The organism is Pseudomonas sp. 1121_17, assembly GCF_052850745.1.
The window spans coordinates 450,203-507,205 of record NZ_VXCX01000003.1; the positions used below are offsets into that span (position 1 = coordinate 450,203).

A 57,003-nucleotide genomic window follows, 5' to 3' on the forward strand; every position below is an offset into this window, starting at 1 on the left:
GGCCAGCAACTGACGATGACCCCGCAGTTGCAACAGGCCATTCGTCTGCTTCAGCTCTCGACCCTGGACCTCCAACAGGAAATTCAGGAAGCGCTGGAATCCAACCCGATGCTCGAACGCCAGGAAGACGGCGAAGACTTCGACAACAGCGACCCGCTGGCCGACAGTGCCGAAAGCAAGCCAAGCGCCGAAAACCTGGACAACAGCTTCCAGGACAGCGGTTTTCAGGATGGCAGCCTGCAGGAAGGCAGCGCCGCCAGTCAGAACCTTGAAGAAGGCGACTGGAACGAGCGCATTCCCAACGAACTGCCGGTCGACACAGCCTGGGAAGATGTCTACCAGACCAGCGCCAGCAGCCTGCCCAGCAACGACGATGACGAGTGGGACTTCACCACCCGCACCTCTGCCGGCGAGAGCCTGCAAAGCCACCTGCTGTGGCAGCTGAACCTGGCGCCGATGTCCGATACCGATCGCCTGATTGCAGTAACGCTGATCGACAGCATCAACCAGCAAGGCTATCTGGAAGACACCCTCGAAGAAATCTGCGCAGGCTTTGACCCGGAGCTCGACATCGAGCTCGATGAAGTCGAGGCCGTGCTGCACCGTATTCAACAGTTCGAACCCGCCGGCGTTGCCGCACGCAACCTGGGCGAGTGCCTGCTGCTGCAGCTGCGTCAGTTGCCGGCCAATACGCCTTGGTTGACCGAGGCCAAGCGCCTGGTCAGCGACTTCATCGATATGCTCGGCAGCCGCGACTACAGCCAGCTGATGCGCCGTATGAAGCTCAAGGAAGACGAACTGCGGCAGGTCATCGAGCTGGTGCAGAGCCTCAATCCGCGGCCTGGCTCGCAGATCGAGTCGAGCGAGCCGGAGTACGTGGTGCCTGACGTGATCGTGCGCAAGGACACCGACCGCTGGCTGGTCGAGCTGAACCAGGAAGCCATGCCGCGCCTGCGGGTCAACCCGCAATATGCAGGCTTTGTCCGCCGCGCCGATACCAGCGCCGACAACACCTTCATGCGCAACCAGTTGCAGGAAGCGCGCTGGTTCATCAAGAGCCTGCAGAGCCGCAACGAGACCTTGATGAAGGTCGCCACGCAGATCGTCGAGCACCAGCGCGATTTTCTCGAGTACGGCGACGAGGCGATGAAACCGTTGGTGCTGCATGACATCGCCGAAGCAGTGGGCATGCATGAGTCGACCATATCCCGCGTCACCACCCAGAAGTACATGCACACTCCGCGTGGCATCTTTGAGTTGAAATACTTTTTCTCGAGCCACGTCAGCACCTCCGAAGGCGGTGAATGCTCGTCCACGGCGATCCGCGCGATCATCAAGAAACTGGTTGCAGCGGAAAATCAGAAAAAGCCATTGAGTGACAGCAAGATCGCTGGTTTACTGGAGGCACAAGGCATCCAGGTAGCCCGTCGCACCGTCGCCAAGTACCGCGAGTCGCTCGGCATAGCACCGTCGAGTGAACGCAAGCGACTGATGTAGCCCCAGGATGTGCCACAGCGTTTTTGTGGCAGGTGCAAGACCTGCCTCTTTATGCACGGGCAACAAAGGAGAAGCTGTATGCAAGTCAACATCAGTGGACACCATGTAGAAGTAACCCCACCACTGCGCGACTACGTCGAGCAGAAGCTGAAGAGACTCGCAGGGCACTTTGACAAGATCACCAACGTCACGGTGATCATGAAAGTCGAGAAACTGCAGCAGAAGATCGAAGCGACTCTGCAGATTCCGGGCGGCGAAGTGGTTGCCAATGCCGAAGATCTAGACATGTATGCAGCCATCGACAATTTGGCTGACAAGCTCGACCGCCAACTGAAAAAACACAAGGAAAAACAGCAAAGTCTCCTGCAAGGTGCAGCTGCTCGCTGATCCCCCTCATCCATGATCCGACTTGAAACCATTCTGACCCCCGGCCGTTCCTTGGTGAACGTGCCGGGCGTCAGCAGTAAGAAACGCGCCCTCGAAGAAATCGCCAAGGTCGTAGCCAGCGAAGTCAGCGAGCTCGACCAGCAAGAAGTCTTCGAGAAGCTGATCGCCCGCGAAAAACTGGGCTCCACCGGGTTTGGCAATGGCATCGCCATTCCGCACTGCCGCCTCAAGGGCTGCGCCAATCCGGTCAGCGCCCTGCTCCACCTGGATCATCCAATCGACTTCGATGCCATCGATGGCGCCCCGGTGGACCTGCTGTTCGTCCTGCTGGTGCCCGAAGCTGCCACCGATGCTCACCTTGAGCTGTTGCGCCAGATTGCCAGCATGCTCGATCGCGAAGACGTGCGTAAGCGTCTGCGCGCTGCGAGCAACAACGAGGCCTTGTACCAGGTCGTCCTGGACGTGCAAAACGGGAGCTGAGCATGCGCCTGATCATCGTCAGCGGCCGCTCTGGCTCCGGCAAGAGCACTGCACTTGCCGTGCTGGAAGACAATGGCTTCTACTGCATCGACAACCTGCCCGCCGGGTTGCTGCCGCAGCTGGCTGAAAACACGTTGATCAATACCGAGCTGATGCAGCCCAAGGTTGCCGTCTCGATTGATGCGCGCAACCTGCCAGGCCATCTGTCACGCTTCCCCGAGCTGCTCGAGGATGCCCGCGCACGGCACATCCAGTGCGATGTGCTGTACCTGGACGCCGACGAAGACACCCTGCTCAAGCGCTTCTCCGAAACGCGCCGGCGTCACCCACTGACCAACGCCAATCGCTCGCTGGCCGAAGCCATTCGGGTAGAGAGCGATATGCTCGGGCCGATTGCCGACCTTGCCGACCTGAAGATCGATACCACCAACCTCAACCTCTACCAGCTACGCGATTCGATCAAGCTGCGCCTGCTCAACCAACCCGAGCCGGGTACGGCGTTTCTGGTTGAGTCGTTTGGCTTCAAGCGGGGCATGCCGGTAGACGCCGACCTGGTGTTCGACGTGCGCTGCCTGCCCAACCCGTACTGGAAGCCGGAAATCCGCGAACACTCAGGCCTGGATCAGCCGGTCATCGATTACCTGGCTGCGCAGCCGGATGTCGAAGAGATGTTCCAGGATATCTCCAGCTATCTGCTCAAATGGCTGCCGCGCTTCGCCGCCAGCAACCGTGCCTATGTCACCATCGCCATCGGCTGCACCGGCGGCCACCATCGCTCGGTGTACCTGACCGAGCGCCTCGGCCAGGTTCTGCAGCAATCCTTGAAAAACGTCCAAGTCCGCCACCGCGACCTCTAGCCCACAGGATTTACCCGAACATGCCCGCCCGCGAAATTACCATCATCAACAAGCTGGGCCTGCACGCCCGAGCGGCCGCCAAGTTCGTCGGCGTGGCCGGGCGCTTTCCTTGCCAGGTGAGGGTCGGCCGGGCGCCAGACAAGCTGGTCGATGGCAAAAGCATCATGGCGGTGATGATGCTCGCAGCGGGCAAGGGCACTCAGGTGCACCTGTTCACCGAGGGCGAGCAGGAAGACGAGGCACTCCAGGCCGTGGTGGATTTGATCAACAACTACTTCGACGAAGGCGAATAACGCCCCGCCGCTGCCAGGCCCAGCGCTGCCGCAGCGCTGGACCAGCAAGCGGTCACGACATGGCCGTGTCCATCACCATCATCAGGCAGAAGCCCACGCACAGCCCCAGGCTTGCCAGGCGATAGTTGCCGTTGCTGCGTGATTCCGGAATGATCTCCTGCGTCACCACCAGCAACATCGCTCCCGCCGCGCAGGCCAGGCCCAGCGGTAGCAGCAGTTCGGCAACATTCACTAGCCATGCGCAGATCACTGCTGCCAGCGGCTCGACCAGGCCCGAGGCCGCGCCGATCAAGAAAGCCTTGAAACGCGACATCCCCGCTCCGGCCAGCACCAATGCGATCACCAGACCTTCCGGCACATCCTGCAGGGCGATGCCCATGGCCAGGCTGTCGGCGTCCGGCATGCCGCCACCGGCCGATACGCCAATGGCCATCCCTTCAGGAATGTTATGGGCAATGATGGCAATCACGAACAGCCAGATCCGCGCTGCGATAACCGGCTGATTGCCGTTACCGACCAAGGCTTCGGGTGAAGCACCCGAGACCTTGAAGTCGACCAGAAACAGGCAAAGCGCGCCTAACAGCAGGCCGAAACTGATCAGCCCACCGGCGCCCCATGGGCTGAAACCGATCGCCTGTGCAGCGGTCAGGCCCGGCATGATCAGCGAGAACGCAGTCGCTGCCAGCATCACTCCAGCGCCGAAACCGAGCAAGGTGTCAGCCACCGCTACCGGCATATTGCGGATCACCAACACCGGCACCGCGCCCAGCGCAGTGCCCAGAGCGCACAGTGCACCGCCCTCCAGAGCCCGCAGTATGCGCGGCTCCAGGCCCAGCCAATCGATCCCGCGTGCCACTAACAGCGCAGTCCCGACCAGCAACAGCAAAGTCCCCAGCGCCAGACGAAACAGGCGCACACTGCTGACAGACATCACCTGCGAGCGCATACCGGTTAGGCTCACTTCAAGGCTTGCTGATAGCGGCGTTCCACTTCGGCCCAATCGACCACGTTGTAGAACGCGCCAATGTATTCAGGCCGGCGGTTCTGGTACTTCAGGTAATAGGCGTGCTCCCACACGTCCAGCCCGAGGATCGGCGTGTTGCCGTGCATCAGCGGGCTGTCCTGGTTGCCGCTGCTCTCGACCACCAGTTGCTTGGTCGGGGTCACGCTGAGCCAGGCCCAGCCACTGCCGAAGCGGCTCAGCGCAGCCTTGGTGAAAGCCTCCTTGAAAGCATCAAAGCCACCTAATTGCTGCTCGATGGCCTTGGCCACCTCGCCTTGCGGCACGCCGCCGCCATTGGGCGCCATAACAGTCCAGAACAAGGTGTGGTTGGCGTGGCCACCGCCCTGGTTGATCACCGCTGCCTGCAACTTTTCAGGCAATTGCTTGACCGCGCCAACCAGTTTTTCCACCGGCCACTCAGCCCACTCGGTGCCCTCGATGGCCGCGTTGAGGTTGTTGATGTAGGTCTGGTGATGCTTGCTGTGGTGGATTTCCATGGTCTGGGCGTCGATGTGCGGCTCCAGCGCATCGTAGGCGTACGGCAGTGCAGGCAAGGTATGCGGCATATCAGTGGATTCCGTAATTAAGTGAGTGAGGTGCAACTTCCGGCGCAGCAATCAGCTCGCTCGCCACGCCAGCCTGGCGGTTGAGCAAGCGCGCGGTGCGCGGGTACTGGCCGTACTCGGCAATGAAATTGAGCAGCTCGGTGTAGGTACGTGCGCTGTGGCGCAGTGCCGCCTCGCGTAGCGGCTGCGGCAGTCGTGGCTCGTGGCTGGCCTGCAGCAGGCGCTGGTGGGCAGCGCAGAGGTAATCCGCGCTTTCGTGGGGTTGGTTCAGGCGCAGGTGCAGATCGGCCAGGTTGTGATGGGCGATTACCAGTGCGGCAACCGCCTCGTCAACGTCATGCCAGCGCTCGAGCAGCACCTGGGCCAGGGCCAGCGCTTGCAGGTAATGCTCCCGAGCGTCGACCCAGTCGCCTTGGGCAAACAGCCGGTTGGCGTGATCGGTGGTGCGTTTCCAGTGCTGCATGACGTGCCTCCTGGACGGTCAGATACCGCCAGCGGTGAGTTTTTCCGGGTCAAGCAAGGCTTCAAGCTGGTCACGCGAGAGGTCGGTGTGCTCCAACGCCACGTCGATGATCGGCCGGCCTTGCTTGTAGGCGGTCTTGGCGATCTCGGCGGCCTTCAGGTAGCCGATGATCGGGTTCAGCGCGGTGACCAGAATCGGGTTGCGCGCCAGGGCTTCCTTGAGCTTGCTTTCATTGACCTTGAAGGTCGCGATGGCCTTGTCGGCCAGCAAGCGGCTGGCGTTGGCCATCAGCTCGATGCTCTCCAGCAGGTTGCGAGCGATTACCGGCAGCATCACGTTGAGTTCGAAGTTGCCCGACTGCCCGGCCACGGCGATGGTGGCGTCATTGCCGATGACTTGTGCAGCCACCATGGCGGTCGCCTCGGGAATCACCGGGTTAACCTTGCCCGGCATTATCGAAGAGCCAGGCTGCAGGGCCTGCAGTTCGATCTCGCCCAGGCCCGCCAGCGGGCCGGAGTTCATCCAGCGCAGGTCGTTGGCGATCTTGGTCAGGGCAACGGCGGTGGTTTTCAGCTGGCCAGACAGCGCCACGGCAGTGTCCTGCGAACCGATCAGGGCAAACAGGTTGTCACCGGGAGTGAATTCGATCGCGGTCAGGCCGCTCAGCTGGCGGGCGAAACCGGCGGCGAACTGCGGGTGAGCGTTGATCCCGGTACCTACCGCAGTGCCGCCTTGGGCCAGCGCCTGCAGGCTCGGCAGGGTCGCTTCAAGATGGCTCAAGGCAGCGCGGATCTGTGCCGCCCAGCCAGCCAATACCTGGCTCATGCGCACCGGCATGGCATCCATCAGGTGAGTGCGGCCGGTCTTGACGTGGTGATGCACCTCGACGGCCTTGGCATCGATCACCTGCACCAGGTGGCGCAGCGCCGGCAGCAACTGCTCGTGCATGGCCAGCGCAGCGCTGACATGGATGGTAGTGGGGATGATGTCGTTGCTGCTCTGGCCACAGTTGACGTGGTCATTAGCGTTGACTGGCTCGCCCTGGACGCGGCTGGCCAAGGTGGCAATCACCTCGTTGGCGTTCATGTTCGAGCTGGTACCAGAACCCGTCTGATAAACGTCGACCGGGAAGTGCTGAATGAAATCCTCGGCCAGCAACTGCTCGACCGCCTGGACGATGGCCTGGCCCTGCGCCGGCGAGATCTGCTCGAGTTCGACGTTGGCGTTGGCCGCTGCCGCCTTGGCCAGCAACAGTGCACGGATGAACTGCACCGGCATGCGCTGGCCGCTGATCGGGAAGTTATCGACCGCGCGCTGCGTCTGAGCGCCATACAGGGCCTGGGCCGGCACCTGCAGTTCACCCATGCTGTCACGCTCGATACGGGTATTACTCATGGTCAATTCCTTGCAACAGTTCGTCGGGGGAAATCGAAGGCAGCAGCACGCAATTGGCGAGCTGCATGGCATAGGGCTGCCAGCGCTGGTTCTGCTCGAGGCGATCGAGGCTGCGCAGGTCCAGCAACGGCCGCCAGGCCTGGTCCAGGCACTGCGCGCGCCAGTGCCAGGGCAGCATGCGGTCGCTGGCGGTATCCAGCAGCAGGCGCAGGGAAGTCAGGGCGACGGTCCATGGCGAGGTCGCGGTGCAGCACACCAGGTAGCGACCTTCGGCCAGGTAATGCTCGATCAGTCGCGGCTCGTCGGGGTCGAGCGCGCAGCGAATGCGCCGGCTCAGCCAACGCCAGTTTTCCAGGTAGGGCAACTCATGGAGTACGGTATTCATGAATATCATCACTGCTGGGCGGTGTAATGATATTCATTATTAAGTGATAAATAGAATCACTTCAACCCCGAAAGCAAAAACAAAAGACCCGGCGCGATGGCCGGGTCCGGGATGTGCAACTGGGACAACGGAGGGTTTTAGCTGCCCGCGACCGTCATGCGCTCGATCAGCACAGAGCCGCTGTGGATATTGCTGCGGGTTTCCAGATCGCTGCCAATCGCCACAATCTGCTGGAACATGTCTTTCATGTTGCCGGCAATGGTTACTTCCTGCACAGCGAACTGAATCTCGCCGTTTTCGACCCAGTAGCCCGCTGCGCCACGCGAGTAATCACCCGTGACCATGTTCAGACCATGGCCCATAAGCTCGGTGACCAACAGGCCACGGCCCATGCGCCGAATCAATGCAGCTTGATCTTCGACGCCATGGGTGACGAACAGGTTGTGCACGCCCCCCGAGTTGGCGGTGCTTGGCAAGCCCAGCTTGCGCCCCGAATAGGTACCGAGCAGGTACGACACCAGCTCGCCGTTTTCGACGAACGGCTTGGCGTAGGTGGCCAGGCCATCACCGTCGAACCCCGCGCTGCCCAGTGCCCGCGGCAGGTGCGGGCGTTCATCCAGGGTCAGCCAGCTGGGGAACAGGCGTTGCCCCAGCGAGCCTTCGAGGAACGACGACTTGCGGTACAGGTTGCCGCCCGAGATCGCCCCAAGAAAGCTGCCGAACAGGCCACCGGCAAGCTCGGCAGAGAACAGCACCGGCACTTCGCAGGTCGGCACCGGGCGCGCACCCAGGCGGCTTGCAGCACGTTGCGCTGCATGCAGGCCAATACTGCGCGGGTCGGCCAGCAGATCGCCCTGGCGGTTGACGTCATACCAGTAGTCGCGCTGCATCTGCCCGTCGGCTTCGGCAATCATCACGCAACTGAGGCTGTGCCGGGTCGAGGCATAGCCGCCGATAAAGCCATGGCTGTTGCCGTAAACACGGCAGCCCTGATGGGTGTTGAGGGTAGTGCCGTCGGCATTCTTGATCCGCGGATCGGCATCAAAAGCAGCGGCCTCACAGGCCAGTGCCTGCTCGATGGCCTGCTCGGGGCTGATGTCCCAATCGTGGTACAGGTCAAGCTCAGGGATATCGCGGGCCATCAGGGCGGCATCGGCCAGCCCGGCGCATTCGTCTTCCGAGGTGTGCTTGGCAATCGCCAGGGCTGCAGCAACGGTTTCGCGAATGGCCTCCGGGCCGCTGGCCGAGGTACTCGCCGAGCCCTTGCGCTGGCCGACATAGAGGGTGATGCCAAAGCCCTGGTCACGGTTGAACTCGACCGTCTCGACCTCGCGCTGACGCACCGTGGTCGACAAACCCTGCTCCAGCGACACCGCCACCTCGCAGGCGCTGGCACCCTGGCGGCGCGCTTCGGCAACGATCGCCTCGACTTGCTCCTGCAAGGCCGGCAGGTCCTTCGGGCCTATGCTCTGGACTGCACTCATGGTCTTCTCCACTCAAATTCTGCTTACGGCTAGGGTCATTCTACGACCGGGCCGGACAATTGGCCCCCGACTGGTTATCATGGCGGCGATTTCTAGCGGACGGCCACCATGGTTGATTCATACGACGACGCCTTCGATGGCGAAAAAAGCAAAACCCAGATCAAGCGTGAGCTACATGCACTGGTTGAACTCGGCGAGCGCCTGACGACGCTCAAGCCTGACACCCTGGCACGCCTGCCCTTGACCGACCCGCTGCGCAAGGCCTTGGCCGATGCCAGCAAGCACACCGCGCACATCGCCCGCAAACGCCATATGTCGTTTGTCGGCAAGCTGATGCGCGACCAGGACACCGACGCAATTCTTGCGGTGATCGAGCAACTCGACAGCTCTACCCGCCAGTACAACGAACGCTTTCACGGCCTTGAGCGCTGGCGCGATCGGCTGGTCGACGGCAACGACGAGGACCTTGAGCGGTTTGTTCAGGAATACCCTGAAACCGACCGTCAGCAACTGCGCTCGTTGATCCGCCATGCCCAGCACGAAAAAGCCCGGGACAAGCCGCCGGCTGCTGCGCGCAAGGTGTTCAAGTACATCCGCGAACTTGACGAAGCTCAGCGCGGCCTGCGCTAGGTAATGCCTCGTGCGCGGCAAGCCCGCCCCCACCCCGGTGGAGGCGCGCTTGCTGCGCACTACGCTCATCCGCCGGTACCGCCGACGGTGATCGCATCCAGCTTCAGGGTCGGCTGGCCAACGCCCACCGGCACCGACTGACCATCCTTGCCACAGGTACCGACGCCGCTGTCCAGCGCCAGGTCGTTACCGACCATCGATACCCGGCTCATCGCCTCCGGCCCATTGCCAATCAACGTCGCACCCTTGACCGGCGCGGTGATCTTGCCGTCTTCGATCAGATACGCCTCACTGGTGGAGAAGACGAACTTGCCGCTGGTGATATCGACCTGGCCACCGCCCAGGTTGGCGCAGTAGATACCCTTCTTGACCGAAGCGATGATCTCTTCGGGATCGCTCTCGCCTGCGCGCATGTAGGTGTTGGTCATACGCGGCATCGGCAGGTGCGCATAGGATTCGCGGCGGCCGTTACCGGTCACTGCCATGCCCATCAGGCGCGCGTTGAGCTTGTCCTGCATGTAGCCTTTGAGGATGCCGTTCTCGATCAGCGTGGTGCACTCGGTTGGCGTCCCTTCATCGTCGACGCTGAGCGAGCCGCGACGATCCTGCAGAGTGCCGTCATCGACGATGGTGCACAGGCTGGAGGCAACCTTCTGGCCGATCTGCCCGCTGTAGGCGGAACTGCCCTTGCGGTTGAAATCGCCTTCCAGGCCATGGCCGACCGCCTCGTGCAGAAGCACGCCGGACCAGCCCGGGCCAAGCACCACTGGCAAGGTGCCGGCCGGCGCCGGCTTGGCTTCGAGGTTGACCAGCGCCTGGCGCAGGGCTTCACGGGCGTAGCCCATGACCCGCTCCTCGGTGAAGAAGCGGTAGTCGGTCCGCCCACCACCGCCCTGCCCGCCACGTTCCCGGCGGCCGTCCTTCTCGACGATCACACTGACATTGAAGCGCACCAGCGGGCGCACGTCGGCAGCCAGGCCGCCATCGGCAGCGGCCACCAGAATCCGCTCCCAGACCCCGGCCATGCTCACGCTGACCTGCTGGATGCGCGGGTCAAGCGCCCGCGTGGCGACGTCGACACGCTTGAGCAGTTCGACCTTGTCGGCACGGCTGAGCACATCCAGCGGGTTGTTCGGGGTGTACAGCTGGGTCAGATCCTGGCTGCGAAACGCCTGCACCGTGCCGTTCTGGCCGGCACGCGAGATCGACCGGGCGGCGCGCGCGGCCGAGGTGAGGGCTTCGAGGTTGATCGCATTGCTGTAGGCGAAGCCGGTTTTCTCACCAGACAGGGCGCGCACGCCAACGCCTTGGTCGAGGTTGAAGCTGCCTTCTTTGACGATGCCGTCTTCCAGCGCCCAGGTTTCAGAAATCTGGCCCTGGAAGTACAGATCGGCAGCATCGATGCCGGGCCCGGCCAACTCGCCCAGTACAGCCTGCAGGCTGTCCAGGGTCAGTCCGCCCGGGGCAAGCAGCTGGTCGCTGACGGTGGTTAACATCTGGCTCATAGTCACTCCGAGGTGTGCGCAGGCCGCAAGGCGTCCTGCGAGAAAAAGCGCCGGTGCGTGATCACCGGCATCCGCGCCCGGATGGACGCTTGTTGATCTATGTCGCGCTCGGCCAGCAGCACCGCTTCACCGCGAGCCTGCTGGGCGATGATGCGCCCCCAGGGGTCGACGATCGCCGCCTGACCGTGGGTTTCGCGGGGGCCGGGGTGGATTCCGCCCTGGGCCGCCGCCAACAGATAGCATTGCGTTTCGATGGCCCGGGCGCGAATCAGTACCTCCCAATGCGCCGCACCGGTCACCGCAGTAAATGCTGCGGGGGCCGTGATCAGCTCCGCGCCGGCCGCCCTCAGTGCACTGTACAGCTCAGGGAAGCGCAGGTCATAACAGACCGACAGGCCTACCTTGCCCAGCGGCGTGTCGGCCACCACCACCTGGCTGCCGTGGGCATAGTCATCCGACTCACGGTAACGACCGCGGTTGTCGGACACATCGACATCGAACAGGTGCAGCTTGTCGTAGCGTGCGACCACCTCACCGTGCTCGTCGATCAGCAGCGAACAGGCACGCGCCTTGGCGTCCGGCTGGCCGAGCGGGGGCAACGGCAAGGTGCCGGCAACTATCCATAACTTGAGGGCGCGAGCGGTGCGTTTCAACCATGGCAGGATCGGCCCTTCGCCACGCGCCTCGGCCAGGCCGATCGCAGCGGCATCGCGCCGGCCCATGGCAGCGAAGTTTTCCGGCAGCACCGCGAGCCGCGCGCCGGCGGCAGCGGCTTGCTCGAGCAATACACCGGCCCGCTGCAGGTTGGCCATCACATCGTCCTGGCTGACCATCTGTATCACCGCTGCTTTCATCGGCACTCCTAGCGAGACTTTTCGAAAGGTTTCACAAAGGTGATCTTAGGCTCTTTCCACGAGCCATCGACGCGATAGTGCACGCTGGCAAAGCGCGAAATTCGATCACCAATCAATTGATCGACCAGAAAAAGCGCACCACCAATGGCCGGCGCGCCGACGATCAACGCTGCCAACGGCAGGTTGTTGGTGACCGGCAGGGTGACCTGGAGGTTGGCAGCGATGCGATCACGCACCATGTCCATGGTGCCATCGAGCTCGAAGTTGCTGGACGGCCCGGTGACAGTGATCGGCTCACGGGTCACGTAAACGCCTTCACTAGCCACCAGCAGGCCCTTGACCCGGTCATAGCCAAGGCCCTTCTCGAACAGGTCGGAGAAGTCCAGGCGCAGGCGCCGACCGATCGAGTTGAAGTTGAGCAGGCCGAACACGCGCAACGCCTGGGCGCCGCCCTCGACCTCGACGAACTGACCACTGCGCAACGACGCATCGAGGCTACCGGAGAAGCGTTTGGTGTCGATCCAGGCCGGCGAGCCAGGCCAGCGGCCATCGACATCCAGATGGAAGTCGCGGCTGGTTACCGTTGGCGCAAAGCCAAAGCCCTGCAGCACATCGGCCAGGTTCTTGCCATCCAGACGGCCCTTGTACCAGCTCGCAGTGCTGCCCGGCAGACCTTCCCAGGCGCCATTACCATCGATGTGCAGGCCCTTGATCAGCAGGTCGACGCCATTGAAAGATACGCCGCGCGGGGTCGGTCGCAATTTCAGCGCTACCGAACCGAACAGGTCATCACCGCGATACAGCTTGTCGATGCTCAGGTCCAGCGCAGGGACCTTGCGCGGGTCGAAACTGGCCAGCGGGTCGGGGGCATTGTCGTCCTGCGCTTGCGCTGGATCGGCCGGTGGCAGGCGCAGGCTCTGCAGTTTGACCACCATGGGCTGCGCCTTGGCATCCTGAATGCGTGCGTTGCCGATCACCTCGCGGCTGTCCAGGCGCAGGTCCCAGGCACTGGCGACACGGGCCAGGCGTACTACGGCCTGGTTCAGCTGGGTGCCGAAAGCTTGTATCTGGCCGATGCTCAGATCGACGCTTTGCAGAGTCTGCCGGGCACTGCCACCGGGGTCATCGCCGGCCAGGCGCTGTGCCTGCTGCTGCCACGCGTCAAGATCGAGTGTGTCGAGCCGTCCACGCACGCGCAGGCCCTTGCCACCAGGCAGTTGTGGCTCGCCCGCGCCCAGCAGCAGCTCGCCGCGGCCTTGGTCAAGCTTGCCGCCCGGCGCTGCGTAGGCGAAGCGTGTGCTGTCCCCATAGCGGGCATCGAAGCGTCGCTCGTTACCTTGCAGGGTCATGCTGAAGCGGCTGTCACGGGTATCCTGGGCAGCCTTGGCAAAGGGCGCCGGTAAGTCGATGCTGAGGCCTTTGAGCGAAGAGTCGACGGTCAGGCGATTGTCCCGGCTGCCCAGGCTCAGCTGCAGCTGATAGGGAATCTCGCCGCTGGCAGGCAAGGCCTGCTTGACCTGCAGCCAGTCGGTCAAGGTCTTCAACGCGACCTGGCCAGAGGCATTGATGCGGGTCTGCATCTGACCGGGCTGGCCCTCGGCGACAATTTGCGCGGTGACCGGTTTGCCAAAGGCCTGCAGGCTGATGTTGTTGCCGCTCAGGCCCTTGTCCAGGTCGAAGGTGAAATCGCCCTTGAGCTTGCTCAGTTGCAGCTCCGGCGGCGCGACCTTGAGGCGCGCATCAGCGGTGCTGAAGTCGACCTTGATCTTGGGTAGCTTGCCGTGTGCCATTGGGATATCGAGGTTGAGCTTGCCCTTGAGCGGGCCTTCACCTTCCCAGCCAGCGAAAATATCAGCAGTGCCGATAGGCGCCTCCTGGAGGATCTTCAGGCCATCGCTGAGCGGGCCGGCGAAGTTGCCGGTCAGGTACAGATGGCTGTCCTGGCCAGCGTCAACGTGGGGGATGTTCACCGTGACATCGCTGACCTTGGTGTCGAGCAACAGGCCTTGCCGGGCCTTGATGCGCACGCCGCTGTCTTCAATCAGCACATCGCCGGCCACCTGCTGCACCTGAGGCCAGCCCGGCTGGAAGTCCAGCGCCGCGTCGCGCACCTTGAAGAACAGGCTGATACTGCGCGCTTCGGGGGTGGCATCGTGGTTCAGCGAACCTTGGTACTGGAAGTAGCCCTCATCCACAGTGCCTTTGACGATGGCACTGCGCAGCCATTCATCGAGGGCCGGGCTAAGGACTTCGGGCAGATATTTGGCGGTGTAGCGACCATCGCCTTCGGTCAGGCCGACGCGCAGGTCCATGTAGTCTTCGCGGCCTTCCTCGAACAGCAGGCGGATCAGGAAGTCGCCGGCGATCTTGCCTTCTTCGCCAAGTACCTTGAGGTACGGTGCGATCAGGGTGAAGCCCTCCTGATCCAGGCGCCAGGTGAGCAAAGCATTGGCTTTCTGGTAATGCCAGGGTTTGGCGAAGATCGGATACAGATGCAGCATGAACGCGTCGGTATCCAGGCGCAGTTCGCCATGACCGAGGTCGCCGCTGATGCTGCCGCTGACGTTTCCCGCCGCCGGTGCACCGTGGTAGGCGTTGAAGCCGATACGGTCCAGGTTGGCGGCAAACTGCAGGCGCTGATCACCTTCGGCCTTGGGTCGGATATCCAGCTTCACGTTATGCAGCGCGCCGGTCACCTTGAGCCCGTCGACCACCGCCATGAGGTTGTCCGGCAACGGCGCCAAAGCATTGATCAAGGGGGTCAGAGGGGTCAGGTCGAGGGTGTCGGCCTGGACCTGCCAGGAGTCTTCGACGGGTGTCGAAGCGCTGTGCTGTCGGGCTTGCAGGTGGGTTTCCCAACGCAGCTTGCCGATGCTAGCCGCCACCGAGTCGAGCACTAGCTGGTAACCGTCCTCACCACGCTGCAACCAGGCGGACAAGGCAAGGTCATCCAGGCTGACGGGCTTGCGGCTGCTGTAGGCACCGCGCAGGTGCGGCGCGTTGAGGCGCACACTTGCGTGCTGCAACTGGCCCTTGCGCACACCTACCCAGAATTCGCCGCCCGCGCGCAGCGCTTCGGCGCGCCACTGGCCAAGCAGCTTGGGTGGCAGCCAGTGCGACCAGTCGCTTTGCGGCAGGCTCAGGTAGCCGTCCAGGGAGCCATCGCGCCAGTTATCAGCCGTGGCACGGCTACGCAGATTGAGCGCCAGTGGCTGCCCATCGGGCAGGGTCGCCCGTGCATCCAGCGCCTGGCGCGAGGCGCCGGCCTGCAAGCCAACGCTGACGTAAGTGAGGGTCAGTGGATCGCGCTGCCAGGGGTGCAGTGTGACCTGGCTATCGAATACATCGATCCGCCCCAGCTGCTGCAAGCGCTGCAGCAACTGCGCAGGGTCGAGCGGGGCGTCGTCTTGCTTGGGCAGGCCTTCCAGCGCCCAGGAGCCCTGCTCATCCTCGCGCAGAATCAACTGCAGGCCGCCCAGCTGGATGCGCGCCAGGCGCACTTCGCGGGCCTTGAGGCTGGCCCACAGATCAGGCACGGCCTTGACGTCATCCAGGCGCAGCGCATCGGCGCCCTCGCCCAGCTGCAGATCACGCACACGCAGCACCGGTGCCAGGCCACTCCAGCGGCCTTCCAGTGCGCCGATATGTACCGGCATGCCGAGGGCCTGCTCAGCCTTGCTCTCAACGTCGGCGCGATACTCTGCCACCAGCGGCACCAGTTGCCGGCCGATGCTCACATACAGCGCCACCAGCACCGCCAGCAAGGCACACAAGCCCAGCCCCCAACGGGTCAAGGCGCTCAGAACGCGGGTCAGACGTTCCATGGCCATGGCCCTCCAAAACGTGCCTTAACTATGGCTGCAAGCGCGACTTTCGCCAACCGGCGATGGTTTTCAGGACGCGTCAGAGGAGCACCACATCGTATTGTTCCTGGGAGTACATGGTCTCGACCTGGAAGCGGATGGTGCGGCCGATGAACGCTTCCAGCTCAGCAACGTTGCCGGACTCTTCATCGAGCAGACGATCGACCACCTTCTGGTTGGCCAGCACACGGTAGCCCTCGGCCTGATAAGCCCGCGCTTCACGGAGGATCTCGCGGAAGATTTCGTAGCAGATGGTTTCGGCGGTTTTCAGCTTGCCGCGGCCCTGGCAGCCCGCGCACGGCTCGCACAAGACTTGCTCAAGGCTCTCGCGGGTGCGCTTGCGGGTCATCTGCACCAGACCCAGCTCGGTGATGCCGATGATGTTGGTCTTGGCGTGATCACGTTCGAGCTGTTTTTCCAGGGTGCGCAGCACCTGGCGTTGGTGCTCCTGATCTTCCATGTCGATGAAGTCGATGATGATGATCCCGCCGATGTTGCGCAGGCGCAGCTGGCGGGCGATCGCCGTGGCCGCCTCGAGGTTGGTCTTGAAGATGGTTTCTTCGAGGTTGCGATGGCCGACGAAGGCGCCAGTATTGACGTCGATGGTGGTCATCGCCTCGGCCGGATCGACCACCAGGTAGCCACCAGACTTGAGCGGCACCTTGCGCTCGAGGGCACGCTGGATTTCGTCTTCGACGCCATACAGGTCGAAGATCGGCCGCTCGCCCGGATAGTGTTCGAGGCGATCGGCAATCTCCGGCATCAATTCACCGACGAACTGCGTGGTTTTCTGGAAGGTTTCCCGCGAGTCGATGCGGATTTTCTCAATCTTGTGGTTGACCAGGTCACGCAAGGTCCGCAGCGCCAGGCCGAGGTCTTCGTAAATGACCGTCGGTGCACCGCAGGTCTGGATCTGGCTGGCGATCTGCTCCCACAGCCGGCGCAGGTAGCGGATGTCCTGAAGGATGTCGTCCTGGCGAGCGCCTTCGGCAGCGGTACGCAGGATGAAGCCGCCGGCGTCCTTGACGTTTTCCTGCTCGATGCAGCTGTTGACCACCTGCTTGAGGCGCTCGCGTTCGGCTTCGTCCTCGATCTTCAGCGAAATACCGACGTGACTGCTACGCGGCATGTACACCAGATAGCGCGACGGAATCGACAGCTGAGTAGTCAGCCGCGCGCCCTTGGTGCCGATCGGATCCTTAGTGACCTGCACCACCAGTGACTGGCCTTCATGCACCAGCGCAGTGATGGTCTCGACCGCCGAGCCTTCGCGCTGGGAAATCTCCGAGGCATGAATGAACGCCGCGCGGTCCAGGCCGATATCGACGAAGGCGGCCTGCATGCCCGGCAGAACCCGCACCACCTTGCCTTTGTAGATATTGCCGACGATACCGCGACGCAGGGTGCGCTCGACATGCACCTCCTGCAGAACACCGTTTTCAACCACTGCCACGCGCGATTCCATCGGCGTGATGTTGATCAGGATCTCTTCACTCATGGCAGGTTCTCATCAAAGGTCTGGGGTAATGATGGATCGCTGACCGATCCCTGGCTAGCGCTGCGTTCAACCCTCTGCCTGAGCTGCTGGCAGTTGCCAGCAGGGAATGCCGAACTGGCCGAGCAAGTCGGCGGTTTCGCTGAGCGGCAGGCCGACCACGGCCGAATAGCTGCCGCTCAGTGCGGTGACAAAAATCGCGGCCAAACCCTGGATGGCATAGCCGCCGGCTTTGTCCAGCGGCTCGCCGCTGGCCCAATAGCGGCTGGCCTCGTCAGGGCTGATCGAGCGAAAACGTACGGTGCTGGCGACGCACAGGCTGCGGACCTGCTGGCCATCATCCAGAGCAACTGCGGTAAGTACCTGATGCTCGCGCCCAGCCAGCTCAGCGAGCATAGCCAGGCCGTGTTCGCGGCTTTCAGGCTTGCCGAGAATGCGCCCATCCAGCACCACCGCAGTATCGGCGCCGAGTACCACACCAGCACCCGTGATATGGGCCAGTCCGGCAGCTGCCTTGGCGCGAGCCAGGCGCTCGACATAAACCTCGGCGTTTTCCTCGGCAAGCGGGGTTTCATCGATGGGTGCGCTGACGGTGGTGAACGGCACGCCAATCTGGGTCAACAGTTCACGACGACGCGGCGAGCCAGAGGCGAGATAGAGCGGCTTCATGTGGACATATCCCTGTCAGGCGCGGCAATGCCGGTCAGTTGATGTGCAGGCGGCGACGCAGGTCGCGCAAGGCAAAGCTGATCCACGGCCAGAGCAGCGCACTGATGACTGCCGACCACACCAGCGCCAGGGTCGGCAGGCGATTGCCGGTCAGGGCACTGAGCCACAACTGGATCAACTGGGCGATGCCGAAGATCACCAGGATCACCAGGCTCTGCTGCCACAGCGGGAACATGCGCAGGCGCTGCTGCAACGACAGCACCAGGAAGGCGATCAGGGTCAGGATCAGCGCGTTCTGCCCCAGCAAGGTGCCGTACAGCACATCCTCTGCCAGGCCCAGCACGAAGGCGGTGGTCATGCCAACCTTGTTCGGCACGTTGAGTACCCAGAATGACACCAGCAGGGCCAGCCACATCGGCCGGAACACTTCCATGAACTGCGGCATCGGCGAGACGCTGAGCAACAGGCCGATGGCGAAGCTGAGCCAGATGACCCAACCGTTTCTACTGCGCGAACCGGCCATCATTGCCTCCGCGGTTGGCTGGGCGACGCAGGCGTCGCAGCCGGATTGACGGGTACCGCGGGCGTTGCCGCAGGGGCAGCCGGGGTGGCGGGCGCAGTGCTTGCTGGCGCACTGGCAGCAGGTGTGGCTTGCTCGGTAGCAGCTGCGGCTGGCGGCTGCGCCGTACCCTGCCGATCAGCTTCTTCCTGGGCCATGGCTGCCTCGGTCGCACGCTGCTCCGGGGTGCGCCGGTCGCTGAACACAAGCAGCATATAGCGGCTGCGGTTGAGCGCCGCAGTAGGAATGGCGCGCACAATCGCGAACGGCTGACCGGAGTCGTGGATCACTTCGTTGACCGTGGCCACCGGGTAACCGGCCGGGAAGCGCTGGCCCATGCCCGAGCTCACCAGCAGGTCGCCCTCTTTGACATCGGCAGTGTCGGCAACATGGCGCAGCTCAAGCCGCTCCGGGTTACCGGTACCACTGGCGATGGCGCGCAAGCCGTTGCGGTTGACCTGCACCGGAATGCTGTGGGTGGAGTCGGTGAGCAGCAGTACCCGCGAGGTGTAAGGCATCAGCTCGACCACCTGGCCCATCAGGCCGCGGGCATCGAGCACCGGCTGGCCGAGGAAGACGCCGTCGCGCTCGCCCTTGTTGATCAGGATACGGTGGGTGAACGGGTTGGGGTCGACGCCGATCAGCTCGGCCACTTCAACCTTCTCATTGACCAGCGCCGACGAGTTGAGCAACTCGCGCAGGCGCACGTTCTGCTCGGTCAGGGCCGCCAGCTTCTGCAGGCGCCCCTGCAACAGCAGGGCTTCGGTCTTGAGTTTTTCGTTCTCGGCGGCAAGCTCGGTGCGGCTGCCGAACTGGCTGGCGACACCCTGGAATACGCGCTGCGGGAGGTCTGTGAGCCAATACGACTCCATCAGCACCAGGCCCATCTGGCTACGCACTGGCTTGAGCAGGGCGAAGCGCGAGTCGACCACCATCAAGGCAACCGAGAGCACCACCAGTACCAGCAGACGAACGCCCAGCGAAGGGCCCTTGGAGAAAAGCGGTTTAATGGGCCGTTCCTCGTGGACGACGATTCAGGAGGTGACTGGGCATGAAGCGGAGCACCGGCCTGCTGCGAATTGACGGAAACAGCGCCCCACGGACGCCAACCCAGCGCATACAGGTAGCACTGCGAGTGCTACCTGTAAACCAGGCGATCATTACCGGACGTTGAACAGCGCCGTGAATCACTCGCTCGAGAGCAGATCCATTGCGTGTTTGTCCATCATTTCCAACGCACGACCACCGCCACGAGCCACACAGGTCAGCGGGTCTTCGGCGACGATCACCGGCAGGCCGGTTTCCTGTGCCAGGAGCTTGTCGAGGTCGCGCAGCAGCGCGCCACCACCGGTCAGCACCAGACCGCGCTCGGCGATGTCCGAAGCCAGTTCCGGCGGCGACTGCTCAAGGGCGCTCTTGACCGCCTGGACGATGGTCGCCAGGGATTCCTGCAGCGCTTCGAGCACTTCGTTGGAGTTCAGGGTAAAGGCACGCGGCACGCCCTCGGCCAGGTTACGGCCACGTACGTCGACTTCACGTACTTCACCACCTGGGTAGGCGGTGCCGATTTCCTGTTTGATGCGCTCGGCGGTGGACTCACCGATCAGGCTGCCGTAGTTGCGGCGCACGTAGGTAACGATGGCTTCGTCGAAGCGATCACCGCCAACCCGTACCGATTCGGCGTAGACCACACCGTTGAGCGAGATCAGCGCGATTTCAGTGGTACCACCACCGATATCGACGACCATCGAGCCACGCGCTTCTTCGACCGGCAGGCCGGCACCGATGGCCGCAGCCATTGGCTCCTCGATCAGGAATACTTCACGTGCACCGGCGCCCAGCGCCGATTCACGGATGGCGCGGCGCTCGACCTGGGTCGATTTGCACGGCACGCAGATCAGCACACGTGGGCTGGGCTGCAGGAAGCTGTTTTCGTGAACCTTGTTGATGAAGTACTGCAACATTTTTTCACAAACGCTGAAGTCGGCGATGACGCCGTCTTTCATCGGACGAATGGCTGCAATGTTGCCGGGCGTACGGCCCAGCATACGTTTGGCTTCAGTCCCGACGGCGACGACGCTTTTCTGGTTGCCGTGGGTACGGATGGCAACAACCGAGGGCTCATTCAGGACGATACCGCGCTCACGCACGTAAATAAGGGTGTTGGCAGTACCCAGGTCGATAGACAGATCGCTGGAAAACATGCCACGCAGTTTCTTGAACATGGGAAAGTGACCCTGGGGAAAGCGTGGGTAAAAAAGTGCGGCAAACTCTAACAATGGCAGGGATTTTGGGCAAGGAGCCAATATGTTAAATTGGCAGTTTTTCCGAGCAAGCCTGCAGATGATCGCGGCTGTATGACCGCCAAACTGCCGGCATGTTCCTCATCGCGGAACTTATTCCGTTTGGTTTTTCTGGAGATTTCCCATGGCGCTGCAACGCTCCGACGTGGAAAAGATCGCCCATCTGGCCCGACTGGGGCTGAATGAAGGCGAACTGCCGCGCATCACCGATGCCTTGAACAGCATCCTCGGGTTGGTCGACCAGATGCAAGCTGTCGACACCAGCGGTATCGAACCGCTCGCCCACCCCCTGGAGGCCAGCCAACGTCTGCGCCCCGACCAGGTTACCGAAAGCAACCAGCGCGACGCGTATCAAGCCATCGCCCCGTCGACCGAGAACGGTCTGTACCTGGTTCCAAAAGTCATCGAGTAAGGGAAAGCACCTGCCATGCATCAATTGACCCTGGCCGAGATCGCCCGCGGACTCGCCGACAAGTCGTTTTCATCCGAGGAGCTGACCCAGAGCCTGCTGGGCCGGATCAAGCAACTCGACCCGCAACTGAACAGCTTCATCAGCGTCACCGAAGAACGCGCGCTGGATCAGGCGCGCGCTGCCGACGCCCGTCGCGCCGCTGGCGAAACCGGCCCTCTGCTGGGCGCGCCGATCGCCCACAAGGACCTGTTCTGCACCCAGGGCGTACGCACCAGCTGCGGCTCGAAGATGCTCGACAACTTCACCGCGCCGTATGACGCCACCGTGGTCAGCAAGCTGGCCGACGCCGGCATGGTGACTCTGGGCAAGACCAACATGGACGAATTCGCCATGGGTTCGGCCAACGAATCCAGCCACTACGGCCCGGTGAAGAACCCGTGGAACCTCGAGCACGTGCCGGGCGGTTCGTCCGGTGGTTCGGCGGCAGCCGTGGCGGCACGCCTGCTACCGGTGGCAACCGGCACCGATACCGGCGGCTCGATTCGCCAGCCGGCGGCACTGACCAACCTGACCGGCCTGAAACCGACCTACGGTCGCGTTTCGCGCTGGGGCATGATCGCCTATGCATCGAGCCTCGATCAGGGCGGCCCGATGGCGCGTACTGCCGAAGACTGCGCCCTGCTCCTGCAAGGCATGGCCGGCTTCGACACCAAGGACTCGACCTGCATCGACGAGCCAGTGCCTGATTACAGCGCCAACCTCAACGCGCCGCTGCAAGGCCTGCGCATCGGCCTGCCGAAGGAGTACTTCGGTGCCGGCCTGGACTCGCGCATCGCCGACCTGGTGCATGCCAGCGTCAAGGAGCTGGAGCAGCTCGGCGCGGTGGTCAAGCAGATCAGCCTGCCGAACATGCAACACGCCATCCCGGCGTACTACGTGATCGCCCCCGCCGAAGCCTCGTCCAACCTGTCGCGCTTTGATGGCGTGCGCTTTGGCTATCGCTGCGAAGATCCGAAGGATCTCACCGACCTCTACAAGCGCTCGCGCGGTGAAGGTTTCGGCGTTGAAGTACAGCGCCGGATCATGGTTGGCGCCTACGCGCTGTCGGCCGGTTACTACGACGCCTACTACCTGCAGGCGCAGAAGATTCGCCGCCTGATCAAGAACGACTTCATGGCAGCCTTCGAAGACGTCGACCTGATTCTCGGCCCAACCACGCCCAACCCGGCCTGGAAGCTTGGCGCCAAGAGCAACGACCCGGTCTCCGCCTACCTCGAAGACGTCTACACGATCACCGCCAACCTGGCCGGCCTGCCCGGCTTGTCGATGCCGGCCGGTTTCGTCGACGGCCTGCCCGTCGGCGTGCAACTGCTGGCGCCGTACTTCCAGGAAGGCCGCCTGCTCAACGTCGCGCACCGCTACCAGCAAGTCACCGACTGGCACACCCGCGCCCCTACCGGCTTCTGAGGAATTCACACATGCAATGGGAAGTTGTGATCGGGCTGGAGATTCATACCCAGCTCGCCACCCAGTCGAAGATTTTCTCCGGCAGCGCTACCACCTTCGGCTCCGAGCCGAACACCCAGGCCAGCCTGATCGACCTGGGCATGCCTGGCGTACTGCCGGTGCTCAACCAGGAAGCCGTGCGCATGGCGTGCATGTTCGGCCTGGCCATCGAAGCCGAGATCGGCCCGCGCAACGTGTTCGCGCGCAAGAACTACTTCTACCCTGACCTGCCCAAGGGCTATCAGATCAGCCAGATGGACCTGCCGATCGTCGGCAAAGGGCACCTCGACATCGCCCTTGAAGATGGCACCATCAAGCGCGTCGGCATCACCCGTGCGCACCTTGAAGAAGACGCCGGTAAAAGCCTGCACGAAGACTTCAATGGCGCCAGCGGCATAGACCTCAACCGGGCCGGCACGCCGCTGCTGGAGATCGTATCCGAGCCGGACATGCGCAGCGCCAAGGAAGCCGTGGCTTACGTCAAGGCGATCCACGCGCTGGTGCGTTACCTGGGCATCTGCGACGGCAACATGGCCGAAGGTTCGCTGCGTTGCGACTGCAACGTATCGATCCGGCCGAAGGGTCAGGTCGAGTTCGGCACTCGCTGCGAGATCAAGAACGTCAACTCGTTCCGCTTCATCGAGCGCGCCATCAACAGCGAAATCCAGCGCCAGATCGAGCTGATCGAAGACGGCGGCCGGGTCATCCAGGAAACCCGCCTGTACGACCCGAACAAGGACGAGACCCGCTCCATGCGCAGCAAGGAGGAAGCCAACGACTACCGTTACTTCCCCGACCCTGACCTGCTGCCGGTGGTGATCGAGAGCAGCCTGCTCGAGAGCATCCGCGCCAGCCTGCCAGAGCTGCCACCGCAAAAGGTCGAACGCTTCCAGAGCCAGTACGGCCTGTCGGCCTACGACGCCAACGTGCTGGCCGCCAGCCGCGAACAGGCCGACTACTTCGAGGCCGTGGTGCGCATTGGTGGCGACGCCAAGCTCGCCGCCAACTGGGTCATGGTCGAGCTGGGCAGCCTGCTCAACAAGCTCGGTGTCGAGATCGACCAGGCGCCGGTCAGCGCCGAGCAACTGGGCGGCATGCTCCTGCGTATTCGCGACAACACCATCAGCGGCAAGATTGCCAAGACGGTGTTCGAAGCGATGGCCGCAGGCGAAGGCGACGCCGACAGCATCATCGACAGCAAGGGCCTCAAGCAGGTCACCGACAGTGGTGCAATCGAGACCATGCTCGACGAAATGCTGGCAGCCAATGCCGAGCAGGTCGAACAGTACCGCGCCGCCGATGAAGCCAAGCGCGGCAAGATGTTCGGCTTCTTCGTCGGCCAGGCGATGAAAGCCTCCAAAGGCAAGGCCAACCCGGGGCAGGTGAACCAACTGCTCAAGGCCAAGCTCGAAGGCTAAGCCCTGCGCGGTGCACGGTCAGCCACGACCGTGCACCGGCAACTCATTCTTTGCGGAGCGTACGCGAGCATGCGGCATACCCTTGGCGCACTTGCGCTTTTCTCCCTGCTGGCCGGCTGCGCCAGTCACGATATCGACCCTAGCGGTTACGACAAGACCGGCACCGCCTCCTATTACGGTTCGCGCCATCATGGCAAACGGACCGCCAGTGGCGAGCCCTTCAACCAGCACGGCCTTACCGCCGCCCACCGCAGCCTCGCTTTTGGCAGCCGAGTGCTGGTCACCAACCTGGCCAACCAGCGCAGCGTCGTGGTGCGCATCAATGACCGCGGACCACACAGCCGTGGCCGTTTGATCGATCTGTCCCGCGCGGCCGCAGAAAAAATCGGCATGATCCGTAGCGGAACCGCGCGAGTGCGGGTACAAGGTCTGAGCGACTGAGCCAACGGGAGCCTGACCATTTTCGACCTCGCCACCCTACCCACCTTCAGCCTCCTACAATTGGCTGTGGGCCTTGTCCTGCTGGTGCTCGGCGCCGAACTGCTGGTGCGCGCCGCCCTGCGCCTGGCTACGCGTCTGCATGTGCGGCCGCTGATCATCGGTTTGAGCCTGGTTGCCTTCGGCAGTACCGCGCCGCAATTGACTGTCAGCCTGCAAGCGGCCTATCAAGGTGCGCCTGACGTCGCTGTCGGCAGCGTGATCGGCAGCAACATCTTCAATGTGCTGGTGATTCTCGGCTTTACCGCGCTGATCATCCCGCTGCGCGTGTCGCGCCAACTGGTGCGTCTGGACATCCCGTTGATGGTGGCCGCCAGCGCCTTGGTCTACCTGCTCGCGGCCAACGGCCAGCTGGGCCGCTTCGAAGGCGCGCTGTTACTGCTCGGGCTGCTCGGTTATCTGTTGATCCTCTGGCACCAATCGCGCCACTACGCGCGTACTTATCCGGCACCGAATGCCCTGGAGGTCAGCCGCCTGCGCTTCTGGAGCGGTGCTGTGGGGCAGATCGCGTTGGGCCTGGTATTGCTCAGCATTGGCGGCCATCTGCTGCTGGAAGCCGCAGTGGAAGTGGCCACTGACCTTGGCCTGTCGGAACGGATCATTGGGCTGACCGTAGTCGCCGTCTGCACCTCGCTGCCGGAACTTGCCGCTGCGCTGGTTGCGGCGCTGCGCGGTGAGCGCGAAGTAGCGGTAGGTACAGTGATCGGCAGCAACCTGTTCAACTTGCTGGCAGTGCTGGGCGCGACCGCGCTGGTCACCCCTGCCCCGCTGTCGATTTCACCAAATGCACTGGCCTTTGACTTGCCGGTGATGCTCGGCGTCGCCTGCCTGAGCCTGCCGGTGTTCTACTCCGGCTACCGCGTCACCCGCGCCGAGGGGCTGGTGTTTCTCTGCCTGTACCTGGCCTACGGCCTGCATGTGGTGACCTTCACCACCGGCATGCCGTTGGCGGGCAAGCTGGAGAAACTGATGCTGTTCTACGTGCTGCCGCTGCTTGCTCTGACGCTGCTGTACACCACCGTGCGCGCCTGGCGGCGCCAGCACTGAGGCCTGCGCAGGTTTAGCCGCGCAGGCCTTGCAGCAAACACCTCAGCGCTTGGCCTGGCGCTGCTTCTTGAGCTTGAACGCAATGCCCAGTGCGGCAATCCACAGCGGGATCAGCATCACCGAGATGCGGATCGGCGGAGTCAGGTACATCACCACCAGGATCAACACGATGAAGGCCAGGCACATGTAATTGGTAATCGGGTGGCCCCAGCTGCGGTAGAACGGCGTATCGCCGGCAGCGATCTTGGCCTTGCGGAATTTCAGGTGGGTGATGCTGATGCTTGCCCAGTTGATAACCAGCGCTGATACCGCCAGCGCCATCAACAGGCCGAAGGCTTCGCCCGGCATCAGGTAGTTGATCACCACGCACAAACCGGTGGCCGCTGCCGACACACCCAGCGCGGTCAGCGGCACGCCGCGACGGCTGACCTTGAGCAATTGATGCGGTGCATCGCCCTGGCTGGCCAGGCCGAACAGCATACGGCTGTTGGCGTACACGCAGCTGTTGTACACCGACAGCGCCGCCGTCAGTACCACCACGTTGAGAATGGTCGCGACCAGGTTGCTGTCCAGTTCATGGAAGATCATCACGAACGGGCTGCCGCCCTGCACCACCTTTTGCCACGGGTACAGCGACAGCAAGATCGCCAGCGCACCGATGTAGAAGATCAGGATGCGGTACACCACCTGGTTGGTCGCCTTGGGAATGCTCACCCGCGGGTTTTCCGCCTCGGCGGCAGTGATACCGACCAGCTCCAGGCCGCCGAACGAGAACATGATCACCGCCAGAGCCATGATCAAGCCGCCGACGCCATTGGGGAAGAAGCCGCCGTATTGCCACAGGTTGGCGACGCTGGCATCCGGGCCACCCTGGCCGCTGGTGAGCAACCAGGCGCCAAAGCCGATCATGCTGACAATCGCCACTACTTTGACCAGAGCGAACCAGAACTCCATCTCGCCGTAGACCTTGACCTGAGTCAGGTTGATCAGGTTGATCACCACAAAGAAGATTGCTGCCGTGGCCCAGGTCGGGAAGTCCGGCCACCAGTACTGCACATAGATGCCAACTGCGGTCAGCTCGGCCATGCCTACCAGCACATAGACCACCCAGTAGTTCCAGCCCGAGACAAAGCCGGCGAACTCGCTCCAGTATTTATGGGCGAAGTGGCTGAAGCTGCCGGCAACCGGCTCTTCCACCACCATTTCGCCAAGCTGGCGCATGATCAGGAAGGCCATCAGGCCGGCAATGGCATAACCCAGCAACACCGAGGGGCCGGCCATCTGGATGGTCTGGGCAATGCCCAGGAACAGCCCGGTGCCGATGGCCCCGCCCAGCGCGATCAACTGGATATGGCGATTTTTCAGGCCGCGCTGTAACCGCTCGGGCGAGTTCTGGTCTTGCATGGAGTGTCCTTAGGTCAGGTGGCAGCGTTGTTGCTGTTGTTGTTCTGTTCAGGCGGCAAGGATCTAGATCCAGCCGCCCCACTGCAAGATGAAGATGCCGATATTGGTGGTAATTGCCGCCATCAGGGTAGTAATGACGATGATCGCCGCCGCTAACTGATGATTGGCATTGGCCGCACGGGCCATGACATAGCTGGCGGCAGCGGTAGGGCTGCCGATGTACAGGAACAGGATGCCCAGCTCGGCACCGCGGAAACCACACAGCCAGGCGCCGAGGGTGCCGATCAGCGGCAACCAGACCATCTTCACCAGGCTGACATCCACCGCCAGCTTGCCGCTGTCGCGCAGCGCCGCCAGCGACAAGGTGCCACCAATGCAGATCAACGCCAGTGGCAGGGTCATTTGCGCCAGATAGTCGCCCGAGGTCAGCAGCCAGTTCGGCAGCGGCACCTGGGCGTAGGCCATGGGTGTGGCGAGCAGCACGCTGATGATCAGCGGGTTGCTGAAAACACTTTTGCAGATGCTCCACGGATCGGACTTGAGGTCCGGGCTGTATACCGCCAGCACCACCGCCGACAGCGAGTTGTACAGGAGGATCACTAGGCCGGCGAGCACCGCGCCCAGCGAGATGCCGTAATCACCGTACAGGCTGGCCGCCAGGGCCAGGCCGATAACGCCGTTGTTGCCGCGAAAAGCCCCCTGGGTGTAGATGCCGCGCTCGGCCAGCGGCGCGCGCCAGATCGCCAGGCCCCAGGACAAGGCGAAGCCGATCAGGGTAATTACGGTGAAGTAGACCAGCACACCGGGTTTGATCGCTGCATCCAGATCGGCATGGTAGATGCCAAGGAACAGCAGCGCCGGCATGCACACGTTGAACACCAGCGTCGAGGCAACCTTGGTGAAGTTGTCGTCGATCAGGTGCAAACGTTTGAGCAATACGCCCATGAACAGCATGGCGAACACCGGTGCAGTGATGTTCAGCGTCTGGATAAGAAGGGCGAGCATGCGCGAGCGGTCCTGGTTTTGGGGTTGCCGTTAGGGGGCTAATGATACGCCAGGCGCTGGGTTTTGCGGACAATAGCCACTGCTAAAAGGATATTTCCTACACAACTGGCGCTTTTTGCTGTCAGCCTCGCCCCCTGCACAGCGGCCGATTCAAGAAATCCGAGTGCCCAGCACTTTCAGGAACGCTGCCAGCCAGGCGGGATGCGCCGGCCATGCTGGCGCGGTAACTAGATTGCCCTCGACGTGGGCCTGATCCACTGCGATGTCGATGAAGGTGCCTCCAGCCAGGCGCACTTCCGGCGCGCAGGCAGGGTAAGCGCTGCACTCGCGACCATGCAGCACGCCTGCCGCTGCCAGCAACTGGGCGCCATGGCACACCGCGGCAATCGGCTTGCGCGCCTCGTCGAAAGCCCGCACCAGCGCCAGCACCTGCTCGTTCAGGCGCAGGTATTCAGGTGCGCGGCCGCCCGGGATCAGCAAGGCGTCGTAGCTTTCGGCGCGGGCCTGGACGAAGTCGAAGTTGAGGGCAAAGTTGTGCCCGGGCTTTTCGCTGTAGGTCTGCTCGCCTTCGAAGTCGTGGATAGCGGTACGCACCGTCTGCCCCGCGATTTTCTCCGGGCACACCGCATGCACGGTGTGGCCGACCATGCTCAGCGCCTGGAACGGCACCATCGCTTCGTAGTCTTCGACATAGTCGCCCACCAGCATGAGAATCTTCTTGCCTGTCATCGCCACCGCTCCTTGCCTAGCCTGGGATCAATCTGAGCACGATAGACCGCTTCGGCGCTTACCGATATGCGCGTTCATCTCAATTGCGCCGATCCAGCAGGTTGGCCACCAGCCGGTCCATCCAGCCCCAGATCCGTTGCTTGACTCGCCGCCACAACGGTCGCGCGTTCCAGTGGGCCAGATCGACCTCCTCGCTGAGGGCAAAGTCACGTTCGAAGCTGGCGCTGACGGCTGCGGTCAGGGCGGGGTCGAGCGCCTCGATGTTGGCCTCTAGGTTGAAGCGCAGGTTCCAGTGGTCGAAGTTGCACGAACCGACGCTGACCCAGTCATCGACCACGACCATCTTCAGGTGCAGGAAGCACGGCTGGTATTCGAAGATGCGTACGCCGGCGCGCAGCAGTCGCGGGTAGTAACGGTGCCCGGCGTAGCGCACCGAGGGGTGGTCGGTGCGCGGGCCGGTCAGCAGCAGGCGCACGTCGATGCCGCGCGAAGCAGCCCGGCGCAGAGAACGGCGCACGCTCCAGGTCGGCAAAAAATACGGCGTCGCCAGCCAGATGCGCTGCTGCCCGCTGTTCAGGGCACGCACCAGCGAATGCAGAATGTCGCGGTGTTGCCGGGCATCGGCGTAAGCCACCCGGCCCATGCCCTGCCCTTGCACCGGCACTTTGGGCAGGCGTGGCAGACCGAACCCAGCTGGCGGTCGCCAGGCTGTGCGACGGTCATTGGCATGCCATTGGCGATCGAACAACAGCTGCCAGTCGCTGACCACCGGCCCCTGGATCTGCACCATCACTTCATGCCATTCGCTGCGCTCGGCCTGCGGCTGCCAGAACTCATCGGTGACGCCCGTGCCGCCGACTACCGCCCAGCGGCTGTCGACCAAGAGGATCTTGCGGTGATCGCGGTACAGATTGCGCACACCGCGGCGCCAGTGCAGGCGGTTGTACCAGCTCAACTGCACACCGGCGCCAAGCAAGCGCTGGCGCAGCGCCGTGGTGAAGGCCAGCGAGCCGTAGTCATCAAACAGGCAACGCACCTGCACGCCGCGCCGGGCGGCCTGCTCCAGCACAGTGACCACTGCCTCGGCGCACGTGCCGGCCTCGACCAGATACAGTTCCAGATCGACCTGGCGCTCGGCCTCGGCAATCAGTTGCAACATCCGCGGGAAGAACTCGGGGCCGTCGATCAGCAGCTCGAACTGATTACCGTCGCGCCAGGGAAAGACCGGCCCCGGCATATCAGCGGGCGTTGAAGATCAGCACCGCATTGACCGGTACCGAGGGGTTGATGGACTTCAGCTTGGCGAACTTGCGCAGGCTCTCGAGCCCGGGCAGCAGGCCATAGTCAGCAGCGCGCAGGATCAACGGTTCAAGGGTCACCACCTGAAAGCGCCGCTCGTCCAGGCGCGTGGCCATCAGCAATGCGTTGTAGCTATGCGAGTGGCCGTGCAGGGTGACGGTCAGCGGCAGGCGCAGTTCGATCTGCGCGCCGTTGGCGAGGTTGTCGATCGGGCGCAGGTCGATCTGCGCCTTGACCTTCGCTTCGGGGAACTGGTCGACCTCGAACAGGCCATCGCGCATGCGCTCGTCACGCAGCGGGATACCACTACTGACCGAATCCATCTCGATCCGCAGGCCGGCTGCGCCCTTGCGATCGACGCTGCCGTGCAGCACCAGAAAGCGATGCACTTCGGTGGTCTCGCCGTTTTTGCCGGTGACGAACGACAAGCGCGAAGACTCACCGTCCAGGTGCCAATTGGCATGAGCGGGCAGGCACAACGCCAGGAACAGGGCGGGAAGCAGACGGGCAAGCATGGGCATGGGGAATTCCGTGAAACAAAGCCGTGAACATTACCCGCCCGCCTTCGGTGCAGCAAGCAGCAGTCTCGCGGCCCCTCAGGTACGGCCAGCGGTGGCTGTCACGCAAGCATCACCAAAGATTCACCGAGGTGACACCCCCCCTACCTAGGCTGACCTTGCACAACAAAGCCGACCGGCAGCCCCGCACATGGTTGGCCAATGGAGACTCGCAATGACCCGGATCGCTCGCTCAGGCGACACCAGCACTGAACGCCGTCTGCAAGCCGAGCGCCTGCTAGGCGCTGCGGCCCTGCAAGAAGCCCAGGCCCTGCGTTTCAAGGTGTTCAGCGGTGAACTCATGGCCAAGCTCAAGGGCGCCGAACAGGGCCTGGACATGGACGATTTCGATATCCACTGCCGCCATATCGGCGTGCGTGACCTGAGTACTGGCCGCCTGGTTGCCACCACCCGCTTGCTCGACCACCAGGCCGCGAGCAGCCTCGGGCGTTTCTACAGCGAAGAAGAGTTCAGCCTGCACGGCCTGCTGCAATTGCAGGGGCCGATCCTTGAACTGGGCCGCACCTGCGTCGACCCGGCCTATCGCAACGGCGGCACCATCGCCGTGCTCTGGGGCGAGTTGGCCGAGGTGCTCAACGAAGGCAGCTACAGCTACCTGATGGGCTGCGCGAGCATCCCCATGCAGGATGGCGGCGTGCAGGCCCACGCGATCATGCAACGCCTGCGTGAACGCTACCTGTGCACCGAAAACCTGCGCGCCGAGCCGAAAAAACCGCTGCCGACTCTGGCCCTGCCGAACAACGTGATTGCCGAAATGCCCCCGCTGCTCAAGGCCTACATGCGCCTGGGCGCGAAGATCTGCGGCGAACCGTGCTGGGACGAAGACTTTCAGGTCGCCGACGTGTTCATCCTGCTCAAACGCGACGACCTCTGCCCGCGCTACGCCCGCCACTTCAAGGCAGCCGTGTGATGCTGAGGCTGCGGGTCGCCGCCCGCCTGGCACGTTTGCTGTGGGTGCTGCTGATCGGCATGGCCATGGCCAGCGTTACTGCGCTTGGCCAGCGTCTGCGTGTGCCGGTGTCGCTGGCTCTGCGCCAGCGCTGGAGCCGCTGGTACATGCAGCGCCTGGTCGGCGCGCTGCCATTTCAGGTCGAGGTGCTCGGCGAGCTGCCCCAGCGGCCGATGCTGTGGGTCGGCAATCACGTGTCATGGACCGACATTCCGCTGCTCGGCATGCTCACCCCGTTATCGTTTCTGTCCAAGGCCGAAGTCCGTCACTGGCCGCTGGCCGGCTGGCTTGCCGAGCAGGCCGGGACGCTGTTCATCCGCCGCGGTGGCAGTGACGCCCAAGGCCTGCGCGAGCAGATCAGCCAGCAATTGGGCGATGCCCTGCCGCTGTTGATCTTCCCGGAAGGCACCACTACCGATGGCCGCAGCCTGCGCACCTTCCACGGCCGCCTGCTGTCCGGCGCCATCGATGGCGCTACCCCACTGCAACCGGTGGCGATTCAGTACTGGCGCAGTGGTGAGGTTGATCCGATTGCACCTTTCGTTGGCGATGACGACCTGGTTTCGCACCTGCTGCGCTTGTTTGCCCAACCGCGTGGGCAGGTACGCATTCAGTTGCTGGCACCGATCAGCAGCGTCGGCAAGGAGCGCGCTCAGCTGGCGTTTCAGGCACAACAAGCCATTCATGGCGCCCTGTTCGGCCACGAGCAAGTCGAGTTGGCCCGGCGCCGGCTAGCGCGAGCGGCTTGATCAGCAGGGCCAGCGGGCGCTGGCGAACGCCTGCAGCTGTGGATAAAACTCTCTGAAGTCTTCCAGCAACGGCTGGTACAGCACCTCCAGTTCGGGCATCACTCCCGCCAAGCCTTCGGGGCGCGACAGGCGCCGGCCTATCCCACGGAACACGTACTCCAGCGTGGCAAAATCGCCGTACGCGGCCAGCCAGTCGTCCGCGGCCATCATCGGGGCGATATGCGCAAGCCGGCCTGGCAGCTCGGGCTCGGCGAGCAGGACCTGGTAAAAGCGCTGGGTAAACTCAGTCAGCGGCTGGACGGCGTAGTCGTGCCAGTGGTGCGCCAGGCAGTGGTCGAAGAACACATCGAGCACGATTCCGGCGTAGCGCCGCCGCTCCCGCGGGAAACGCGCCAGTGCGGCTAGCACTATGGGGTGGCTGTCGGTGTAGCTGTCGATCGAACGGTGTAGCTGGATGGCGGCTTCCAGGGTGGGTGGGAAGCGGCCGTGCAGGGTGCCTTTGACGAAATCGCCGTATAGGCTGCCGAGTAGTTGTTGCGGCTGTTGGCCGCCTAGGTGCAGGTGGGCTAGGTAGTTCATGGGGACAGTATAGGGTTTCTGCGGGTTGGTCGGCTTGGGATGATGGATAGCTGGCTGCGGGCTTATCTGGTTTCTGTGGTGGTTCTGCTGGCCCCTCTCGCCGTAAGGCAAAGGGGGCCTGAATAAACACTACAGCTAATGGAAAAGCCCACAACTCAAAGCCCTCCGGATCAGCAAAAGGCCCGCCCTCAATATCGTTATAACCCGATATAGCGATTCGACCCGAGCTAAGACCAACATCATATTTGTATATCGCGAAATACCGATTTATATTTCGCCCCATCGCGATATAGCGCCCTACCCAAGAGCCTCCCCATGCCCCTGGACCTCGACGAAACCATCAAAGCCCTGTCCCACCCAGTCCGCCGCGAAATCCTCGGCTGGCTCAAAGACCCGGCCAGCCAGTTCCCCGATCAACAGCACAGCATCGAGCACGGTGTCTGCGCCGGCCAGATCGACCAACGTTGCGGCCTCTCGCAATCCACCGTGTCGGCCCACCTGGCCACCTTGCAACGCGCAGGCCTGATCAGCAGCCAGAAAATCGGCCAGTGGCACTTTTTCAAACGCAACGAGGACGCGATACAGGCGTTTCTCAAGCAACTGAGCGCAACGCTCTGACGAGGATTCAGCAATGCCCCTTCCACTCTTGATGCTGGCGCTGAGCGCCTTCGCCATCGGCACCACCGAATTCGTCATCATGGGCCTGCTGCCCGAAGTGGCGAGCGACCTTGGCGTGTCCATCCCCGGTGCCGGCTGGCTGGTTACCGGCTATGCCCTGGGCGTCGCCATCGGCGCACCGTTCATGGCCCTGGCCACCGCCCGCCTGCCACGCAAAGCCGCACTGGTCACGCTGATGGGCGTGTTCATCGTCGGCAACCTGTTGTGCGCCGTCGCCGCTGACTACAACCTGTTGATGTTCGCCCGTGTAGTCACCGCGCTGTGCCATGGGGCCTTCTTCGGCATCGGTTCAGTGGTCGCCGCCAGCCTGGTACCGGCCAATCGCCGCGCCTCCGCCGTAGCCCTGATGTTCACCGGCCTGACCCTGGCCAACGTGCTCGGCGTGCCGCTGGGGACCGCGCTGGGCCAGGTCGCCGGCTGGCGTTCGACCTTCTGGGCAGTGACCGTGATCGGTGTGATCGCGCTGATCGGCCTGATCCGCTACCTGCCGCTGCAACGTGACGAAGAGGCGGTCGACATGCGCGCTGAACTGGCCGCGCTGAAAGGGGCCGGTATCTGGTTGTCGCTGAGCATGACTGTGCTGTTCTCGGCTTCGATGTTCGCCTTGTTCACTTATGTCGCGCCGCTGTTGGGTGATGTCACCGGGGTTTCGCCCAGCGGCGTGACCTGGACCTTGCTGCTGATCGGCCTTGGCCTGACTCTGGGCAACATCATCGGCGGCAAGCTCGCCGACCGCCGTCTGGGCGCAACTCTGATTGGCGTGTTTGTGGCCATGGCGGTGATCTCGACGGTGTTCAGCTGGACCAGCAGCGCCGTGATCCCCGCTGAAATCACCCTGTTCCTGTGGGCCACAGCTGCCTTTGCCGCCGTGCCGGCACTACAGGTCAACGTGGTCACCTACGGCAAGGCTGCACCGAACCTGGTGTCGACCTTGAACATCGGCGCCTTCAACCTGGGCAACGCCCTCGGCGCCTGGGTCGGCGGTAGCGTGATCGCTCACGGCCTGGGCCTGACCCGCGTACCGCTGGCCGCCGCAGCCCTGGCGCTGTTGGCCCTGATCGTCACCCTCATCACTTTCAACCAGCGCGGCAACGATGCCGAGCTGGCCACCGCTGGCAACTGAACCTTTGCGAGGCTGAACCGATGACTACGCTATTCGATCCACTGCTGCTGGGTGACCTGCAGTTGCCCAACCGCATCATCATGGCGCCGCTGACCCGCTGCCGCGCCGACGAAGGCCGCGTGCCCAATGCGCTGATGACCGAGTACTACGTGCAGCGCGCCAGCGCCGGGCTGATTCTCAGTGAAGCGACTTCGGTGACGCCAATGGGCGTTGGCTACCCGGACACCCCCGGTATCTGGTCCAACGACCAGGTGCGCGGCTGGCACAGCCTGACCAAGGCAGTGCATGCTGCCGGCGGGCGGATCTTCCTGCAGCTGTGGCACGTCGGGCGCATCTCCCACCCCAGCTACCTCAACGGTGAGCTGCCGGTTGCACCCAGCGCGATCCAGCCCAAGGGCCATGTCAGCCTGGTGCGTCCGCTGGCCGACTACCCAACCCCGCGGGCACTGGAAAGCGAAGAGATCGCTGACATTGTCGAGGCCTATCGGATCGGTGCCGAAAACGCCAAGGCGGCGGGCTTTGATGGCGTCGAGATTCATGGCGCCAACGGCTACCTGCTCGATCAGTTTCTGCAAAGCAGCACCAACCAGCGCAACGACAACTACGGCGGTTCACTGGAGAACCGTGCCCGGCTGTTGTTGGAAGTGACCGATGCGGTGATCGAAGTGTGGGGCGCCCAGCGCGTCGGCATGCACCTAGCGCCACGCGCCGATGCTCATGACATGGGCGATGCTGACCGCGCCGAGACCTTCACCTACGTCGCCCGCGAACTGGGCAAACGCGGTATCGCGTTTATCTGCTCGCGGGAAAAACTCGCCGACGACAGCCTCGGCGCGCAGATCAAGCAAGCATTCGGTGGGCCGTACATCGTCAACGAACGCTTCGACAAGGCCAGCGCCAACGCTGCCCTTGCCAGCGGCCTGGCCGATGCTGTGGCGTTTGGCGTGCCGTTCCTTGCCAACCCGGACCTGCCAGCACGTTTGGCCGCCGATGCGCCGTTGAACGAGGCGCGGCCGGAGGGGTTCTATGGCGGTGGCGCGGTGGGCTATATCGACTATCCACGGCTGTAAGCAGATGAATGGGGCCGCCTTGCGCGGCCCCATCAGCATTACCACTATGGCCGGGCGTTGATCTGCTGTTGCAGGTTCTGCACCTGGTTCTGCAGGGTGTTCAGGCTGCGCGTGGTCTGCCCCCTGAAAGCGTCGAATTCCTGCACCGAGGCGCCGCTGCTGGCCGCTGCTGCGGGGCGATTGTCGATCTGGCTCTTCAGCACCAGCACATCCTGCTCCAGACTGTTGATCGCCGCGCTCGGGTTGCCCTGCTTCTTCAGCGCGGCAATCTCGCTGTTCAGGCTCTTGAGCTCGTTGTCGAGCTTGCCGCCATCCAGCTGGCCCGCCTTCAGCGCCGCCAACTCGGCATTCACCGCCTTCAACTGCGCCTGCAATTGGGTCTGCAATTCAGTTACAGCTTTTTGCTGCTCGCGGGTATCGGCCAGTACCTGTTCCAGGCGCTTGCCAAGGTCGCCGGCCTGGCCGGCCACGCCCTGCTGCTGCTTGCCCTGCTCGGCAAGGCTGGCCTGCAACTGGCGAATCTGCAGTTTCAAGGCTTCGCTGCCGGTGCTGACACTGGCATCGCTGGCTTCGACCTTGCCGCTGATCGCTTGCAGCCGGCCGGCGGCTTCCTCGCTGATGCGGGCAAAGCTCTCCTGGGTCGCGACCAGTTGCTGCTCCATCAGCGAAATCTGCTGGAAGCTCCACCAGCCGAGCCCGGCCAGGGCGATGAACGAGGCAACCAGCAAAGCCCAGAGCGGCGCGGTGTTGGTCGGCCGTGCGGCTTTTTGGCGGCTGCGCGCCACGTGCTCGGGGAGCAGTTCATCGTCATCTCGGGTGCCGGCACGCAATGTTGGCACGTCGTCGAAGTCGTCGCGAAGGTCGTTACGCATGGGGGCTTTCAACCACAGTCATAGCAAAGAGACACAGTATAAACCGCCAGCGCGTTACGTTGATGACCATCATCAAGGCGCGCGCTTCAGCGGTTGTGCGGGACGTTCTTCCACCAGCCGCAGAACTCGTCGAGCGCGCTCCACAGGCTGACCTGAGGCCGGTAATCCAGATGCTGCCGGGCCCGACTGATGTCGAGGGTGAAGTCCTTGCTCATGACCTGCATACCCAGGCGTGACAAGGTTGGCTGCGGGCGGCCAGGCCAGAGCATGCACGCCGCTTCGTTGAGTGCTGCCAGGCTGTAACCCAGGCCGTAGGAGCGGTAGCGGGTGACCTGCGGCAACTGCATCTGACGCATGACGTAATTCACCACATCCCACAGCGGCAGCGGCTGGCCGTTACTGATGTTGTAGGCCTGGCCGAGCGCCTCATCATCTGCAAAGAGTGCGCTGAGCAACGCTTCGTTGAGGTTGTGCACACTGGTGAAGTCGGCCATGTTCAGGCCGTTGCCGATGATTGCCAGGCGGCGCTTGCGCTGCATCTGCAGCAAGCGCGGGAAAATGTTCGCATCGCCGGCCCCGGTGACCAGCCGTGGGCGCAGGGCGAGCACTTCGAGGCCGAACTCCTGCGCGCCGAAGACCTTCTGCTCGGCGAGAAATTTGGTCGTGGCGTAATGATCGTGCATGCGCCGCGGCAGCTGCTGTTCCTGCACATTCAGGCGTGAGCGGCCATTGAAGTAGATCGACGGCGATGACAGGTGTACCAGCCGGCGCACATGCTCCTTGAGGCAGCCTTCAACGATGTTTTCGGTGACCACCACATTGCCCTGATGGAAATCCTGGTAGCGTCCCCAAGCGCCGGTCATGCCCGCGCAATGCACCACGGCATCGACGCCCTGGCACAGACGCCGGGCCAGTTCGGCATCACCGAGGTCACCTGGGATGAACTGCGCGCCGCGCTTGACCAAATGCTCCACGCCTTCGGCACGCCGCCCGTTGACCCGGACCTCAAGGCCCTGCTCCAGGACAAAACGCGCAAAGCGCCCGCCGATGAAGCCGCTCGCGCCGGTGACCAGAATTCGCATGTAACACTCCGCCTTGCCAGATTTCAGATGCAGTTGACGTCGCTGCCGGCTACAACGGCACTAGCCAACCTGGCGCCGTTTGGCGCAGGTGCTCGGTCAATTGGGCGAGCAGTTGCCCGCCATTGCGCCAATGATGCCAGTACAGCGGCACATCGATGGGAGTATCGGCGCAGATTTCCACCAGTTCGCCACACTGCAGCTGCGCAGTCACCTGCCGCTCCGGCACCAGGCCCCAGCCCAGGCCGGCTTCGGTCATGCGCAGAAAGCCCTCCGAGGACGGGCACAGGTGATGCAAAAATCCATCGGCAATGCCTAGCGATGCGAGATAACGGTGCTGGAGGAAATCGTCCGGGCCGAACACGATCGCCGGGGTCCGCGCCAGCCGGCTGGCGTCGAAGCCATGCGGGAAATGCCGGGCCATGAATGCCGGGCTTGCCAAGGCGCGATAGCGCATGGCGCCCAGTGGCTGGCTGCGCGCGCCGGCCACCGGGCGTTCGCTGCCACACAGGCAGGCCGCAACCTCACCGGCGCGCATGCGCTTGAGGCCGACGTCCTGATCCTCGACTACCAGGTCCAGCAACACCGGCTGTTCGGCGCAAAACGCGCCCACCGCACCGGCCCACCAGGTCGCCAGGCTATCGGCATTAAGCGCAATGCGCAGACGCTCGGGCATGCCGCCTTCGTCCAGCGCCGGCACCTGGCGCTGCAGGTCACGCTCGAGCAGGCGCACCTGCTGCACATGGTTGAGCAGTTGCCGGCCGACTTCGGTCGGGCTCGGCGGCATGGCGCGCACCAGCACCGGCTGGCCGACCCGCGCTTCGAGCAGCTTGATCCGCTGCGACACGGCCGATTGCGACAGGCCAAGCACTTGTGCTGCCCGCTCGAAACCGCCTTGTTCGATGACCGCCGCCAGGGCCGCGAGGAGCTTGTAGTCGAACATCGATTTCTCTAATGCCTGATCAGCTTTATTGGTTTTTCTTATACAACGCCACTCGGCACAATGGCCAGCATTCGATCAAGCAATCAGCGCCAGCCAATCGGTTGGTGGCAGTGGAGTGTCTGCGCTATGTGGCAAAGTTATATGAACGGCATGCTGGTTGCCTTTGGCCTGATCATGGCCATCGGCACGCAAAACGCGTTTGTCCTGGCGCAGAGCCTGCGCCGTGAACACCATCTGCCGGTGGCCGTCCTCTGCGTGGTCTGCGACGCCCTGCTGGTTGCCGCCGGAGTGTTCGGACTGGCCACGGTGCTGGCACAGAACCCGACGTTGCTGGCTGCTGCGCGCTGGGGCGGCGCGGCGTTCTTGATCTGGTACGGGGCCAAGGCCTTGCAACGGGCCTGTTCCAAGCAAAGCCTGGAGCAGGAGCAAGGCCAGGGCTCCCGCTCGCGCCGGGCGGTGCTGCTCAGCGCCTTGGCAGTGACCCTGCTCAACCCCCATGTGTATCTGGATACTGTGCTGCTGATCGGCTCGCTGGGCGCCCAGCAAAGCGTGCCCAGCGCTTACGTAGCGGGTGCGGCCAGCGCCTCACTGGTGTGGTTCTTCACCCTCGCCCTCGGCGCAGCCTGGCTGGCACCGTGGCTGGCACGGCCGGCGACCTGGCGCCTGCTCGACCTGATGGTGGCAGTGATGATGTTCGCGGTGGCAGCGCAGCTGATTCTGGGCTGAATGCCATTGGCGCCGGCGCTGCAACTATTTGTCCCTATAGTTGTTGCGTGGTTATGCGCGGGGGCTGGTGATATGATCCAAGGCTTGCGTCGCAAAGAGTACAAACTCGCCGACGTACCTCGGGCCGCCCGTGATCGGCCTTGCGCAAACCGCGAATTAGACCTGAATCAGGAGATCCACCATGGCTTTTGAATTGCCGCCGCTGCCGTACGCCCATGATGCCCTGCAGCCGCACATCTCCAAGGAAACCCTGGAGTATCACCACGACAAGCACCACAACACCTATGTCGTGAACCTGAACAATCTGGTCCCAGGCACCGAATTCGAAGGCAAGACCCTGGAAGAGATCGTCAAGACCTCTTCGGGTGGCATCTTCAACAACGCCGCTCAGGTCTGGAACCACACCTTCTACTGGAACTGCCTGGCACCAAACGCCGGCGGCCAACCGACTGGCGCACTGGCCGAGGCCATCAACGCTGCCTTCGGTTCGTTCGACAAGTTCAAGGAAGAGTTCACCAAGACTTCGGTCGGCACCTTCGGTTCCGGTTGGGGCTGGCTGGTGAAGAAAGCTGACGGTTCCCTGGCACTGGCCAGCACCATCGGCGCCGGCAACCCGCTGACCAACGGCGACACCCCGCTGCTGACCTGCGACGTCTGGGAGCACGCTTACTACATCGACTACCGCAACGTCCGTCCAAAGTATGTCGAGGCGTTCTGGAACCTGGTCAACTGGAAGTTCGTTGCCGAGCAGTTCGAAGGCCAGACCTTCAAGGCCTGATCGACTTCGCTTTTGGCACAGAAAAAACCCGGCACTCGCCGGGTTTTTTTATGGCTGCTCGCACCGCTGTAAATCCAGCTTGATCCGCCCGCATAGCGCGCTAACATCAAAACTCTGGGAAAGTTGGCGCATAGCACTAAAGTAGCAAGCCTGCGCAACCGATACAGTAGCAATGCAACAAAGGGTCGATAGTGTCTTGCCACAACTACTGGCAAAATAATGGCATGCGCATGGATTAAGGAATCCCCATTGAAGCTGCAATTGCGGAACAGCTTATCGGTCAAGTTGCTCAGGGTAGTGCTGCTGTCGGCGCTCGCGGTTGGCGTCGTCCTTAGCTGTGCGCAGATCGTCTACGACACCTACAAGACGCGTCAGGCGGTGAACAGCGATGCCCAGCGCATCCTCGACATGTTCCGTGACCCGTCGACGCAGGCGGTGTACAGCCTCGACCGGGAAATGGGCATGCAGGTCATGGAAGGCCTGTTCCAGGATGACTCGGTGCGCATGGCCTCGATCGGCCACCCCAACGAAACCATGCTCGCAGAGAAATCGCGACCGCTGCGCGACATGTCGATGCGCTGGCTGACCGATCTTTTGCTCGGCCAGGAACGCACCTACACCACGCAACTGGTCGGCCGCGGCCCCTACAGCGAGTACTACGGCGACCTCAGCATTACCCTCGACACTGCCGCCTATGGCAAAGAATTCCTGATCAACGCCGTGATCATCTTCATCTCCGGCGTACTACGGGCGCTGGCCATGGGCCTGGTGCTGTACCTGGTCTACCACTGGCTGCTGACCAAGCCGCTGTCGAAGATCATCGAGCACCTTACCCAGATCAACCCTGATCGGCCCAGCCAGCATCAGATTCCGCTGGTCAAAGGCCACGAAAAGAATGAACTGGGTTTGTGGGTCAACACCGCCAACCAGCTGCTGGCCTCGATCGAGCGCAATACCCATCTGCGCTATGAAGCCGAGAACAGCCTGCAACGTATGGCTCAGTATGACTTTCTGACCGGCTTGCCCAACCGCCAGCAATTGCAGCAGCAACTGGACAAGATCCTCGTCGATGGCGGCCGCCTGCAGCGCCGAGTGGCGGTGCTGTGCGTAGGTCTGGATGACTTCAAAGGCATCAACGAACAATTCGGTTATCAGGTCGGTGACCAGTTGTTGCTGGCCCTGGCCGACCGTCTGCGCGCGCACAGTGGCCGCCTCGGCGCCCTGGCCCGGCTGGGCGGCGACCAGTTTGCGCTAGTCCAGGCCGATATCGAGCAGCCTTACGAGGCGGCCGAGCTGGCACAGAGCATCCTCGACGACCTGGAGGCGCCGTTTGCCCTCGAGCAGCAGGAAATCCGCCTGCGCGCGACCATCGGCATCACCCTGTTCCCGGAGGATGGCGACAGCACCGAAAAGCTCCTGCAAAAGGCCGAGCAGACCATGACTCTGGCCAAGGCGCGCTCGCGCAATCGCTACCAGTTCTACATCGCCAGCGTCGACAGCGAAATGCGCCGACGCCGCGAACTGGAAAAGGACCTGCGCGAAGCCCTGCCGCGCAACCAGCTGTACCTGGTCTATCAGCCGCAGATCAGCTACCGCGACCACAGCGTAGTCGGCGTCGAGGCCCTGCTGCGCTGGCAGCATCCGCAGCTGGGTATGGTCCCGCCCGACCAGTTCATCCCGCTGGCCGAGCAGAATGGCCACATCATCCCCATCGGCGAATGGGTCCTCGACCAGGCCTGCCGGCAACTGCGCGAATGGCACGACCAGGGCTTTGGCGAGCTGCGCATGGCGGTCAACCTGTCGACCGTGCAACTGCACCACAACGAGCTGCCGCGGGTGGTCAACAACCTGCTGCAGGCCTATCGCCTGCCGCCACGCAGCCTTGAGCTGGAAGTCACCGAAACCGGCCTGATGGAAGACATCAGCACCGCCGCCCAGCACCTGCTGAGCCTGCGTCGCTCAGGTGCGCTGATTGCGATTGACGACTTCGGCACTGGTTATTCTTCGCTCAGCTACCTGAAGTCGCTGCCGCTGGACAAGATCAAGATCGACAAGAGCTTTGTCCAGGACCTGCTCGATGACGACGATGACGCCACCATCGTTCGCGCTATCATCCAGCTCGGCAAGAGCCTTGGCATGCAGGTCATCGCCGAAGGCGTGGAAACCGCCGAGCAGGAGACCTACATCATTGCCCAGGGCTGCCATGAGGGGCAGGGCTATCACTACAGCAAGCCGCTGTCGGCGCGCGAGCTGACTGCCTACCTCAAGCAGGCGCAGCGCAATCAGGTCTCAGTGCTGTAAACCCCGCCAGAACAGGAAAATGCCCCACCAGCGGGCATTTTCATGAATTCACTGCCCACCCCTTTACAGCAAATGCAAATCTTTCGCATGATGTGACGGTTTCGCGTGCCACGGCACACGTCCAAACCCACCACGCAGGAAACCAACAATGATTCGTATGCCTCTGGCCTCCGCCAGTCTGCTGGCCATCGCTATCGCCCTCGCCGGTTGTGGCGAAGGTAAAAATGACAAGGCCGCCGCTCCGCAAGCCCAGGCACCTGCTGCCGCCAGCACCACCGCCGCGACCGCCGGGGCGATCGACGAGGCGGCTGGTAAGGCCGTGGTCAAGCACTACGCAGAGCTCGTCTCGGCCGTCTACAGCGACTCGCTGAGCACCGCCAAGACCCTGCAAAGCGCCATCGACGCGTTCCTCGCCACGCCGAACGACGAAACCCTGCAAGCCGCCAAGGATGCCTGGGTCGCTGCCCGCGTCCCGTACCTGCAGAGCGAAGTGTTCCGCTTCGGCAACACCATCATCGATGACTGGGAAGGTCAGGTTAACGCCTGGCCACTGGACGAAGGCCTGATCGACTACGTCGACAAGAGCTACGAGCACGCGCTGGGCAACCCTGCCGCCAGCGCCAACATTATTGCCAACACCGAAATCCAGGTTGGCGAAGACAAGATCGACGTCAAGGACCTGACCCCGGAGAAACTCGCCAGTCTGAATGAGCTGGGCGGTTCCGAGGCCAACGTCGCGACCGGTTACCACGCAATCGAATTCCTGCTCTGGGGCCAGGACCTGAACGGCACCGGCCCAGGTGCGGGCAATCGTCCGGCGTCTGACTACCTGGAAGGCGCTGGCGCCACCGGTGGCCACAACGACCGTCGCCGTGCCTATCTCAAGGCGGTCACCGACCTGCTGGTCAAAGACCTCGAAGAGATGGTCGGCAACTGGGCACCAAACGTCGCCGACAACTACCGCGCCACGCTGGAAGCGGAGCCGGTCAACGACGGCGTGCGCAAGATGCTGTTCGGCATGGGCAGCCTGTCGCTGGGTGAACTGGCGGGCGAGCGCATGAAGGTTTCGCTGGAAGCCAACTCGCCGGAAGACGAGCACGACTGCTTCAGCGACAACACCCACTACTCGCACTTCTACGATGCCAAGGGTATTCGTAACGTCTACCTGGGCGAGTACACCCGCGCCGACGGCAGCAAGCTGACCGGCCCAAGCCTGTCGTCGCTGGTGGCCAAGGTTGACCCGGCTACCGACGCCACCCTGAAAGCTGACCTGGAGGCCACCGAGGCCAGGATCCAGGTGATCGTCGATCATGCCCTCAAGGGTGAGCACTACGATCAGCTGATAGCCGCAGACAATGCTGCCGGCAACCAGATCGTGCGTGATGCGATTGCTTCGCTGGTCAAACAGACCGGTGCGATCGAGCAGGCTGCGGGCAAGTTGGGGATTGCCAACCTGAATCCGGATACTGCTGATCACGAGTTCTGATTAGGGCTGTAAACCTACTTGATTGGGGCCGCTTTGCGGCCCCAATTGCAGCAGCAACCTGACAACGATTTCATCCAGTAATTGCAAATTGCTCTTATTCAAACAATCCCGTCCTGCTAAGCTTGCACGCCGGTTTTTTGCCCAAGCCCAGGATTGTTGATGTCCTTGCTCCGCCTAAGCCCCCTGCTGCTGGCCGCTGTTCTGGTCGCCTGTGACGACGCCCCGCGTTTCACTCAGGCCGAACCAGGCGAGGCCCTGTCCGGTGGCAAGGCAACCGTCCTGCGCAGCGATCGCCAGGCCTTCTCCCTCCCCTCTGCCAACCTCAGCCCCGAACGGCGGCTGGACTTTGCCGTGGGCAACAGCTTTTTCCGCAACCCGTGGGTAATCGCTCCGGCGACCACCACCGCGCGTGACGGGCTCGGCCCGTTGTTCAACACCAACGCCTGTCAGAACTGCCACGTCCGCGACGGCCGCGGGCACCCGCCGGAACTCGACGACAGCAACGCAGTGTCGATGCTGGTAAGGCTGTCGATCCCCGACCAGCCCGCCTACGCCAAGGAAATCGAACGCCTGGGCGTGGTTCCGGAGCCGGTCTACGGCACTCAGTTGCAGGACATGGCCATCCCCGGCATCAAACCCGAGGGCAAGGTCCGCGTCAGCTACAGCAGCGAGACCGTACGCTTCGCCGACGGCCACGCGGTGGAATTGCGCCGCCCGCAATTGCAGATCACCCAGCTCGGCTACGGCCCGATGCACCCCGACACGCGTTTCTCGGCGCGGATCGCGCCGCCGATGATCGGTCTGGGTTTGCTCGAGGCAATCCCCGAAGCGGCGATTCTGGCCAACGCCGACCCGGACGATCGCAATGGCGACGGCATCCGCGGGCGCGCCAATCAGGTCTGGGATGACGCCCAGGGCAAGACCGTGCTCGGTCGCTTCGGCTGGAAAGCCGGGCAGCCCAACGTCAACCAGCAGAACGTGCATGCCTTTGCCGGCGACATGGGCCTGACCAGCACGCTCAAGCCCCATGACGACTGCACCCCGGCCCAGACCGATTGCCTGGCCGCGCCCAACGGTGACGGCGCCGACGGCGAGAAAGAGGTCAGCGACAATATCCTGCGCCTGGTCACCTTCTATACCCGCAACCTGGCCGTGCCGGCCCGCCGCAACGTCGACGCACCACAGGTGCTGGCCGGCAAGAACCTGTTTTTCCAGGCCGGCTGCCAGGGCTGCCATACGCCGCAGTTCACCACGGCCAGCGCAGGCGTCGAGCCGGAGCTGGCCAACCAGCTGATTCGCCCCTACAGCGACCTGCTGTTGCATGACATGGGCCCCGGCCTGGCCGACCAGCGCAGCGAGTTCGCCGCCGGTGGACAGGACTGGCGCACAGCGCCGCTGTGGGGCCTGGGCCTGACCGAAACGGTCAGCGGCCACACTCAGTTTCTGCACGATGGCCGCGCCCGCAACCTGCTCGAAGCCGTGCTCTGGCATGGCGGCGAAGCGCAGGCGGCGCGCGACCAGGTCTTGACCTTCAATGCCGAGCAACGCGCCGCGTTGCTGGCTTTTCTGAATTCACTTTAACGCGCAAGGAGCCGGGCATGTTCCGACCCAAACTGTTGTTCACCAGCCTCGCCGCAATCGCCCTCGGTGCTTGCTCGCCGCAAGACCCGCAGGCCGTCACCTCGGCGGCAATCGCCAAGCAGGTGATCTTGCCGACCTACAGCCGCTGGGTCGAAGCTGACCGCCAGCTGGCCGCCAGCGCCCTGTCCTACTGTGAAGGCAAAACCACCCTGGACGCCGCCCGCGCCGACTTCCTCAACGCGCAAAAAGCCTGGGCCGAGCTGCAGCCTCTGCTGGTCGGCCCGCTGGCCGAAGGCAACCGCCCGTGGCAGGTACAGTTCTGGCCCGACAAGAAAAACCTGGTCGGCCGTCAGGTCGAGCAACTGGTCAACGGCGACAAGCCGATCGACAACGAGACCCTGGGCAAGTCCAGCGTCGTCGTGCGCGGTCTGTCGGCCTACGAGTACATCCTCTTCGACAGCAAGCCAGACATCGCCACCCCTGAGCAGAAGGCCCGCTACTGCCCACTGCTGGTGGCCATCAGCGAACACCAGAAGGCCCTCGCCGAAGAAATCCTCAAGGGCTGGAACAGCACCGACGGCATGCTTTCGCAGATGACCAAGTTCCCCAACCAGCGCTATGCTGACTCGCACGAGGCGATCGCCGATCTGCTCCGCGCCCAGGTCACCGCACTGGACACCCTGAAGAAAAAGCTCGGCGCACCGATGGGCCGCCAGAGCAAGGGCATCGCCCAGCCGCTGCAGGCCGAAGCCTGGCGCAGCCACTCTTCGATGAAGAGCCTGGAAGCCAGCCTGAAAGCCGCCCAGGCGGTCTGGGTCGGGGTCGACAACCGCGGCTTGCGCGGCCTGCTCGGCAAGGACCAGAGCGCCCTCGCCGACAAGATCGACGCCGCCTATGCCAACGCCCTGAAGCTGCTGGCCGCCAACGACAAGCCCCTTGGCGAGCTGCTCGCGGACGACGCTGGCAAGCAGACCTTGAACGATATCTACGACAGCCTCAACGTGGTCCACCGCCTGCACGAAGGCGACCTGGCCAAAGCGTTGAACATCCAGCTGGGCTTCAATGCCAACGACGGTGACTGACATGCTGCGACGCCAGGCCCTGAAACTTGCCAGTATCGCCCTTAGCGCCCTGACCCTGGGCGGCTGGAGCCTGCTGCGCAACAAAGGCAGCGAGCCACTGCTGCTGTCGGCCCGCGACGATGCCGACGGCAAGCACTACGCCGTCGGCTATCGCCTCGACGGCAACCAGGTGTTCGCCACCGAAGTGGGCCAGCGTTGCCATGCCATCATTCATCACCCGCAACAGCCGATTGCGCTGTTCGTGGCGCGTCGCCCCGGCACCGAAAGCTATCTGGTCGACCTGCGTGATGGGCGTTTGCTGCAAACCCTGACGGCGCAGCCCAACCGGCATTTCTATGGCCATGCGGTGATGCACAAGGACGGCGAGTGGCTGTACGCCACCGAGAACGACACCACCGATCCGGGCCGTGGCGTACTCGGGGTGTATCGCTTCGACGGTGAACGCCTGGTGCACAGCGGCGAGATCTCGACCCACGGCATCGGCCCGCACGAGCTGGCGTGGATGCCCGACGGCGAAACCTTGGTAGTGGCCAACGGCGGCATTCGCACCGAAGCCGAAAGCCGGGTGGAGATGAACCTCAACGCCATGCAACCAAGCCTGGTGATGATGCAGCGCGATGGCACCCTGCTGTCCAAGGAAACCCTCGGCCAGCAGATGAACAGCGTGCGCCACCTGGCCATCGGCAACGACGGCACCCTGGTCGCTTGCCAGCAATTCATGGGCGCATCAGATGAGACCGCCGAGCTGCTGGCGATCAAGCGCCCGGGCGAGCCATTCCAGGCCTTCCCGGTGCCGGAGCGGCAATTGCAGTCGATGGCTCAGTACACCGCCAGTGTGGCCATCCACAACGAGTTGCGGCTGGTCGCCCTGACTGCGCCGCGGGCCAACCGGCTGTTCATCTGGGACCTGGACACGGCAGCGGTCAAGCTCGACGCACCGATGCCCGACTGCGCCGGCGTGGGTGCGGTGAAGGACGGTTTTGTGGTCACCTCCGGGCAAGGCCGTTGCCGCTTCTACGACTGCCGCAAACAGCAGCTTGTGGGCCAGCCCCTGGAGCTGCCCTCCGGCTTCTGGGATAACCACCTGCACCTGGTTTGACCCGTTTCCGGCACTTGATCTGGCCTGCTCGCTGCCTGTACGAGCAGGTCAGATCAATGCCTGCATAGCCCCTCCCCTAGTTGCGCAAAACCGGCGATACTCAGTGCATTCGCACGTGGGCAGGAACGCCCGTGGTCGTGCCTCAGCCATAACAATGACTACCTCCAGGGAAGTGGACCTATGCTGCGCCGGCGCATGCTGATCATGTTGGCCATCGTGCTGTTGATCGTGTTGATTCTGGGGGGCTACAAGGCCTTTTCGATCTATCAGCAGATCCAGATGTTTACCGCACCGAAACCTCCGGTCAGCGTTGCCGCCGCAACGGCTGAACAGCGCCCATGGCAGCAGCGCCTGCCGGCGGTCGGTAGCCTCAAGGCGTTGCAGGGCGTCGAGCTGAGCCTGGAGCAGGCCGGGACGGTGAAGTCGCTGCACTTCGAGTCTGGCCAGCAGGTCAAGCAAGGCCAGTTGTTGCTGCAACTGGACAGCGATCAGGAAGCCGCCCTGCTCGGCACCGCCCAGGCTGATCTGGGCCTGGCCAAGGTGGACTACGGCCGTGGTAGCCAGCTGGTTGGTGACCAGGCTATCTCTCGTGGCGAGTTCGACCGATTGACTGCGCAGTACCGGCGTAACCAGGCGGTGGTCGATCAGCTCAAGGCCTCGCTGGAGAAGAAGAGCATCAAGGCGCCGTTCAGCGGCACCATTGGTATCCGTCAGGTCGACATCGGCGACTTTCTTGCCAGCGGCACGGTAATCGCCACCCTGCAGGACCTGTCCAGCCTGTACGTCGACTTCAACATGCCGGAGCAGAGCCTGCCGCAACTGGCCCTTGGCCAAAAAGTGCTGCTGCAGGTGGCGGCCTTCCCTGGCCAGACCTTCAATGCCACGCTTAGCGCGATCAACCCCAAGGTCGACGAAAACACCCGCAACCTGCTGGTCCGCGCCAGCCTGGCCAACCCCGACGGCAAGTTGCTGCCGGGGATGTTTGCCAGCCTGCTGGTGCTGCTGCCCGATCCTCAGCCACAGGTGGTAGTGCCGGAGAGCGCCATCACCTACACCCTGTATGGCAACTCGGTGTACGTGGTCAGCCCGAAACAGAACTCAGACGGCCAGCCGCAGCTGATTGCCGAACAACGCACCATCCGCACCGGCGAGCGCCGTGACGGTGTGGTGGTGGTCAGTGAGGGGCTCAAGGCGGGAGAACGGGTGGTCAGTGCCGGGCAACTGAAGCTGACTCCGGGCGCGGCCATCCAGATCACCGAGCAAGCGTCGACCACCCCAGCCAGCGCTCCGCGCGGCAACTGAGCAGGAGGCTGACATGGCGTTCACAGACCCGTTCATCCGCCGCCCGGTGCTGGCCAGTGTGGTCAGCCTGCTGATCCTGCTGCTCGGCTTTCAGGCCTGGAGCAAACTACAGATCCGCCAGTACCCACAAATGGAAAACGCCCTGATCACGGTGACCACCGCCTACCCCGGGGCCAACGCCGAGACCATCCAGGGCTACATCACCCAGCCGCTGCAGCAGAGCCTGGCCAGTGCCGAAGGCATCGACTACATGACCTCGGTGAGCCGGCAGAACTTCTCCATCATCTCGATCTACGCGCGGGTTGGCGCCAACAGCGACCGGTTGTTCACCGAGCTGCTGGCCAAGGCCAACGAAGTGCGCAACAAGCTGCCGCAGCAGTCCGAGGCACCGGTGTTGAGCAAGGAAGCGGCAGACGCCTCGGCGCTGATGTACATCAGCTTCTACAGCGAGCAGATGAGCAACCCGCAGATCACCGACTACCTGTCGCGGGTGATCCAGCCCAAGCTGGCGACCCTGCCTGGCATGGCCGAGGCCGAGATCCTCGGCAACCAGGTGTTTGCCATGCGTATCTGGATCGACCCGGTCAAATTAGCCGGCTTTGGCCTGACCGCCAATGACGTCACCGATGCCGTGCGCCGCTACAACTTCCTCTCGGCCGCAGGCGAGGTCAAGGGCGAGTACGTGGTCACCAGCATCAACGCCACCACCGAATTGAAATCACCGGAGGCGTTTGCTGCATTGCCGCTGAAGACGGCCGGCGACACTAGGGTGCTGCTCGGCGATGTCGCCCGGGTCGAGATGGGGGCCGAAAACTACGACACGGTCAGCTCGTTCGACGGTACGCCCTCGGTGTACATCGGCATCAAGGCCACGCCGTCGGCCAACCCGCTCGAGGTAATAAAGGAAGTGCGGCGGGTCATGCCGGAGCTGGAAGGTCAACTACCGGCCGGGCTCAAGGTGTCGATTGCCTACGACGCCACGCTGTTCATCCAGGCCTCCATCGACGAAGTGATCAAGACCCTCGGCGAAGCGGTGCTGATCGTCATCGTCGTGGTGTTCCTTTTCCTCGGCGCGCTGCGCTCGGTGCTGATCCCGGTAGTCACCATCCCGCTGTCGATGATCGGCGTGCTGTTCTTCATGCAGACCATGGGCTACTCGCTGAACCTGCTGACCTTGCTGGCGATGGTGCTGGCGATCGGCTTGGTGGTGGACGATGCGATCGTGGTGGTGGAAAACATCCATCGCCATATCGACGAAGGCAAGACGCCGTTCGATGCGGCGCTGCAAGGCGCCCGCGAAATTGCGATACCGGTAGTGTCGATGACCATCACCCTGGCTGCGGTGTATGCACCGATTGGTTTTCTCGAAGGCCTTACCGGTGCGCTGTTCAAGGAGTTTGCCCTGACCCTGGCAGGTGCAGTGGTGATCTCCGGCATCGTCGCCCTGACCCTGTCGCCGATGATGTGCGCGTTGCTGCTGCGCCGCGAGCAGAACGCCAGTGGCCTGGCGCATCGCCTCGACCGGATCTTCGACGGCCTCAAGGTGCGTTATCAACGGCTGCTGCACGGCACTCTCGACAGCAGGCCGGTCGTGGTGGTGTTTGCCGTGATCATCCTGTGCCTGATCCCGGTGCTGCTCAAGTTCACCCAGAACGAGCTGGCGCCCGACGAGGATCAGGGCGTGATCTTCATGATCAGCAGTGCGCCGCAGCCGACCAACCTTGATTACCTGAACACTTATACCAATCAGTACACCGGGATCTTCAAAGGCTTCCCGGAGTATTACTCGTCGTTCCAGATCAACGGCTTCAATGGCGTGCAGAGCGGCATCGGTGGCTTCCTGCTCAAGCCGTGGAACGAGCGCGAGCGCAGCCAGATGGAACTGCTGCCACTGGTCCAGGCCAAGCTTGCCGAAATCGCCGGCCTGCAGATCTTCGGCTTCAATCTGCCGGCGCTGCCCGGCACTGGCGAGGGTTTGCCGTTCCAGTTCGTGATCAATACCGCCGGTGATTACCCGGCGCTGCTCGAGGTCGCCCAGCGGGTCAAGGAGCGCGCGCAGGCGTCCGGCAAGTTCGCCTTCCTCGACATCGACCTAGCGTTCGACAAGCCCGAGGTGGTGGTCGACATCGACCGGGCCAAGGCGGCGCAGATGGGCGTGTCGATGGACGTGCTCGGCGGCACCCTGGCCACCCTGCTCGGCGAAGGCGAGATCAACCGCTTTACCCTCGAAGGGCGCAGCTACAAGGTCATCGCCCAGGTCGAACGCGCCTATCGCGACAACCCCCACTGGCTCAACAGCTACTACGTGAAGAACAACCAGGGCCAACTGCTGCCGTTGTCGACCCTGATCACCCTGAGCGACCGTGCTCGACCGCGCCAGCTCAACCAGTTCCAGCAGCTGAACTCGGCGATCATTCAGGGCGTGCCACTGGTGAGCATGGACGAAGCGCTGGCGACGGTGCGGCAGATCGCCGGTGAAGAAGCGCCAGAAGGCTTCTCGTTCGACTACGCCGGGGTATCGCGGCAGTTCGTCCAGGAAGGCAGCGCGCTGTGGGTAACTTTCGGCCTGGCGCTGGCGATCATCTTCCTGGTGCTGGCGGCGCAGTTCGAGAGCTTCCGTGACCCGCTGGTGATTCTGGTGACGGTGCCGTTGTCGATCTGCGGGGCCTTGCTGCCGTTGTTCCTGGGCCTGTCGAGCATGAACATCTACACCCAGGTCGGCCTGGTGACGTTGATCGGGCTGATTACCAAGCACGGCATTCTGATCGTCGAATTCGCCAATCAGCTGCGCAAGGACAAGGGGCTGGATGTGCGCGAAGCCATCGAAGAGGCGGCGGCGATCCGCTTGCGGCCAGTGCTGATGACGACCGCGGCGATGGTGTTCGGCATGGTGCCGTTGATTCTGGCGACAGGCGCTGGGGCGGTCAGCCGCTTTGACATCGGTATGGTGATTGCCACCGGGATGTCGATCGGGACCTTGTTCACGCTGTTTGTGCTGCCATGCATCTACACGCTGCTAGCGCACAAGACCGTGGCACGGGAGGCGGAAGTAACGCGCGTGTGAAGTACACGCTGCCGGCTGGATCGTCACTCGACCCAGCCGGCAGCGCTCACTTCAGCGGCGTACCGGGCGCTTCTGCAGCTTGCGCTGCAAGGTGCGCCGGTGCATGCCCAGCGCCCGCGCCGTGGCGGAGATATTGCCTTCGTGCTCGCCGAGCACGCGCTGGATGTGTTCCCACTGCAGGCGGTCTACCGACATGGGGTTTTCCGGCACCAGCGAATCCAGATCAGCGTGCTCGGACAGCAGCGCGGCCAGCACGTCATCGGCATCGGCCGGTTTGCACAGGTAATTGCAGGCGCCACGCTTGATCGCCTCGACCGCAGTGGCAATGCTTGAGTAACCGGTGAGGATCACCACGCGCATTTCCGGGTCCATCTCGAGCAGCTTGGGTAGCAGCACCAGGCCCGAATCACCCTCCATTTTCAGGTCCAGCGCGGCATAGTCGGGCAAATCGTTCTGGGCCAGGATCAGACCTTCCTCGGCCGACGATGCGGTGCTTACGCGGAAACCGCGGCGGCTCATGGCCCGGGACATGACCCGGGTGAAGGTGGCATCGTCGTCTACCAGCAACAGGTGCGGCAGCTCTTCGCCGTCGATCTGGGTTTCATCAGTCATCATTCATCTCCTCGCTTGCCACGGGGCAGGCGCAGCTCGGTAAGCGTGCCGCCCTGCTCATGACTATAGAGTTTCACCGAGCCGCCCGCACGCGTAACGCTGGCCTTGCTCAGAAACAGGCCAAGACCGAAGCCTTTGCCCTTGGTGGTAAAGAAGGGTTTGCCGATGGCCTCGGCAATGGCCGGAGGAATGCCCGGGCCATGGTCGCGGATACTGATGATGATGTCCTCGGCGTTCCAGTCGAGGCGCACTTCAAGGTCATCCGGGCAGGCATCGGCAGCATTGTTAAGCAGGTTCAGCAGCGCTTGGGTCAGGTCGGGCGGTGGGGTCAGTTGCGGCACCTCGCCATCGCGCAGGCGCTGGAAGCGGTAACTGGCTTCGGGGCGCATCAGGTGCCAGCGGTTGAGTGCTTCGTCGAGCCAGGCGGTAACGTCCTGCTTGACGATGGCCATGCGCCGGTTAGCCTCGGCGGCGCGCACCAGTTGCTGCAGGGTCTGTTTGCACAGCTTGACCTGGTCTTGCAGGATCGCCAGGTCTTCCTGCAACTGCGGGTCGTGATGGTCCTGGCGCATCTCGTTGATCAGCACGCTCATGGTCGACAGCGGCGTGCCCAGCTCATGCGCGGCACCGGCGGCTTGCGTGGCGACGGCCAACAATTGCTCATCGCGCAGACTCTCTTCGCGGCGCTCGCCACGCCATTGCTCCTGGCGGCGCAACTCTTCGGCCATGCGTGCGGCAAAGAAGGTGATCACCGCCGCGGCCAGAGCAATACTCAGCCACATGCCGTAGACCTGCATGGTGTCGCGCGCCAGCGGCAGCGTTTCCAGCGGATAGAACTGCACCAGCAACAGGCTGTAGGCGACCAGGGCCAGGCCCGAGAGCACCAGCGAGTAGATCCACGGCAAGGTCACCGCAGCAATCGCCAGCGGCACCAGGTAATAGGAGACGAACGGGTTGGTCGAGCCACCGGAGTAGTAGAGCAAGGCGCTGTGAATCAGCAGGTCACAGGCCAGCTGGAAGGCGTACTCGAGTTCGGTAACCGGCAGCGAAAGGCGCAGGCGCAAGGCGGTGAAGGCGCACAGCAGCGATGACAGCGCCAGGGTTGCCGCCAACGACAGCCACGGCAGCGGCAGCAGTTCGGTCCAGTAGGCAACGCCGACCGAGCCGGCTTGGGCGGCCAGCACCAGGACCCGAATCACGGTCAGGCGCCAGAGGTTCTGGCGAGTTGCAGACAACGGTTGGGCGGCAGCGAGCATGAGCTCTCCTGATGAGTGCTCCAGGGACATCGGCGGGAGTATACCCAAGCCTGGCCTTGCACTGCAGCGCTGCGGCAAAGCGCCACACTTTGTCACAGCTTGATGATGGCACTTTTGAACCCACTACACTGAAACCGGTCTTATGGGCCATGCGTGGCATGGACAATTACTCGCCACGCCTATTCTTCGCCAAGGAGTCACCTATGCATATGTCTCGTCGCAGCACTGCCCTGCTGCTTTCCTGCGGCCTGTTGGCCAGCCTCCCGGCGCTGGCTGAAGAGCCGCGTTACAACCAGGTCTCGCTGCGCGCCGAAGTCAGCAAGGAAGTGCCCCGCGACCTGATGGTCGTGACCCTTTACAGCGAAGCCCAGAACAGCGATCCGGGCAAGCTGGCCAAGGACATTACCGAGACCATGAACAAGGCCATGCAGCAGGCGCGTCAGGTCAAGGAAGTGAAAATCAGCCAGGGCAGCCGCAACAGCTACCCGGTCTACGACGCCAAGGGCCAGAAGATCACCGCCTGGCGCGAGCGTGCCGAGCTGCGCCTCGAGAGCGCCGACTTCCCGACCCTGTCCAAACTCACCGGCGAGCTGCTGCAGGACCTGAAGATGGGCGGCATGGACTTCTCCATTGCCCAGACTACGCGCAAGACCAGCGAAGACGAGTTGCTCAAGGATGCGGTAAATGCCTTCAAGGCTCGCGCTCAGCTGGCGACCGAGGCCCTCGGCGGCAAGGGTTACAAGGTGGTCAACCTGAACCTGAACAGCAGCGGCTATCCGCGCCCTTATATGCGCAGCGCGCCAATGGCGATGAAAGCCATGGGGGCTGATGAGGCGGCGGTGGCGCCTGAAATCGAAGCGGGCACTAGTGAAGTCAGCATGAATGCTGACGGTTTGATTGAAGTACTGATGCCTTGATCGATTGATCTGCACGTTATACCGGAAGGGGCCGCTTTGCGGCCCCTTCTTACATCGCTTTAAGCCCTTTCCTACGCCCAATGCGGCGCTTTCTCCTTGACATCCCGCTGCGCAACATGTGGCAAAAAGCCGCCATCTTCGCCGCGCAAACGGTCAACTTCGCCATCACTTACACCCAGGCGACATTATCGTACGATCGTTCCACATTCCGCCTGCCAGCCCTCCCCCACACTGTTGCATTGCCAATCTGCCGCGCATAAAGATCGATGGGTCGGCTCACAAGGCCATCTCAGCTAAAAAAGACAACAATGAGGCCATCATGCTCAAACATGCAGTCATTCCGCTTTTATTCGGCGCAGGCTTGCTCGCCGTGGCGCCGGCGGCCTTTGCCGCGAGCAACCTGGTGTTTTGTTCGGAGGGCAGCCCGGCAGGCTTCGATCCTGGTCAGTACACCACAGGCACCGATTTCGACGCTTCGGCCGAGACCATCTTCAATCGCCTCAGCCAGTTCGAGCGCGGCAGCACCAAGGTGATTCCGGGTCTGGCGACCAGTTGGGAAGTCTCCGACGACGGCAAGACCTGGACCTTCCACCTGCGCGAAGGGGTCAAGTTCCACACCACGCCGTACTTCAAACCGAGCCGCGACTTCAATGCCGATGACGTGCTGTTCACCTTCCAGCGCATGCTCGACAAGAACCACCCGTTCCGTAAGGCCTACCCCAGCGAATTCCCTTATTTCACCGACATGGGCATGGACCGCAACATCGCCAGCGTCGAAAAAATCGATGAGCACAGCGTGCGCTTTACCCTCAATGAGGTAGATGCAGCGTTCATCCAGAACATGGCGATGAGCTTTGCCTCGATCCAGTCAGCGGAATACGCCGATCAACTGCTAAAGCAGGGCAAGCCGGCCGACATCAACCAGAAGCCGATCGGCACCGGCCCGTTCGTTTTCAACAAGTATCAAAAGGACGCGCTGATCCGTTTCAAGGGCAACAAGCAGTATTGGCAAGCCGGTGAGGTCAAGCTCGACAACCTGATCTTCGCCATCACCACCGACGCCTCGGTGCGCATGCAGAAGCTCAAGCGTAACGAGTGCCAGGTGACGCTGTTCCCGCGACCGGCCGACATCCAGCCGCTCAAGGCCGACAAAGACCTGAAGATGCCTGACCAGGCTGGCTTCAACCTGGGCTATATCGCTTACAACGTGATGGACCAGATCAAAGGCAGCAACCAGCCCAACCCGCTGGCCCAGCTCAAGGTTCGCCAGGCCCTGGACATGGCGGTGAACAAGCCGCAGATCATTGAATCGGTGTACCAGGGCGCCGGCCAGCTGGCAGTCAATGCCCTACCGCCGACCCAGTGGTCTTACGACAGCAGCATCAAGGACGCCCCCTACGACCCGGAAAAAGCCAAGCAGCTGCTCAAGGAGGCCGGTATCAAGGAAGGCACCGAGATCACCTTGTGGGCCATGCCCGTGCAGCGCCCATACAACCCCAACGCCAAGCTGATGGCCGAGATGCTCCAGGCCGACTGGGCCAAGGTTGGCATCAAAGCCAAGATCGTCAGCTATGAATGGGGTGAGTACATCAAGCGCTCCAAAGGCGGCGAACAGGGCGCCATGCTGATCGGCTGGAGCGGTGACAATGGCGACCCGGACAACTGGCTGGGCACCTTGTACGGCTGCGATGCGGTCGACGGCAACAACTTCTCCAAGTGGTGCTACAAGCCCTATGACGACCTGATCAAGCAGGCCAAGGCCACCCCTGACCAAGCCAAGCGCAGCGAGCTGTACCAACAGGCGCAGCACATCCTCAAACAGCAGGTGCCGATTACCCCGATCGCTCACTCGACGGTGTACCAGCCGATGCGCAGCACGGTGCAAGATTTCAAGATCAGCCCGTTCGGCCTCAACTCCTTCTACGGCGTCAGCATCGCCAAATAACCCCGCCAGGCCCACTGCCAGCCCTTGGCAGTGGGCGCTGTAATTAGGCCATCGGACGGATCCCCCACCTCCGTCGGAAAATCCCTACAGCCTTTGGGGAAATCACAACCTGTCGCCCCCTTCCCTCCCGACGTAACGTCAGGAACGAGCAATTGCTGCCGTTCCAGCACCCCCGCTGCGGCTGACGTTGGATGAGGAGAAGGATCTGCCATGCGCCATATTCCGCTG

53 protein-coding genes (2 of these 53 only partly in view) are annotated in these 57,003 nt (G+C 62.9%); 28 read left to right on the forward strand and 25 right to left on the reverse strand.

The genetic code is table 11. The annotated features are described in order from the left end of the window. The 5 genes from FW789_RS09655 to FW789_RS09675 form a co-directional block, all read left to right on the forward strand. Positions 1-1,497: the 3' portion of an RNA polymerase factor sigma-54 gene (locus FW789_RS09655; RefSeq protein WP_411562134.1), read on the forward strand. 27 nt of this gene lie to the left of the window's left edge; 1,497 of the gene's 1,524 nt are visible here — the last part of the coding sequence; its start codon lies off the left edge, out of view; its stop codon occupies positions 1,495-1,497. A 78-nt stretch (positions 1,498-1,575) separates the two neighbouring features. Next, entirely contained in the window at positions 1,576-1,884 is a 309-nt protein-coding gene (gene hpf, locus FW789_RS09660) for a ribosome hibernation-promoting factor, HPF/YfiA family (protein ID WP_101316856.1), read from the forward strand. Positions 1,885-1,896: 12 nt separating this feature from the next. Next, positions 1,897-2,364 carry a PTS IIA-like nitrogen regulatory protein PtsN gene (gene ptsN / locus FW789_RS09665; RefSeq protein WP_103436178.1) on the forward strand — a complete coding sequence of 156 codons (468 nt, stop codon included), beginning with the start codon at positions 1,897-1,899 and terminating at the stop codon, positions 2,362-2,364. A 2-nt stretch (positions 2,365-2,366) separates the two neighbouring features. Next, positions 2,367-3,221 carry an RNase adapter RapZ gene (gene rapZ / locus FW789_RS09670; RefSeq protein ID WP_411563742.1) on the forward strand — a complete coding sequence of 285 codons (855 nt, stop codon included), beginning with the start codon at positions 2,367-2,369 and terminating at the stop codon, positions 3,219-3,221. A 20-nt stretch (positions 3,222-3,241) separates the two neighbouring features. After that, positions 3,242-3,514 (forward strand): HPr family phosphocarrier protein, encoded by a 273-nt coding sequence (locus tag FW789_RS09675; RefSeq protein WP_101316850.1) that lies wholly within the window; start codon positions 3,242-3,244, stop codon positions 3,512-3,514. Positions 3,515-3,566: 52 nt separating this feature from the next. On the opposite strand, the gene FW789_RS09680 is transcribed toward FW789_RS09675, so the two are convergent. From FW789_RS09680 to pmbA, 6 genes are all read right to left on the reverse strand, one after another. After that, positions 3,567-4,460, reverse strand: coding sequence for a ZIP family metal transporter (locus FW789_RS09680; RefSeq protein WP_186697873.1), 894 nt, complete (start codon positions 4,458-4,460; stop codon positions 3,567-3,569). A gap of 11 nt (positions 4,461-4,471) precedes the next feature. Continuing rightward, positions 4,472-5,083 carry a superoxide dismutase gene (locus FW789_RS09685; protein WP_186697494.1) on the reverse strand — a complete coding sequence of 204 codons (612 nt, stop codon included), beginning with the start codon at positions 5,081-5,083 and terminating at the stop codon, positions 4,472-4,474. A 1-nt stretch (position 5,084) separates the two neighbouring features. Further along, complete coding sequence (locus FW789_RS09690) at positions 5,085-5,546, reverse strand: DUF2753 family protein (protein ID WP_186697492.1); 462 nt, start codon at positions 5,544-5,546, stop codon at positions 5,085-5,087. A gap of 18 nt (positions 5,547-5,564) precedes the next feature. Then, the gene (locus tag FW789_RS09695) at positions 5,565-6,941 is read right to left on the reverse strand and encodes a class II fumarate hydratase (RefSeq protein ID WP_446431376.1); all 1,377 of its coding nucleotides are present in this window, start codon (positions 6,939-6,941) and stop codon (positions 5,565-5,567) included. Further along, positions 6,934-7,335, reverse strand: a complete 402-nt coding sequence (locus FW789_RS09700) for a FagA protein (RefSeq protein WP_178080747.1) — start codon at positions 7,333-7,335, stop codon at positions 6,934-6,936. The genes FW789_RS09695 and FW789_RS09700 overlap by 8 nt, the downstream gene beginning before the upstream one ends. A 128-nt stretch (positions 7,336-7,463) precedes the next feature. Next, a complete protein-coding gene (gene pmbA / locus FW789_RS09705) occupies positions 7,464-8,810 on the reverse strand; it encodes a metalloprotease PmbA (RefSeq protein ID WP_103436173.1) in 1,347 nt (448 codons plus the stop codon). Positions 8,811-8,918: 108 nt separating this feature from the next. Here pmbA and yjgA point away from each other — a divergent pair, with 108 nt between their 5' ends. Next, positions 8,919-9,440: a ribosome biogenesis factor YjgA gene (yjgA, locus tag FW789_RS09710; RefSeq protein ID WP_101316835.1), complete on the forward strand. Its 522-nt coding sequence runs from the start codon at positions 8,919-8,921 to the stop codon at positions 9,438-9,440. Between the two features lie 65 nt (positions 9,441-9,505). On the opposite strand, the gene tldD is transcribed toward yjgA, so the two are convergent. The 8 genes from tldD to mreB all read right to left on the reverse strand — a co-directional run bounded on the left by tldD (position 9,506) and on the right by mreB (position 20,610). Further along, the gene (tldD, locus tag FW789_RS09715; RefSeq protein WP_446431377.1) at positions 9,506-10,945 is read right to left on the reverse strand and encodes a metalloprotease TldD; all 1,440 of its coding nucleotides are present in this window, start codon (positions 10,943-10,945) and stop codon (positions 9,506-9,508) included. A 2-nt stretch (positions 10,946-10,947) separates the two neighbouring features. Then, complete coding sequence (locus FW789_RS09720; protein WP_446431378.1) at positions 10,948-11,799, reverse strand: carbon-nitrogen hydrolase family protein; 852 nt, start codon at positions 11,797-11,799, stop codon at positions 10,948-10,950. Between the two features lie 8 nt (positions 11,800-11,807). Next, positions 11,808-15,629 (reverse strand): YhdP family protein, encoded by a 3,822-nt coding sequence (locus FW789_RS09725; protein ID WP_446431379.1) that lies wholly within the window; start codon positions 15,627-15,629, stop codon positions 11,808-11,810. 73 nt (positions 15,630-15,702) lie between these two features. Beyond that, complete coding sequence (rng, locus tag FW789_RS09730) at positions 15,703-17,160, reverse strand: ribonuclease G (RefSeq protein ID WP_101316828.1); 1,458 nt, start codon at positions 17,158-17,160, stop codon at positions 15,703-15,705. A gap of 66 nt (positions 17,161-17,226) precedes the next feature. After that, positions 17,227-17,826, reverse strand: coding sequence for a Maf family protein (locus FW789_RS09735; protein ID WP_446431380.1), 600 nt, complete (start codon positions 17,824-17,826; stop codon positions 17,227-17,229). 34 nt (positions 17,827-17,860) lie between these two features. After that, a complete protein-coding gene (mreD, locus tag FW789_RS09740) occupies positions 17,861-18,349 on the reverse strand; it encodes a rod shape-determining protein MreD (protein ID WP_103436168.1) in 489 nt (162 codons plus the stop codon). After that, the gene (mreC, locus tag FW789_RS09745) at positions 18,349-19,365 is read right to left on the reverse strand and encodes a rod shape-determining protein MreC (RefSeq protein ID WP_189691576.1); all 1,017 of its coding nucleotides are present in this window, start codon (positions 19,363-19,365) and stop codon (positions 18,349-18,351) included. The genes mreD and mreC overlap by 1 nt, the downstream gene beginning before the upstream one ends. 207 nt (positions 19,366-19,572) lie before the next feature. Then, positions 19,573-20,610: a rod shape-determining protein MreB gene (gene mreB / locus FW789_RS09750; protein ID WP_003255163.1), complete on the reverse strand. Its 1,038-nt coding sequence runs from the start codon at positions 20,608-20,610 to the stop codon at positions 19,573-19,575. A gap of 202 nt (positions 20,611-20,812) precedes the next feature. Between mreB and gatC the strand changes: the two genes are divergently transcribed. The 5 genes from gatC to FW789_RS09775 all read left to right on the forward strand — a co-directional run bounded on the left by gatC (position 20,813) and on the right by FW789_RS09775 (position 25,569). Then, positions 20,813-21,100, forward strand: a complete 288-nt coding sequence (gatC, locus tag FW789_RS09755; protein WP_101316820.1) for an Asp-tRNA(Asn)/Glu-tRNA(Gln) amidotransferase subunit GatC — start codon at positions 20,813-20,815, stop codon at positions 21,098-21,100. 15 nt (positions 21,101-21,115) lie between these two features. Beyond that, a complete protein-coding gene (gene gatA / locus FW789_RS09760; RefSeq protein WP_186697478.1) occupies positions 21,116-22,567 on the forward strand; it encodes an Asp-tRNA(Asn)/Glu-tRNA(Gln) amidotransferase subunit GatA in 1,452 nt (483 codons plus the stop codon). A gap of 11 nt (positions 22,568-22,578) precedes the next feature. Next, positions 22,579-24,024 (forward strand): Asp-tRNA(Asn)/Glu-tRNA(Gln) amidotransferase subunit GatB, encoded by a 1,446-nt coding sequence (gene gatB / locus FW789_RS09765; RefSeq protein ID WP_103436164.1) that lies wholly within the window; start codon positions 22,579-22,581, stop codon positions 24,022-24,024. Between the two features lie 69 nt (positions 24,025-24,093). After that, positions 24,094-24,465 carry a septal ring lytic transglycosylase RlpA family protein gene (locus tag FW789_RS09770; RefSeq protein ID WP_101316814.1) on the forward strand — a complete coding sequence of 124 codons (372 nt, stop codon included), beginning with the start codon at positions 24,094-24,096 and terminating at the stop codon, positions 24,463-24,465. Between the two features lie 60 nt (positions 24,466-24,525). Next, positions 24,526-25,569 (forward strand): calcium/sodium antiporter, encoded by a 1,044-nt coding sequence (locus FW789_RS09775; protein ID WP_150570817.1) that lies wholly within the window; start codon positions 24,526-24,528, stop codon positions 25,567-25,569. A gap of 42 nt (positions 25,570-25,611) precedes the next feature. On the opposite strand, the gene FW789_RS09780 is transcribed toward FW789_RS09775, so the two are convergent. The 5 genes from FW789_RS09780 to FW789_RS09800 form a co-directional block, all read right to left on the reverse strand. Continuing rightward, positions 25,612-26,973 (reverse strand): amino acid permease, encoded by a 1,362-nt coding sequence (locus FW789_RS09780; protein WP_103436161.1) that lies wholly within the window; start codon positions 26,971-26,973, stop codon positions 25,612-25,614. Between the two features lie 63 nt (positions 26,974-27,036). After that, on the reverse strand, positions 27,037-27,978 hold the full coding sequence (locus FW789_RS09785) for an AEC family transporter (RefSeq protein ID WP_446431381.1): 942 nt from the start codon (positions 27,976-27,978) through the stop codon (positions 27,037-27,039). A gap of 150 nt (positions 27,979-28,128) precedes the next feature. Next, positions 28,129-28,707 carry a DJ-1/PfpI family protein gene (locus FW789_RS09790; protein ID WP_103436160.1) on the reverse strand — a complete coding sequence of 193 codons (579 nt, stop codon included), beginning with the start codon at positions 28,705-28,707 and terminating at the stop codon, positions 28,129-28,131. A 79-nt stretch (positions 28,708-28,786) separates the two neighbouring features. After that, a complete protein-coding gene (locus tag FW789_RS09795) occupies positions 28,787-29,944 on the reverse strand; it encodes a phospholipase D-like domain-containing protein (RefSeq protein WP_103436159.1) in 1,158 nt (385 codons plus the stop codon). A gap of 1 nt (position 29,945) precedes the next feature. Then, positions 29,946-30,527: a YceI family protein gene (locus tag FW789_RS09800; RefSeq protein ID WP_186697474.1), complete on the reverse strand. Its 582-nt coding sequence runs from the start codon at positions 30,525-30,527 to the stop codon at positions 29,946-29,948. 211 nt (positions 30,528-30,738) lie between these two features. Between FW789_RS09800 and olsB the strand changes: the two genes are divergently transcribed. Beyond that, positions 30,739-31,494, forward strand: a complete 756-nt coding sequence (gene olsB / locus FW789_RS09805; RefSeq protein WP_186697472.1) for an L-ornithine N(alpha)-acyltransferase — start codon at positions 30,739-30,741, stop codon at positions 31,492-31,494. Beyond that, complete coding sequence (locus FW789_RS09810) at positions 31,494-32,282, forward strand: 1-acyl-sn-glycerol-3-phosphate acyltransferase (RefSeq protein WP_446431382.1); 789 nt, start codon at positions 31,494-31,496, stop codon at positions 32,280-32,282. The genes olsB and FW789_RS09810 overlap by 1 nt, the downstream gene beginning before the upstream one ends. On the opposite strand, the gene FW789_RS09815 is transcribed toward FW789_RS09810, so the two are convergent. Next, positions 32,283-32,861 carry an acyl carrier protein phosphodiesterase gene (locus tag FW789_RS09815; protein ID WP_103436155.1) on the reverse strand — a complete coding sequence of 193 codons (579 nt, stop codon included), beginning with the start codon at positions 32,859-32,861 and terminating at the stop codon, positions 32,283-32,285. Between the two features lie 315 nt (positions 32,862-33,176). Between FW789_RS09815 and FW789_RS09820 the strand changes: the two genes are divergently transcribed. From FW789_RS09820 to FW789_RS09830, 3 genes are read left to right on the forward strand one after another with little or no spacing between them, the layout of a single operon-like run. Then, positions 33,177-33,479: an ArsR/SmtB family transcription factor gene (locus FW789_RS09820; RefSeq protein ID WP_340613114.1), complete on the forward strand. Its 303-nt coding sequence runs from the start codon at positions 33,177-33,179 to the stop codon at positions 33,477-33,479. 13 nt (positions 33,480-33,492) lie between these two features. Continuing rightward, entirely contained in the window at positions 33,493-34,662 is a 1,170-nt protein-coding gene (locus FW789_RS09825) for an MFS transporter (RefSeq protein ID WP_181108484.1), read from the forward strand. Positions 34,663-34,682: 20 nt separating this feature from the next. Continuing rightward, positions 34,683-35,732 carry an alkene reductase gene (locus FW789_RS09830; RefSeq protein WP_207072446.1) on the forward strand — a complete coding sequence of 350 codons (1,050 nt, stop codon included), beginning with the start codon at positions 34,683-34,685 and terminating at the stop codon, positions 35,730-35,732. Positions 35,733-35,776: 44 nt separating this feature from the next. Here FW789_RS09830 and FW789_RS09835 read toward each other — a convergent pair whose 3' ends face one another. The 3 genes from FW789_RS09835 to FW789_RS09845 form a co-directional block, all read right to left on the reverse strand. After that, a complete protein-coding gene (locus FW789_RS09835; protein ID WP_103436151.1) occupies positions 35,777-36,604 on the reverse strand; it encodes an ATPase in 828 nt (275 codons plus the stop codon). A gap of 86 nt (positions 36,605-36,690) precedes the next feature. Next, positions 36,691-37,686, reverse strand: coding sequence for an NAD-dependent epimerase/dehydratase family protein (locus FW789_RS09840; protein ID WP_446431383.1), 996 nt, complete (start codon positions 37,684-37,686; stop codon positions 36,691-36,693). A gap of 49 nt (positions 37,687-37,735) precedes the next feature. Further along, positions 37,736-38,626 carry a LysR family transcriptional regulator ArgP gene (locus FW789_RS09845; protein ID WP_446431384.1) on the reverse strand — a complete coding sequence of 297 codons (891 nt, stop codon included), beginning with the start codon at positions 38,624-38,626 and terminating at the stop codon, positions 37,736-37,738. A gap of 126 nt (positions 38,627-38,752) precedes the next feature. On the opposite strand from FW789_RS09845, the gene FW789_RS09850 reads away from it, so the two are divergent. The 9 genes from FW789_RS09850 (at position 38,753) to FW789_RS09890 (ending at position 52,045) form a co-directional block, all read left to right on the forward strand. After that, positions 38,753-39,352, forward strand: coding sequence for a LysE/ArgO family amino acid transporter (locus tag FW789_RS09850; protein WP_103436148.1), 600 nt, complete (start codon positions 38,753-38,755; stop codon positions 39,350-39,352). Between the two features lie 181 nt (positions 39,353-39,533). Further along, positions 39,534-40,130 (forward strand): superoxide dismutase, encoded by a 597-nt coding sequence (locus FW789_RS09855; protein WP_101316779.1) that lies wholly within the window; start codon positions 39,534-39,536, stop codon positions 40,128-40,130. Between the two features lie 249 nt (positions 40,131-40,379). Further along, positions 40,380-42,431, forward strand: coding sequence for a putative bifunctional diguanylate cyclase/phosphodiesterase (locus FW789_RS09860; RefSeq protein ID WP_446431385.1), 2,052 nt, complete (start codon positions 40,380-40,382; stop codon positions 42,429-42,431). Positions 42,432-42,579: 148 nt separating this feature from the next. Beyond that, complete coding sequence (locus FW789_RS09865; RefSeq protein ID WP_446431386.1) at positions 42,580-43,917, forward strand: imelysin family protein; 1,338 nt, start codon at positions 42,580-42,582, stop codon at positions 43,915-43,917. 153 nt (positions 43,918-44,070) lie between these two features. Then, on the forward strand, positions 44,071-45,498 hold the full coding sequence (locus FW789_RS09870) for a di-heme oxidoreductase family protein (RefSeq protein WP_207072441.1): 1,428 nt from the start codon (positions 44,071-44,073) through the stop codon (positions 45,496-45,498). 17 nt (positions 45,499-45,515) lie between these two features. Further along, positions 45,516-46,580, forward strand: coding sequence for an imelysin family protein (locus tag FW789_RS09875; RefSeq protein ID WP_186697461.1), 1,065 nt, complete (start codon positions 45,516-45,518; stop codon positions 46,578-46,580). 1 nt (position 46,581) lies between these two features. Then, on the forward strand, positions 46,582-47,679 hold the full coding sequence (locus tag FW789_RS09880; RefSeq protein ID WP_103436144.1) for a DUF1513 domain-containing protein: 1,098 nt from the start codon (positions 46,582-46,584) through the stop codon (positions 47,677-47,679). Between the two features lie 180 nt (positions 47,680-47,859). Continuing rightward, positions 47,860-48,981 (forward strand): efflux RND transporter periplasmic adaptor subunit, encoded by a 1,122-nt coding sequence (locus FW789_RS09885; protein WP_446431387.1) that lies wholly within the window; start codon positions 47,860-47,862, stop codon positions 48,979-48,981. A gap of 13 nt (positions 48,982-48,994) precedes the next feature. After that, complete coding sequence (locus FW789_RS09890; protein ID WP_186697457.1) at positions 48,995-52,045, forward strand: multidrug efflux RND transporter permease subunit; 3,051 nt, start codon at positions 48,995-48,997, stop codon at positions 52,043-52,045. 51 nt (positions 52,046-52,096) lie between these two features. Here FW789_RS09890 and FW789_RS09895 read toward each other — a convergent pair whose 3' ends face one another. Then, entirely contained in the window at positions 52,097-52,657 is a 561-nt protein-coding gene (locus FW789_RS09895; RefSeq protein WP_103436141.1) for a response regulator transcription factor, read from the reverse strand. Continuing rightward, positions 52,657-53,913 (reverse strand): ATP-binding protein, encoded by a 1,257-nt coding sequence (locus FW789_RS09900; protein WP_446431388.1) that lies wholly within the window; start codon positions 53,911-53,913, stop codon positions 52,657-52,659. The genes FW789_RS09895 and FW789_RS09900 overlap by 1 nt, the downstream gene beginning before the upstream one ends. 203 nt (positions 53,914-54,116) lie before the next feature. Between FW789_RS09900 and FW789_RS09905 the strand changes: the two genes are divergently transcribed. The 3 genes from FW789_RS09905 to FW789_RS09915 all read left to right on the forward strand — a co-directional run. Further along, positions 54,117-54,830 carry an SIMPL domain-containing protein gene (locus FW789_RS09905; RefSeq protein ID WP_101316759.1) on the forward strand — a complete coding sequence of 238 codons (714 nt, stop codon included), beginning with the start codon at positions 54,117-54,119 and terminating at the stop codon, positions 54,828-54,830. Between the two features lie 319 nt (positions 54,831-55,149). Then, positions 55,150-56,775 (forward strand): ABC transporter substrate-binding protein, encoded by a 1,626-nt coding sequence (locus tag FW789_RS09910; RefSeq protein ID WP_207072436.1) that lies wholly within the window; start codon positions 55,150-55,152, stop codon positions 56,773-56,775. Positions 56,776-56,985: 210 nt separating this feature from the next. Beyond that, positions 56,986-57,003, forward strand: partial view of an ABC transporter substrate-binding protein gene (locus tag FW789_RS09915; protein ID WP_446431389.1) — the 5' portion only. Its footprint extends 1,575 nt past the window's final position; only the first 18 of its 1,593 coding nucleotides appear in the window; the start codon lies at positions 56,986-56,988; its stop codon lies off the right edge, out of view.

Bases quoted from the DNA above. Each gene is read 5' to 3' on its own strand.
- rng (WP_101316828.1), bottom strand. From the start codon at position 17,160: ATGAGTGAAGAGATCCTGATCAACATCACGCCGATGGAATCGCGCGTG.
- FW789_RS09795 (WP_103436159.1), bottom strand. From the start codon at position 29,944: ATGCCGGGGCCGGTCTTTCCCTGGCGCGACGGTAATCAGTTCGAGCTG.
- FW789_RS09800 (WP_186697474.1), bottom strand. From the start codon at position 30,527: ATGCCCATGCTTGCCCGTCTGCTTCCCGCCCTGTTCCTGGCGTTGTGC.
- ptsN (WP_103436178.1), top strand. From the start codon at position 1,897: ATGATCCGACTTGAAACCATTCTGACCCCCGGCCGTTCCTTGGTGAAC.
- FW789_RS09785 (WP_446431381.1), bottom strand. From the start codon at position 27,978: ATGCTCGCCCTTCTTATCCAGACGCTGAACATCACTGCACCGGTGTTC.
- FW789_RS09910 (WP_207072436.1), top strand. From the start codon at position 55,150: ATGCTCAAACATGCAGTCATTCCGCTTTTATTCGGCGCAGGCTTGCTC.
- FW789_RS09725 (WP_446431379.1), bottom strand. From the start codon at position 15,629: ATGGCCATGGAACGTCTGACCCGCGTTCTGAGCGCCTTGACCCGTTGG.
- FW789_RS09690 (WP_186697492.1), bottom strand. From the start codon at position 5,546: ATGCAGCACTGGAAACGCACCACCGATCACGCCAACCGGCTGTTTGCC.
- gatA (WP_186697478.1), top strand. From the start codon at position 21,116: ATGCATCAATTGACCCTGGCCGAGATCGCCCGCGGACTCGCCGACAAG.
- FW789_RS09895 (WP_103436141.1), bottom strand. From the start codon at position 52,657: ATGACTGATGAAACCCAGATCGACGGCGAAGAGCTGCCGCACCTGTTG.
- FW789_RS09825 (WP_181108484.1), top strand. From the start codon at position 33,493: ATGCCCCTTCCACTCTTGATGCTGGCGCTGAGCGCCTTCGCCATCGGC.
- FW789_RS09770 (WP_101316814.1), top strand. From the start codon at position 24,094: ATGCGGCATACCCTTGGCGCACTTGCGCTTTTCTCCCTGCTGGCCGGC.
- FW789_RS09790 (WP_103436160.1), bottom strand. From the start codon at position 28,707: ATGACAGGCAAGAAGATTCTCATGCTGGTGGGCGACTATGTCGAAGAC.
- FW789_RS09845 (WP_446431384.1), bottom strand. From the start codon at position 38,626: ATGTTCGACTACAAGCTCCTCGCGGCCCTGGCGGCGGTCATCGAACAA.
- gatB (WP_103436164.1), top strand. From the start codon at position 22,579: ATGCAATGGGAAGTTGTGATCGGGCTGGAGATTCATACCCAGCTCGCC.
- FW789_RS09900 (WP_446431388.1), bottom strand. From the start codon at position 53,913: ATGCTCGCTGCCGCCCAACCGTTGTCTGCAACTCGCCAGAACCTCTGG.
- FW789_RS09890 (WP_186697457.1), top strand. From the start codon at position 48,995: ATGGCGTTCACAGACCCGTTCATCCGCCGCCCGGTGCTGGCCAGTGTG.
- rapZ (WP_411563742.1), top strand. From the start codon at position 2,367: ATGCGCCTGATCATCGTCAGCGGCCGCTCTGGCTCCGGCAAGAGCACT.
- FW789_RS09815 (WP_103436155.1), bottom strand. From the start codon at position 32,861: ATGAACTACCTAGCCCACCTGCACCTAGGCGGCCAACAGCCGCAACAA.
- FW789_RS09875 (WP_186697461.1), top strand. From the start codon at position 45,516: ATGTTCCGACCCAAACTGTTGTTCACCAGCCTCGCCGCAATCGCCCTC.
- hpf (WP_101316856.1), top strand. From the start codon at position 1,576: ATGCAAGTCAACATCAGTGGACACCATGTAGAAGTAACCCCACCACTG.
- FW789_RS09780 (WP_103436161.1), bottom strand. From the start codon at position 26,973: ATGCAAGACCAGAACTCGCCCGAGCGGTTACAGCGCGGCCTGAAAAAT.
- mreB (WP_003255163.1), bottom strand. From the start codon at position 20,610: ATGTTCAAGAAACTGCGTGGCATGTTTTCCAGCGATCTGTCTATCGAC.
- FW789_RS09885 (WP_446431387.1), top strand. From the start codon at position 47,860: ATGCTGCGCCGGCGCATGCTGATCATGTTGGCCATCGTGCTGTTGATC.
- FW789_RS09720 (WP_446431378.1), bottom strand. From the start codon at position 11,799: ATGAAAGCAGCGGTGATACAGATGGTCAGCCAGGACGATGTGATGGCC.
- FW789_RS09880 (WP_103436144.1), top strand. From the start codon at position 46,582: ATGCTGCGACGCCAGGCCCTGAAACTTGCCAGTATCGCCCTTAGCGCC.
- FW789_RS09680 (WP_186697873.1), bottom strand. From the start codon at position 4,460: ATGCGCTCGCAGGTGATGTCTGTCAGCAGTGTGCGCCTGTTTCGTCTG.
- pmbA (WP_103436173.1), bottom strand. From the start codon at position 8,810: ATGAGTGCAGTCCAGAGCATAGGCCCGAAGGACCTGCCGGCCTTGCAG.
- FW789_RS09850 (WP_103436148.1), top strand. From the start codon at position 38,753: ATGTGGCAAAGTTATATGAACGGCATGCTGGTTGCCTTTGGCCTGATC.
- FW789_RS09840 (WP_446431383.1), bottom strand. From the start codon at position 37,686: ATGCGAATTCTGGTCACCGGCGCGAGCGGCTTCATCGGCGGGCGCTTT.
- yjgA (WP_101316835.1), top strand. From the start codon at position 8,919: ATGGTTGATTCATACGACGACGCCTTCGATGGCGAAAAAAGCAAAACC.
- FW789_RS09735 (WP_446431380.1), bottom strand. From the start codon at position 17,826: ATGAAGCCGCTCTATCTCGCCTCTGGCTCGCCGCGTCGTCGTGAACTG.
- FW789_RS09685 (WP_186697494.1), bottom strand. From the start codon at position 5,083: ATGCCGCATACCTTGCCTGCACTGCCGTACGCCTACGATGCGCTGGAG.
- tldD (WP_446431377.1), bottom strand. From the start codon at position 10,945: ATGAGCCAGATGTTAACCACCGTCAGCGACCAGCTGCTTGCCCCGGGC.
- FW789_RS09905 (WP_101316759.1), top strand. From the start codon at position 54,117: ATGCATATGTCTCGTCGCAGCACTGCCCTGCTGCTTTCCTGCGGCCTG.
- FW789_RS09855 (WP_101316779.1), top strand. From the start codon at position 39,534: ATGGCTTTTGAATTGCCGCCGCTGCCGTACGCCCATGATGCCCTGCAG.
- FW789_RS09700 (WP_178080747.1), bottom strand. From the start codon at position 7,335: ATGATATTCATGAATACCGTACTCCATGAGTTGCCCTACCTGGAAAAC.
- gatC (WP_101316820.1), top strand. From the start codon at position 20,813: ATGGCGCTGCAACGCTCCGACGTGGAAAAGATCGCCCATCTGGCCCGA.
- FW789_RS09830 (WP_207072446.1), top strand. From the start codon at position 34,683: ATGACTACGCTATTCGATCCACTGCTGCTGGGTGACCTGCAGTTGCCC.
- FW789_RS09865 (WP_446431386.1), top strand. From the start codon at position 42,580: ATGATTCGTATGCCTCTGGCCTCCGCCAGTCTGCTGGCCATCGCTATC.
- FW789_RS09810 (WP_446431382.1), top strand. From the start codon at position 31,494: ATGCTGAGGCTGCGGGTCGCCGCCCGCCTGGCACGTTTGCTGTGGGTG.
- FW789_RS09675 (WP_101316850.1), top strand. From the start codon at position 3,242: ATGCCCGCCCGCGAAATTACCATCATCAACAAGCTGGGCCTGCACGCC.
- FW789_RS09820 (WP_340613114.1), top strand. From the start codon at position 33,177: ATGCCCCTGGACCTCGACGAAACCATCAAAGCCCTGTCCCACCCAGTC.
- olsB (WP_186697472.1), top strand. From the start codon at position 30,739: ATGACCCGGATCGCTCGCTCAGGCGACACCAGCACTGAACGCCGTCTG.
- FW789_RS09695 (WP_446431376.1), bottom strand. From the start codon at position 6,941: ATGAGTAATACCCGTATCGAGCGTGACAGCATGGGTGAACTGCAGGTG.
- mreD (WP_103436168.1), bottom strand. From the start codon at position 18,349: ATGGCCGGTTCGCGCAGTAGAAACGGTTGGGTCATCTGGCTCAGCTTC.
- FW789_RS09835 (WP_103436151.1), bottom strand. From the start codon at position 36,604: ATGCGTAACGACCTTCGCGACGACTTCGACGACGTGCCAACATTGCGT.